The sequence below is a fragment of the Stenotrophomonas sp. STEN033 genome, from assembly GCF_056856655.1.
This window is the reverse complement of record NZ_JBXFWM010000011.1, coordinates 1-57,671: the sequence shown is the minus strand read 5'-3', so window position 1 is coordinate 57,671 and position 57,671 is coordinate 1. Positions and strand designations below refer to the sequence as shown.

At 65.1% G+C, this 57,671-nt stretch carries 43 protein-coding genes (1 of these 43 running past the window's edge); 21 read left to right on the top strand and 22 right to left on the bottom strand.

All coding sequences use genetic code 11. From position 1 onward, the window contains the following. On the bottom strand, positions 1–1,444 hold the 5' portion of the coding sequence (locus tag AC1VXC_RS06045; RefSeq protein WP_481538496.1) for an alpha/beta hydrolase. Its footprint begins 143 nt before the window's first position; 1,444 of the gene's 1,587 nt are visible here — the first part of the coding sequence; its start codon is at positions 1,442–1,444; its stop codon lies beyond the left edge, outside the window. A gap of 180 nt (positions 1,445–1,624) precedes the next feature. Here AC1VXC_RS06045 and AC1VXC_RS06040 point away from each other — a divergent pair, with 180 nt between their 5' ends. Together AC1VXC_RS06040 and AC1VXC_RS06035 are read left to right on the top strand one after the other, a co-directional pair. Then, positions 1,625–3,334 (top strand): histidine kinase, encoded by a 1,710-nt coding sequence (locus AC1VXC_RS06040; protein WP_481538495.1) that lies wholly within the window; start codon positions 1,625–1,627, stop codon positions 3,332–3,334. Continuing rightward, positions 3,322–4,023, top strand: coding sequence for a LytR/AlgR family response regulator transcription factor (locus AC1VXC_RS06035; protein WP_313173078.1), 702 nt, complete (start codon positions 3,322–3,324; stop codon positions 4,021–4,023). The genes AC1VXC_RS06040 and AC1VXC_RS06035 overlap by 13 nt, the downstream gene beginning before the upstream one ends. A 227-nt stretch (positions 4,024–4,250) precedes the next feature. On the opposite strand, the gene bla is transcribed toward AC1VXC_RS06035, so the two are convergent. Further along, a complete protein-coding gene (gene bla, locus AC1VXC_RS06030) occupies positions 4,251–5,339 on the bottom strand; it encodes a subclass B3 metallo-beta-lactamase (protein ID WP_482995018.1) in 1,089 nt (362 codons plus the stop codon). 84 nt (positions 5,340–5,423) lie between these two features. On the opposite strand from bla, the gene AC1VXC_RS06025 reads away from it, so the two are divergent. Beyond that, entirely contained in the window at positions 5,424–7,109 is a 1,686-nt protein-coding gene (locus tag AC1VXC_RS06025) for a hypothetical protein (protein WP_481538493.1), read from the top strand. Here the strand turns inward: AC1VXC_RS06025 and AC1VXC_RS06020 are convergent. The 10 genes from AC1VXC_RS06020 to AC1VXC_RS05975 form a co-directional block, all read right to left on the bottom strand. Further along, positions 7,103–8,188 (bottom strand): AAA family ATPase, encoded by a 1,086-nt coding sequence (locus tag AC1VXC_RS06020; RefSeq protein WP_481538492.1) that lies wholly within the window; start codon positions 8,186–8,188, stop codon positions 7,103–7,105. The two genes, AC1VXC_RS06025 and AC1VXC_RS06020, sit on opposite strands and share 7 nt — an antisense overlap. Continuing rightward, a complete protein-coding gene (gene pnuC / locus AC1VXC_RS06015; RefSeq protein WP_313492912.1) occupies positions 8,185–8,754 on the bottom strand; it encodes a nicotinamide riboside transporter PnuC in 570 nt (189 codons plus the stop codon). The genes AC1VXC_RS06020 and pnuC overlap by 4 nt, the downstream gene beginning before the upstream one ends. Next, entirely contained in the window at positions 8,751–10,124 is a 1,374-nt protein-coding gene (locus tag AC1VXC_RS06010; RefSeq protein ID WP_481538491.1) for an AMP-binding protein, read from the bottom strand. The genes pnuC and AC1VXC_RS06010 overlap by 4 nt, the downstream gene beginning before the upstream one ends. Next, positions 10,109–10,690 (bottom strand): hypothetical protein, encoded by a 582-nt coding sequence (locus AC1VXC_RS06005; RefSeq protein WP_313173072.1) that lies wholly within the window; start codon positions 10,688–10,690, stop codon positions 10,109–10,111. Before AC1VXC_RS06005 ends, AC1VXC_RS06010 begins: the two co-directional genes overlap by 16 nt. Positions 10,691–10,712: 22 nt before the next feature. After that, on the bottom strand, positions 10,713–12,530 hold the full coding sequence (locus AC1VXC_RS06000) for a hypothetical protein (protein WP_481538490.1): 1,818 nt from the start codon (positions 12,528–12,530) through the stop codon (positions 10,713–10,715). After that, on the bottom strand, positions 12,491–13,483 hold the full coding sequence (locus AC1VXC_RS05995) for a hypothetical protein (RefSeq protein ID WP_481538489.1): 993 nt from the start codon (positions 13,481–13,483) through the stop codon (positions 12,491–12,493). The genes AC1VXC_RS06000 and AC1VXC_RS05995 overlap by 40 nt, the downstream gene beginning before the upstream one ends. 1 nt (position 13,484) lies before the next feature. Continuing rightward, positions 13,485–15,080, bottom strand: a complete 1,596-nt coding sequence (locus AC1VXC_RS05990) for an AAA family ATPase (RefSeq protein ID WP_481538488.1) — start codon at positions 15,078–15,080, stop codon at positions 13,485–13,487. Between the two features lie 46 nt (positions 15,081–15,126). Continuing rightward, entirely contained in the window at positions 15,127–15,591 is a 465-nt protein-coding gene (locus AC1VXC_RS05985; protein WP_313173068.1) for a DUF6265 family protein, read from the bottom strand. After that, a complete protein-coding gene (locus tag AC1VXC_RS05980; protein ID WP_481538487.1) occupies positions 15,591–16,229 on the bottom strand; it encodes a glutathione S-transferase family protein in 639 nt (212 codons plus the stop codon). The genes AC1VXC_RS05985 and AC1VXC_RS05980 overlap by 1 nt, the downstream gene beginning before the upstream one ends. Positions 16,230–16,360: 131 nt before the next feature. Next, positions 16,361–17,725, bottom strand: coding sequence for a glutamate--cysteine ligase (locus AC1VXC_RS05975; protein ID WP_313173138.1), 1,365 nt, complete (start codon positions 17,723–17,725; stop codon positions 16,361–16,363). A 203-nt stretch (positions 17,726–17,928) separates the two neighbouring features. On the opposite strand from AC1VXC_RS05975, the gene AC1VXC_RS05970 reads away from it, so the two are divergent. The 3 genes from AC1VXC_RS05970 to AC1VXC_RS05960 all read left to right on the top strand — a co-directional run bounded on the left by AC1VXC_RS05970 (position 17,929) and on the right by AC1VXC_RS05960 (position 20,540). Continuing rightward, the gene (locus AC1VXC_RS05970; RefSeq protein WP_481538486.1) at positions 17,929–18,627 is read left to right on the top strand and encodes a VIT1/CCC1 transporter family protein; all 699 of its coding nucleotides are present in this window, start codon (positions 17,929–17,931) and stop codon (positions 18,625–18,627) included. A gap of 3 nt (positions 18,628–18,630) precedes the next feature. Further along, on the top strand, positions 18,631–19,464 hold the full coding sequence (locus AC1VXC_RS05965) for a helix-turn-helix transcriptional regulator (RefSeq protein ID WP_481538485.1): 834 nt from the start codon (positions 18,631–18,633) through the stop codon (positions 19,462–19,464). Positions 19,465–19,565: 101 nt separating this feature from the next. Beyond that, entirely contained in the window at positions 19,566–20,540 is a 975-nt protein-coding gene (locus AC1VXC_RS05960; RefSeq protein WP_313492923.1) for an MBL fold metallo-hydrolase, read from the top strand. Positions 20,541–20,905: 365 nt separating this feature from the next. On the opposite strand, the gene yihA is transcribed toward AC1VXC_RS05960, so the two are convergent. Continuing rightward, on the bottom strand, positions 20,906–21,547 hold the full coding sequence (gene yihA / locus AC1VXC_RS05955; protein ID WP_313173063.1) for a ribosome biogenesis GTP-binding protein YihA/YsxC: 642 nt from the start codon (positions 21,545–21,547) through the stop codon (positions 20,906–20,908). A gap of 173 nt (positions 21,548–21,720) precedes the next feature. Here yihA and AC1VXC_RS05950 point away from each other — a divergent pair, with 173 nt between their 5' ends. From AC1VXC_RS05950 to AC1VXC_RS05935, 4 genes are all read left to right on the top strand, one after another. Next, positions 21,721–22,506 (top strand): c-type cytochrome, encoded by a 786-nt coding sequence (locus AC1VXC_RS05950; RefSeq protein ID WP_313173062.1) that lies wholly within the window; start codon positions 21,721–21,723, stop codon positions 22,504–22,506. A gap of 92 nt (positions 22,507–22,598) precedes the next feature. After that, a complete protein-coding gene (locus AC1VXC_RS05945) occupies positions 22,599–23,243 on the top strand; it encodes a thiol:disulfide interchange protein DsbA/DsbL (protein WP_313173061.1) in 645 nt (214 codons plus the stop codon). A 119-nt stretch (positions 23,244–23,362) separates the two neighbouring features. Next, a complete protein-coding gene (locus AC1VXC_RS05940) occupies positions 23,363–24,181 on the top strand; it encodes a thiol:disulfide interchange protein DsbA/DsbL (protein WP_313492926.1) in 819 nt (272 codons plus the stop codon). A 71-nt stretch (positions 24,182–24,252) separates the two neighbouring features. Continuing rightward, complete coding sequence (locus AC1VXC_RS05935) at positions 24,253–24,990, top strand: endonuclease/exonuclease/phosphatase family protein (RefSeq protein ID WP_313173137.1); 738 nt, start codon at positions 24,253–24,255, stop codon at positions 24,988–24,990. Between the two features lie 8 nt (positions 24,991–24,998). Here AC1VXC_RS05935 and AC1VXC_RS05930 read toward each other — a convergent pair whose 3' ends face one another. Both AC1VXC_RS05930 and AC1VXC_RS05925 read right to left on the bottom strand, forming a co-directional pair. Beyond that, positions 24,999–25,874 (bottom strand): EamA family transporter, encoded by an 876-nt coding sequence (locus AC1VXC_RS05930; RefSeq protein ID WP_481538484.1) that lies wholly within the window; start codon positions 25,872–25,874, stop codon positions 24,999–25,001. A 162-nt stretch (positions 25,875–26,036) separates the two neighbouring features. Then, a complete protein-coding gene (locus tag AC1VXC_RS05925) occupies positions 26,037–26,447 on the bottom strand; it encodes an ExbD/TolR family protein (protein ID WP_313173058.1) in 411 nt (136 codons plus the stop codon). A 178-nt stretch (positions 26,448–26,625) separates the two neighbouring features. Here AC1VXC_RS05925 and AC1VXC_RS05920 point away from each other — a divergent pair, with 178 nt between their 5' ends. Together AC1VXC_RS05920 and AC1VXC_RS05915 are read left to right on the top strand one after the other, a co-directional pair. Next, on the top strand, positions 26,626–28,572 hold the full coding sequence (locus AC1VXC_RS05920) for a transglycosylase SLT domain-containing protein (RefSeq protein ID WP_481538483.1): 1,947 nt from the start codon (positions 26,626–26,628) through the stop codon (positions 28,570–28,572). 361 nt (positions 28,573–28,933) lie between these two features. Then, the gene (locus tag AC1VXC_RS05915) at positions 28,934–30,154 is read left to right on the top strand and encodes a multifunctional CCA addition/repair protein (protein WP_481538482.1); all 1,221 of its coding nucleotides are present in this window, start codon (positions 28,934–28,936) and stop codon (positions 30,152–30,154) included. 166 nt (positions 30,155–30,320) lie between these two features. Here AC1VXC_RS05915 and AC1VXC_RS05910 read toward each other — a convergent pair whose 3' ends face one another. The 5 genes from AC1VXC_RS05910 to AC1VXC_RS05890 are packed head-to-tail and all read right to left on the bottom strand — an operon-like array spanning position 30,321 to position 35,988. After that, entirely contained in the window at positions 30,321–31,388 is a 1,068-nt protein-coding gene (locus tag AC1VXC_RS05910; RefSeq protein ID WP_481538481.1) for an acyltransferase family protein, read from the bottom strand. Between the two features lie 10 nt (positions 31,389–31,398). Beyond that, positions 31,399–32,541 (bottom strand): N-acetylglucosamine-6-phosphate deacetylase, encoded by a 1,143-nt coding sequence (gene nagA, locus AC1VXC_RS05905; protein ID WP_481538480.1) that lies wholly within the window; start codon positions 32,539–32,541, stop codon positions 31,399–31,401. After that, positions 32,541–33,569, bottom strand: coding sequence for an SIS domain-containing protein (locus tag AC1VXC_RS05900; RefSeq protein WP_313494815.1), 1,029 nt, complete (start codon positions 33,567–33,569; stop codon positions 32,541–32,543). Before AC1VXC_RS05900 ends, nagA begins: the two co-directional genes overlap by 1 nt. A gap of 6 nt (positions 33,570–33,575) precedes the next feature. Continuing rightward, a complete protein-coding gene (locus AC1VXC_RS05895) occupies positions 33,576–34,652 on the bottom strand; it encodes a LacI family DNA-binding transcriptional regulator (RefSeq protein ID WP_293714555.1) in 1,077 nt (358 codons plus the stop codon). 43 nt (positions 34,653–34,695) lie between these two features. Further along, positions 34,696–35,988, bottom strand: a complete 1,293-nt coding sequence (locus AC1VXC_RS05890) for a sugar MFS transporter (RefSeq protein ID WP_313173052.1) — start codon at positions 35,986–35,988, stop codon at positions 34,696–34,698. Between the two features lie 369 nt (positions 35,989–36,357). Between AC1VXC_RS05890 and AC1VXC_RS05885 the strand changes: the two genes are divergently transcribed. The 8 genes from AC1VXC_RS05885 to AC1VXC_RS05850 all read left to right on the top strand — a co-directional run bounded on the left by AC1VXC_RS05885 (position 36,358) and on the right by AC1VXC_RS05850 (position 54,813). Beyond that, complete coding sequence (locus AC1VXC_RS05885; protein WP_481538479.1) at positions 36,358–37,377, top strand: glucokinase family protein; 1,020 nt, start codon at positions 36,358–36,360, stop codon at positions 37,375–37,377. Positions 37,378–37,469: 92 nt separating this feature from the next. Continuing rightward, a complete protein-coding gene (locus tag AC1VXC_RS05880) occupies positions 37,470–40,133 on the top strand; it encodes a TonB-dependent receptor (protein WP_481538478.1) in 2,664 nt (887 codons plus the stop codon). A gap of 416 nt (positions 40,134–40,549) precedes the next feature. Beyond that, positions 40,550–42,823, top strand: coding sequence for a beta-N-acetylhexosaminidase (locus AC1VXC_RS05875; protein ID WP_482995017.1), 2,274 nt, complete (start codon positions 40,550–40,552; stop codon positions 42,821–42,823). 492 nt (positions 42,824–43,315) lie between these two features. After that, the gene (locus AC1VXC_RS05870; RefSeq protein WP_481539601.1) at positions 43,316–44,437 is read left to right on the top strand and encodes a glucokinase family protein; all 1,122 of its coding nucleotides are present in this window, start codon (positions 43,316–43,318) and stop codon (positions 44,435–44,437) included. 14 nt (positions 44,438–44,451) lie between these two features. Then, positions 44,452–47,292 carry a TonB-dependent receptor gene (locus tag AC1VXC_RS05865; protein WP_481539600.1) on the top strand — a complete coding sequence of 947 codons (2,841 nt, stop codon included), beginning with the start codon at positions 44,452–44,454 and terminating at the stop codon, positions 47,290–47,292. A gap of 686 nt (positions 47,293–47,978) precedes the next feature. Further along, a complete protein-coding gene (locus AC1VXC_RS05860) occupies positions 47,979–50,738 on the top strand; it encodes a TonB-dependent receptor (protein ID WP_313173046.1) in 2,760 nt (919 codons plus the stop codon). Between the two features lie 84 nt (positions 50,739–50,822). Beyond that, on the top strand, positions 50,823–52,412 hold the full coding sequence (locus AC1VXC_RS05855; RefSeq protein ID WP_481539599.1) for an outer membrane protein assembly factor BamB family protein: 1,590 nt from the start codon (positions 50,823–50,825) through the stop codon (positions 52,410–52,412). A 49-nt stretch (positions 52,413–52,461) separates the two neighbouring features. Further along, positions 52,462–54,813 carry a beta-N-acetylhexosaminidase gene (locus tag AC1VXC_RS05850; protein WP_481539598.1) on the top strand — a complete coding sequence of 784 codons (2,352 nt, stop codon included), beginning with the start codon at positions 52,462–52,464 and terminating at the stop codon, positions 54,811–54,813. 246 nt (positions 54,814–55,059) lie between these two features. On the opposite strand, the gene AC1VXC_RS05845 is transcribed toward AC1VXC_RS05850, so the two are convergent. Beyond that, a complete protein-coding gene (locus AC1VXC_RS05845) occupies positions 55,060–55,455 on the bottom strand; it encodes a VanZ family protein (protein WP_313173043.1) in 396 nt (131 codons plus the stop codon). After that, entirely contained in the window at positions 55,443–56,627 is a 1,185-nt protein-coding gene (locus AC1VXC_RS05840; protein WP_313494800.1) for a class I SAM-dependent methyltransferase, read from the bottom strand. Before AC1VXC_RS05840 ends, AC1VXC_RS05845 begins: the two co-directional genes overlap by 13 nt. Before the next feature lie 54 nt (positions 56,628–56,681). Between AC1VXC_RS05840 and AC1VXC_RS05835 the strand changes: the two genes are divergently transcribed. Beyond that, a complete protein-coding gene (locus tag AC1VXC_RS05835; protein WP_303747474.1) occupies positions 56,682–57,419 on the top strand; it encodes a pteridine reductase in 738 nt (245 codons plus the stop codon). Positions 57,420–57,671 lie beyond the last annotated feature (252 nt).

The following is a 57,671-nucleotide window of genomic DNA, read 5'->3' as shown; positions in this document are numbered from 1 at the left end:
CGCGCACCAGCAGCTCCTTGCCTTGGCTGAAGCCGGGAAGCAGCGCCTGGGCGTTGGCATGCGGGGTGCGGCCATCGAGCGTGCCGCTGATGAACAACACCGGCACGTCACTGCGCAGTGGCGCACGGAAGGCGTCTCCCAGATCCAGCATGCCCAGCCCATCGGCAACTTCCGGGAACGGGAAGTTCAAGGCGTCGCCGAGCAGACTCTGCCGTGCCTGCGCCGCCGCCAGTGCGCGCCGCTGTGGACTCTGCCCGGAAGCCACATCCATTGCCGTTGGCATGGCGCGCCAGCCGCCCAGGCCCTCGCGCACCATCAGGGCGATCGCACCGAGCAGGTCGTAGTTGCCGGCCTCGGCCTCACGTAGCGCCAATGGCAGCACGCGCTGGGTGGAGCGGCGACCAAGCGCGATCGCTATCGCCATCTGTGCGTCGAACTCACCAATCGTCACCTTGCGGCCGTCATGCATCGGGCTGCTGCCCTGCCCCGGCTGCTGCCGCAGCTTGGCCAACACCCGCTGCGCCGATCCCTGCAGGTCCTCGAAGCCGTCCTTTTTGGCGATGACTGCCAGATCAGCCAACAAGGCATCACCGGCCAGCGGCAGCTTGAGCGTGTCGTCCGGGCCTTCGCTGCCCATCAACACCACGCGCTCAAGGCTGCCCGGATGCCGACGCACCGTGGCCAGGGCCAGATGCGTGCCGTAGCTCATGCCCCACAGGCTCAGCTTGGGCAATGCCATCGCCTTGCGCAGGTATTCGATATCGTCAGCGCTCTCGGCGGTGGTGTAGGCGCCCATATCAACCCCGGCGTCCTTCCAGAAGGTCAAACAGCTGGCCAGTGCGGCCTTTATTCCTGCCAGGGCTGCGTCACGCTGCAGTGGCTTGGCATCGTCGAACTTCTGTTCGTGTGGGCACTCCGGTGGCATTTCGGAGAAGTCGGTGCCGCGCTGATCAAGCAGCAGCACATCAGTCTCGCGGCGAACCCGGTCGAATACCGGCCAGCGCGGGCCCAGTGCGGTGCCGAAGCCAGAGCCACCCGGGCCGCCGGCCAGATAGACCACCGGGGCACTGCGGCCATCGCCACTGGTCGCCGGCAAGCGCACCACACGCAGGCGGATGCGCGGCCCGTTCGGCTCACTGTGGCGACGCGGAACGTCGAGGAAGGCCTCTTCGCTGGCGATGATGCCATTGTTCTTGGTCTGCATCGCATAGGGTGCGAATACCAGCGGCGCAACCGAGTCCTTGGCCAGCGCCGGCGAAGCGCAGGCCAGGGTCAGGCAGAGCACCAACAGGCGAGCGGCACGTCCCGGCTTGCCCTTGCCGGTCGCAACCGCCCCACCAACGCCGGGTTGATGCGCAGCGACAAGCGATGCGGTGGAAGAAGCCGCCGAGAACTGCAGGCAAGGATGACGGGCAGTGGAAACAGACGAAGAGTTGATGGACATGGCGGGCTCCTATCGGGAGGGAAGGTAGGTGTTGCCGTGGCCTCTGCAACCCGGAGAAAGCTCCCGTCGCCCTTGCCACGGAGCCAGCATCCCTCCCCCAACGGCGCCTGCGGGGCGCGCGTCCGCCGAACGGCTCCAACTCACCGCCCAGCGTCTCCGCGCAGCCGATACGATAGGCCCATGCCGATCCTACGAATCCTGAGCGTACTGGCCGTGCTGGTCTTCGCGGTCGCCGCGTGGCTGGCTGTGCTGCTGCGCGACGTCAACAGCGTGCAAGTACTGAGCGGAGAGATGGCACCCGCCAGCGTGACCTCCGCGGGTAGCTTGCCGACCTCGCCGCTCGCCGACATCCATTGGCAGCCCATCGATCAACAAACGCTGGCCAGCTGGCGCGGCCCGTACTGGCTGCGCTGGCAATCGCCCGCGTCCACCCAGCCGGACGATGCTGGCCGCGCCCTGCGCCTGTCACTGCGTGGCGCCAGCCAGCTGTACTGGAACGGCCAACCGATGCTGGGCAACGGTGTCGTCGGCATCAGCGCCGAGCAGGAGCAGCCCGGCCTGGTCGACATTACCCGCGTACTGCCGCCTTCCTCGCCCACGGGCAGCGACGAACTGCTGGTGCTCGCGTCCAGCCACCACCAGCAGTTCGGCCTGTACAGCGCCGATGCCCTGGTAGCAGTGGCGCCGGCCGTGGTGTTGTACCAGCGCATGGTCCTGCCTTGGCTGATCGCCGCCCTCGCCACCGGTGCACTCGCAGCAGCCTGTCTGTACTTCCTTGCGCTGCAGCGCGGCCGGCCGCAGATGCCGGGCGGGCAACTGTTGCTCGCGCTGTGCGCGGTCGGGATTGCATTGCCGGTGATCGAAGGCTGGCGACCATTGCTCGGCTATCTCTATCCGTGGCACGGCCTGCGCCTGTATGCGCTGCTGGCCTTGCACGTGGCAGCGGCCATGCTGCTGCCTGCCTATCTTGCCCGACGTTATGGCGTTACCGTTCCCAAGGGCCTGGGCATCGCGTACGCGACCGCGCTGGTGCTGGCCGCCGTGCTGCTGCCCAGCTTCGATATCCGCTCGGCGATGGCACTGCTGCTGAGCCTGCTGGCCTCGTCTGCGTTGCTGCTGCGGGCCAAAGGTGAACGCGAGGAACGCTGGCCGATCCTGGCCCTGCTGGTCGCCGGCGTACTGGCCTTGTTGTTTGCCCCCGGGGCCTTCCTCGATGGCCCCTACTTCCTGCTGCTAGCGGTGCTGGCGGGTTTCCTGCTGCTCTGCCATGCGGCGCAGGTTCGAGCCTTGGATATGCACAACGCACGCCTGCGCGAAGAACGTGCCAGCCTGTCGCTGCAGTTGCTGCAGCGTGGCATCCAGCCGCACTGGCTGATGAATACCCTCACCTGCCTGCAGGAACTGATCGAACAGGCTCCGACCAAGGCCAGCCGCCTGGTCGAGTCACTGGCCGAACAGTTCGACCGTTTGCGCGAGAGCAGCAGTCGCCAGAGCGTTCCATTGAGTGAAGAGCTGGCCCTGTGCCGCAACCATCTGGACATCGTTGGCCAGGCCCTGGACCAACCGATGACGCTGGAGGTGGACGCCGACGACCTGCAACTCTCGCTGCCGCCCGGCGTGCTGCATGCGCAGGTGGAGAACGCGCTGACCCATGCCGGCGCGGTCGCCTGTGCGCAACGACCGTTCCGCCTGCGCGTGCAGCGCGACAAGCAACACTGGGTGCTGGAACTGCGCAGTGCACGTGGTTCCGCTCCGCACCGAGGCCAGGGCACCGGAACCCGTTACATCGAGGCCAGCCTGGCCGCCTCCCACCCCAACCGCTGGCATTACAGCCAAGGCGCCGATGGCGCCGACTGGTGCAGTCGGATCGAACTCACATGCGCATATTGATCGTCGAGGATGAGCCGTTGGTCCGCCAGCGCCTGTTGCGCCTGTGCGCTGAACTGGCCGGCACGCGTGCCCGCTTCGATGCGGTCGCCGACCTCGATGCCGCCGGCGACCGGTTGCAGCGCAGCGTCTACGACGGTCTGCTGCTGGACCTCAACCTCGGCGGTGAGGACGGCTTTGAGCTGCTGCGCAGCGCGGTGGCTGGCCGTTACCACTGCGTGGTTGTATCCGCCCATCGCGAGCGCGCCCTGCAGGCCTTCGAGCACGGCGTGCTGGACTTCGTACCCAAGCCGTTCTCGCGTGAGCGCCTGGGCCAGGCACTGGAGCGCCTGCTGGATGTAGGCCGCTACAGCTCAGGCCGCGCACGTTACCTGGGCATCTGGCGCGCGCAGGGCACGGCCCTGGTCGAACTGGCCGATGTGCAGTGGATCCGGGCCGACGGCGACTACAGCGAGCTGCGCATGCGCGACGGTCGCAGTGAGCTGCACGACAAGTCACTGGCGGGCCTGAGCGCGGTATTGCCGCCGGACTTCGTCCGTTGTCACCGCTCCTACCTGGTCAACCTGCGCCACATCAGCACCCTGCATTCGGGAAGCGGCAGCCGCTATTGGCTGGTGCTCACTGGCGGTGCGGAGCTGCCGGTGGGCCGCGCCCATGTGGCCGGCCTGCGACAGGCACTCGCGCTTGAGTGAACCAGCCGCCGCATGGAAGTGCGCAGACGCCGTAGCCCGGTCAAGCGCAGCGCACCCGGGAGCTTGCAGAGCGGTGCGAAGCCGCGTGCCCATAAAAGCATTGCAATAAGCACATCAACGCCCTATCTGACTCAACGATTCCCCGGGTGCGCTGCGCTTACCCGGGCTACGTGGTTGCGCTGAAGATCTCAGGCGGTTCGTCTGCCGATGGAATCTGCGGCGCCTGCTCAAGGGCTCTGGGGCGTTGAACGCGCCTTGCTCAGGGCATCCTCAAAACTCTCCTTGTGCGCGTCCACCAGCCGGGCAAGCAGGCCAGGGTCCACAAATGCATCCTCATCGCCATCGGCGCGTTGCGCCTGCCGCTCAAGGATGCCGGTGGTATCGGGATGGCCGCTCAGGACGATGTCGGCCTGCATTGCGCCAAGCTTTGCAAACGTCGCGCGGAAGTCCTCGGCGATCGTCGGATAGCTCCGGTTCCCAACCAACGTATTGCCGGCGACGGTAATGCTGCACAGGAACAACACCTCGCGCGGCGTGCCGCGGTCATTCACGGTCATGCTCCAGCTGGTGCAACCGGCGGTGTGTCCCGGCGTGAGATGCGCAGTCAGCTCGACATCACCCAGCCGGACCTTCTGCCCGTCGCTGACGACCTCATCCAGCTTGATGGGATCGAAGGGCTGGATGCCGTAGTTGTTGTCGCCCTGGTTCCTGCCGTTCTCAAGCGCCCAACGGTCGCCAGCGCTGGCAGCATAACGTGCACCGGTGTCGCGCTTGAGTGCTGCCATCGCACCGACATGATCCGCATGGGCATGGCTGCTGAGCAACAGCCGCACATCATGCAGCGCCACACCCAGGCTTTCGATGTTGCGCTCGATCTGATCCGCATTGGCAGCAAGCGGAGCATCCAGCAGGATCGCCCCCTGCTCCGACACGATCAGGTAGGCCGCCAGTCCCTCGCTGCCTACGTAATAGATGTTGTCGACGATATGAAATGGCTTGATCGGTGTCGTCCAGTCCGCGGGCGGTCCAGCCCACGCCGCCGCCGACGCCGCTCCGGCAAGCACCATCGCCGCCAACTGCAATCTCCTGCGAATCGCCTTCTTCTGCATCATCTCTGCGCCTTGTCCAATAAGTGCAGCAACTGTGCGTCGTGGAGGAACTTGCGACAAATGCGTAGAACTGGGTCGAGCCATGAGTTTTTCTTGGCCTTCGCCTATCTGCGGGCAGGCCGGCACGATAAGTGCCGGCACCTCGCCATCCGGCAATAAACGGCCGGCGTCCGCAACGCACCGTAATTGCGATTCTCCGGCCTGCAATTTTTACGGGGTTTTCATCGCGGCGTATCACCCTCCAGCCGCGGGCAGCAGTATCTTCGCGTCCATCCACCCCGAGAAGCCACAATGATCCGTCGATCCTTGTCCCTGCTGCTTCCGTCCCTGTTTGTGGCTGCAGCGCTGTCGGGCTGCGACGCTCCCGACAAGGCAACCGCCATTGCCGATAAGACCGCGGCAGCAGATGCCAATGAACTCCCGTTGTTCGACACCTTCGGCGACCTGCGCCGCGACATCGGCAGCAAGGTACCGCTGGCACAGCGCTACTTCGACCAAGGGCTGCGCCTGGCCTATGGATTCAACCACGAGGCTGCCGGGCGCGCATTTGCCGAAGCCGCGCGCTTGGATCCCGCCTGTGCCATCTGTGTCTGGGGCCAGGCACTGGTGCTGGGCCCGAACATCAATCTGCCGATGGACCCTGCCGCCGCCACGCAGGCAGCTGCGTTGGCAGCGCGTGCAGCCAGCCTCGCCACCCACGCGCGCCCGGTGGATCAAGCCTTGATAGAGGCGCTACGGAAGCGCTATACCGATCCAGCGCCGGAGGACCGCAAGCCGCTGGACCGCGCCTACGCCGAGGCGATGGCCACCGTCGTCGCGCAGTTCCCGGAAGACGATGATGCCGCCACCCTGTATGCCGAGGCCTTGATGGATCTCTCGCCTTGGGCGTACTGGCAGGACGGCAAGCCCGCCGAGTTCACCCAAGCCCTGGTCGGCGAGCTGGAGCGCGTGCTGGCGCGCAACCCGCGCCATATCGGCGCGATGCATTACTACATCCACGCCATGGAATCCTCGCCCGAGCCCAAGCGTGCCGAGCCCTACGCAGATGCGCTGGCTGCGCTGGCACCGGGATCCGGCCACCTGGTGCACATGCCTGCGCATATCTACATCCGTGTGGGCCGCTACCACGATGCGACGATGACCAATCTTTCCGCCACTACCGCCGACAAGGATTTCCTTGCAGTCTGCCGTGGCAGCAACGGCGTCTATCCGCTGGGCTACGTGCCACACAACTGGCATTTCGCGACGATGACCACCGGCCTGACCGGCTCGCGTACCTTGTCACTGCAGGCCGCGCAGCAGACCGCCGCGCGCGCCGACCGCAAGGTGATGGGCGAAGCGCCAATGCAGTTCATGCAGCAGTTCGTGGTCACCCCGCTGCTCACCCAGGTGCGGTTTGGCGACTGGGACGCGATCCTCGCCGACAGGCCCGCCGCAGCGGAACTGCCCTACCCCGCTGCGATACGCCACTTTGCGCGTGGCATGGCGCAGGCGCGCAAGGGCAACCTGGAGCAGGCGTTTGCCGAGGCCAGTGCACTGCACACGATCGCCGCCGACCCGGCAATGGCACAGATCAGCTTCTTCGACATCAATCATGCCGATGGTGTGCTGCGGGTAGCCGACGCGTTGTTGCAGGGCGAATTGCTGCGCACGCAGGGCAAGCACGATGCGGCGGCGGCCGCGCTGCGGGATGCGGTGCGCGCCGAGGACGTCCTGGCCTACAACGAGCCTGCCGACTGGCCCTTGCCGGTACGCCCCTATCTGGGGGCCGCGTTGTTGGAAGCCGGCGATGCCAAGGGTGCGAGCGCCGCCTTCGATCAGGACCTTAAAACCTATCCCGCCAACGGTTGGTCCCTGCAGGGGCTGGCACAGGCGAAACAGGCACTGGGACAGAAAGAAGCGGCTGCCGAAACCCAACGCCAGCAAGAAGCCGCCTGGCAATGGGCCGATGCGCCACTGACTGCAGCGCGCTACTGAACCGGCGGCGCCGCAGTGGCTTGATGGCCAGCCTGCTGCAGCTCGGCCATCGCCGCCAATGCGGTCGTCTCTCGCTGCTGCCAGCTGCCGCGCAGCTGGCGATAAGGCACCTGGCGCGCTTCAAGCTCGCGCAGGTACCAGCCATGCTGCCAGCGGCGGAAGTCCGCATCACGGCGCGTGCCGTCCTGCACGAAGGGCACATCCGGCGCGCACAGCAACACCAGGTCGTAATGACGGGCCGACAATGCCAGCAGCAACGGATCGGCACGCCCGAACATGGCCTGTGCATACATCAAGGTGGTCAGCGGCGAGGTGTCGCAGGCCAGCCAGGTGCTGGCAGTTTCCAGCAGGGCCTCCTCACGCGCGATCTGGGTCTGGGCGATATGCAGCAGATCGGCTTCCTGCAGTTGGCCATTGTTCGCCTCCCACAGCTCCCGCCCGTACTCGGCGGCATGCACGCTGCCACAGCATTCGGCCAAGCGCTGCGCCAGCGTGGACTTGCCGGTGGACTCGCCACCCAGCAACACCACCCGCTTGACGAAATGGCGGTATACCTGCGGTGCCAGCTGCTGCCGCTGCGCATGCAGATCGGTACGCAATGCAGTTCCCGAGATCGGCACCGTGCGCCGTGCCGGGTCCACCGCCACATGTACCACCGCAGTGCCACCGTGCAACTGCTGTTGCTGTGACAGCACTTCGGCAAAGCCGGGGCCGTAGTCCTCACTGCTGAACACCACGTCCACCTGCTGGCGGATCACCTCACGCAGCAACCAGGCCATGAACAGCCGGTGCACCGCGTCGCTGGCGTCGTTGTCCGGCAGAGCGCGCTTGGGCAAGCCCAGCCGCTGGCAGTGCGCGGCCAGGCGCGCATCGTCCAGCACCCAGTGCTGGGCGCCCGGGTACAGGCTGCGCAGCCACTGCTCACGTCGCTGCGGCTCCATTCCGGCGAACTCGGGCTTGGTATAGCTGACCACGATCAGCTGCGCGCAGGCGGCCTGCGCATGGTCCAGCAGCAACTGATGGCCGCGATGCAGCGGGCAGAACTTGCCCACCACCAGACCGGTGCGCGGCATGCTCATGCCTGAGCGCCCTGCGTGCGCCACAATTTGCGCCAGTGCCGCCAGGCCAGCCATGCATTGATCCAGTAAGCCGCGTATAGCACGGAGGTCAGGGTGAGCCCGCGCGAGGCGTACAGCGGCACCGCGATGGTGTTGACCAGCACCCACACCGGCCAGGTCTCGATGCGCCTGCGCATCAGCAGCAGCTGCGCCAGCACCGACAGGCACAGCACCGAGGAATCGGCGAACGGCGCGTAGGCGTCGGTGAAACGATGCAGCACCAGCCCGTAGGCAGCACCGGCCAGCAGCGCAGCGGCGCCCATCAGCGCAAAGCTGCGCAACGGCGTGCGCTTGATCGGCAGTGCCGCATGGCTGGCACTGGCGTGCCAGTTCCACCAGCCGAACATGCTGGCCACGACGAAGAACACCTGCAGCAGCACATCGGCATACAACTGGGTATGCCAGAACAGCAGGCCGAACAGCGAGCATCCGATGATGCCGGTCCACCAGGTGTGCACGCTGTTGCGTGCCGCACACAGGATGGACGCGGTGGCGAAGGCGTTGGCGGCGATTTCCAGTGCGGTCATGCGCCCAGGCCTTCATCGAGATCGGTGGTGTATTGCAGCACTTTGTCCTCCGCGTGCATCAGCACGACCTGCACCGGCAGGTCGTCCAGGGTGTGTTGCAGGGCCGCTCGCGCCTGCTGTGCGTAACCGCCCTCGGCGACCGGCAGATGCAGGCTCACGCTGCCATCGCCGCCTTGATGCACACGAAAGCGCGACAACGGCAGCGCCGCCAGGGCATGGGTCAGGTCGATGTTGTTGATCCAGCGGCCGCTGCGGGTGCGGTAGCGTACCGGTCGCCTGCCCTGCAGGTCGACAATCATCGGGACATCGCCGCACATCGCCAGCGCGCCACGGTCGCCGGTGCGGTAACGCAGCAGCGGCAGGCAGAAGTTGAAACCACCGGTCAGGGTGATCTCACCGAACTGGCCATTGGCGACGACACGACCGGCATCGTCCAGCACCTCCACATACATGCCCGGCTGCAGCAGAACGTGGCCACCGGCGGCGGCATCATGCACCGCCAGCGGACCGGCTTCGTTCATTGAATAGATGTCCAGTACCGGGCAGTCGAAGCGCTGCTGCAACGCCTGCCGCAGGCCCGGCGACAAGGCCATCGACACCGACAGCAGCGCGCGCGGCCGGTGACTGACCTCCAGTTCCAACAAGGTGGCGAAGGAGATCGGATCACCAGCGATCACCTCCGGCTGCAGCGCATCGATGTAGCGCGCGCGGTCATCGGGGTGGCGCCACTCGTCCGGATGCAGGTTGATCTTGGCCAGCCCGGACTCGTCCATGCTCGGCGTCACCGACACGTAGGTAAAGCAACGCTGCTGCATGCCCAGCAGCATCACGCCCATCTGCCCTCGCCCGTTGCGCAAGGCCACGCCAGCGCGTGCCAAGGCACGCTTGTGATACGCCAGGTAGCGGCCAGCCACGAGCGGATGCGAGGGCAGCACCAGCGGATGGCCGGTGGTACCGGTGGTGCGGAAATTCATCATCCGCTGCAACGGCACCGGATCGGGAACGAACTGGGCGATGTCGGCAGCCAGGTCACCGCGATGGGTGGTGGCGATATCCTCGAAGCATGCAGCATGCCCGCGCGCGCGGAAATACGGCACCTGTGCCACCACATCCTCGACAAAGCCCCGCAGCCACGGTGGCGGTGAACCCGGCTGCCACTGGAAACCAGCGCTGAGGATGTCGTGCTCGTACGCGCGCAGTTGCTGCACTTCCTCGGCGAGCAGACGATTGCCGCTCTGGTTGCGGTAGCGCGGTGCTGCCGGGTGCTCGCGCATCCGCTGCAGCATCGCCCTGCCCGCTTCGCTCAGGGTTGGATAGCGCTCACCGTCGTGCGGGTCTTGATTCACTCGCGCGGTCACTCGCGCGTCCATTTGTCCGCCGATTCCTCGGCGGCCTTGCGTGCCAGCGCCTCGCGGATGGCACGCGCGCGCGCTTCGGCAGCGCGGCTGGCGTCCAGCAGGCGACGGCGTTCGACGCTGCTGACGCTGGCCAGGCGATCAGCTGCCTGGGCGGCGGTTTCACCCGCAGGCAGCAGGCCCAGCCGCGCGATGGCGGTACGCACCAGTTCCTCGCGCCGATCCGGGTCATGTAGATAGCGGTTCACTGCGGCCTCCGCTGCCAACGCAGGCACCGCTTCGGCAAATACCGGCAGCAGCACCTCGCGCGGGAAGCGCAGCGCATGCCACGCTTCATCGGCGAGCAGCCAGGCCATCACCGCGGACAGACTCAGCTGGTTGGCGGTGACCGCGGCCAGGTTGCCGGACAGGCTGGCCTGCAACGCAGCAGGCAAGGCGACACCATGCAGCGCCAGCACGTCGTTGACCACGGCGGCGACCTGCAGCTGTCCTTCGCGGCCGCGCCGTGGCGGATCGAGGAAGTCCGGTGGTGTATCGATCAGGCGACGCAGCAGGGCGTCCAGCGAGGCGCTGTTGCTCATGGTTGGTTCCGTAAGGTGGTCTTCATCGGCCAGCCATGCCCGATGACTGGTAATGGCGTTGACTGAACTCGCGCGCGAAGGCCAGCAGGTCGGTCATGTCACGCACGACGTGGATATCCCAGCCTTGCTCGCGTGCGCGCAGCAGGTCGGCGGTCCAGCCTTTGGCGCCGACCATGCTTGCTGGCAGCGGGCTGTAAAGATTGAGCGCCATGGTGCCGCCAGCCCGGGCCGCGCGCAGCGCCTGCGCGGCGACATCCCAGCCGCTGTTGCCGCGCTCGTCCTGCTCGAACATGGTGGTGATGCCATCGTCGGAGATATGCAGGATATGCACGGCTCGCGCAGCCGCCGGCCGCTGCGCGTAGGTGCTGCGCAGGCGATGGATGGGAAAGGCGGTCGCCCCGCCGAAATAACCCACCAGCACCTTGAGGATGTCGTCCTCGCTGCGCACGAAGCCATCGGTGTGCAGGCATTGCTGCTTGCCACTCCACAACGTGGCCTGCACGCGCGCACCCGCACGCAAAGCCGACAACGCGATCACCGCACCGGCCAACGTCAGCCAGGAGGTGACATGCTGCGGATCGGGCATGGAGCCTGAGCTGTCCACGTACAGGTCCAGATCAATCGGTTCATTGGCAGGCTCGTTGCCCGGCGCCGGCCCCATCACCCGCTGCACCGTGGTCACCCCCGGCACCACGGTGGGCGACTGCATCACGGTCTGCAGCCAATCCACCGCGTCCAACGGATCGCCGGGCTCCCAGGCCTCCAGCCCTTCCAGTTCGAGCTCCTGTGCCTGCGGTTGCGGGCTCAGCGGGAAGCGGACCAGGTGCGGCAACGCCCGCTCGCGGTAGTAGCGCACCGCGAATTGCTGCGGGTCCATGTCCAGCCCGGCCGCACGCAGTATCTCGCCGTACTCGAACGGCTCACGGGTCTGGCCGTGGCCGGGCACGTTGGTCGGCAATGCGTCCTCCGCCACCACGTCTGCTGCGCCAGCCTCTTCCTCACCAGTGATGCGCGGATCGAGCGCCGGATGCAGCACCGGTGCGAGTTCGTCTTCTTCCAGCCGGTCCAGTCCCACCGGTTGACTGCCGCGGCCGGCATGGCGGGTATCCATCAGCGCGTCGACGCGCGCGTCACTGATCGCCTCCAGCAAGTGCGGCAGCAGCAAGGCACTGAAACGGCTGGCACCTTCCATCCATTCGCCCGCATAGGTGCGGATCACCCGTGCGCCCAACCAGGCATCGCCGCGCAGGCCTGCATCTTCCAGCGCTGGCCCGCCCAGACTACCGGCCGGCTGCTGCCACAGCTGTTCGTAGATGCCCATGTACAGCTGCCACAGCGGTGAACTGCCACTGGCGCCGGTGGCAAGGCGCTGGTAGATCTCGGCCATGCGCAGGCCGCATTGGCGTTGCAGGCGGTCGTTGATCAACAGGTCGGTATAGAGGTTGGCGACCATAGGCGCGTGCGCCTCCAATGTCGGCAATGCGCGATGGATGCGCGCCAACAGCCGCGCGTGATCGGTGGCTGTTGCTGGTGCCAGCACGTGATGGCCGATCTCGTGGGCGAGGATTTCGCGGGCGTGATCCTGCAGCCCCAAGCGCTGCACCTGTGGCAGATCGATCACCACCCGCTGGTCGGCCAGGCGGATCATCGCGAAGCTGCCGCTCAGGCCTTCCTTCGCCGCCTCGATGCTGCTGGCGCACAGCCGTGGATCCTGCAGCCGGGTGAAACGGCTCCAGTCGGCCAGCGCCAGTGGCCAGGCGGCGCGCCAGTTGGCCAGCAGGCTTTCCTGCTCGGTGCTGCTCATGCCGCGCCCGGCAGCAGGCGCACGTGGTGCGACCATGGCGAATACAGGGCGATGCCGGCCGGTCCAGTCACCGCCACAAGGCCATCAGCGGGTGCGGCGTAAGCGATGGTGGTCGTGCCAATGCGCGCGCCCTGGCTGTCGAACGAAAGCTGCGTGGCAGGCGTCGTCCGCGCCGCAGCAAACTCTGCTGCACTGGCGGGCAACACCACGCCGCCGAAGGCATCGGCGATCAGCAGGTAATGGCGATCGCCGCTACGTGCGATGAAGCCTTCCGCGCTGGCGCGCAGCTCCGGCGGCGCGGCGAAAGGGCCGCCAAGCCCGGTGAAGCCACCCACCGTCTGCCCCTGCGCGCTCGCCGCTGCACCCTGCGGGTGCCACCAGCGCTCGCTGCCGAGTCGGCTGCGCAGCGACGGCCACTGCGCGCCGTCGACGCCCAAAGCCTCTGCGGCCAACACGGCAGGCAGACCATCGGCCTGCGCCAACGCCGCCACGCGCAGATGCGCCATGCCGGCCTGCCATGCACACAGCGCGCCGACGCTGCGCAAGGCCGCCGTGCTGTCGCAACGCGGTGCCAATGCCACCATGCGCTGCAACCATGCGTCGATGCGCACGCCCGGCACCTCGTGCATGCGCACGACCGCGTTACTGAGTGCACCCAGTGTCCCCAACGGTGCAGCTGCGATCAGTCGCGCGGCAGGTGCTGCCAGCTGCTGCCACGCGGCGTCCACCCACGGCAGCCGAGCTGCCGGTCCCGCGAGTCCCTGTGCAACCAGCTCCAGGCCCAGCTCGAAGGCGACCTCGGTGGCCGCCGGCATCGCCGCTTCGTCCACGGCGGCAACCGCCAGGCACAGGGGATCCAGCGTCTGCGCGACAAAGACCGAGAACGCCGCGGTATCCAGAGTGGGCCAGCGTCGCCTTGCTTCGGCAACCTGCTGATTGAGCAGGCTGCGGCGCGATGCCAGCAGGCCGGTCAGTGCGGGTGACAGCACCTCAGCGCGCCTGCTGCCAATGCAGGTAGTTGGTGTAGCGTTGGTGCAGGTACTTGAGCTTGAGCAGGTCGTCGTACAGATGACCGTAGAGCTTGCGGCCCTTCACCCGCTCCTCCACCAGCCGTTCGATGCGCGTGAGACGCGCACGCGTCTCGCGCTCACTGACACCATCCAGGCCGCGCGCGAACTGCGCGGACAGCTCGCCGACCGGATCGTTGCGGTCCAGATCCAGGCGGTCGTACTCGGCATTGGAGCTGTCCAGCAACCAGCGCAGCCAGCTGAGCCGGTCACTGCGGTAAGCAGCGTTTTCCGGCAGCGCGAAGAACGGCGCATCCATATCCGGTTGCAGTTTGTCGTTGAGCACGAACGGCAGCACCTGGCGCACATCGTCCAGCGCGACCGCGGCATTGCCACGGAACCAGGCCAGTGCCTTGGCAAACATCAGCAAGGTCATCAGGTTGCGCACCGACAAACCATTGCGGGTCTGGCAGCCCAGGTCCTTCATGCGATCACGGCCGGAATCGGCGGCAATCGCCTGGGCCCAGTCAACACCGGCCAGGCGCACGGTGTCCTTGGTCAGGTATTCGAACTGTGCACCGGCGGTTTCCATCAACTCGAACTGGCTGCTGAAGAACTCGATGCGCCTGCGCACATCCTGCGGCACTTCCACCGCGCGGATCTGCTGCAGCATCTGCTCGCCTTCTTCCTCGCTGAAGATGATCTCGCGCGGCACCACTTCTTCCGGACGGATGTTCTGCTCGATGCGCAGCAGCATCTCTTCCAGGAAACGCGGGTTGAAGGCCAATGCCTGCACCACCACGTCAATGCGGTCGCGCAGCGCCTCGATCACCTGGTAGGTGCCGCCGCCACGGTCGTCGTTGGCGGTGAGGTACCACGCCGATTCCGGGCATTCGTAGACCTGGTTGAGCACTTCGGCGTAGTTGTCCCCCATCACAGTCAGCAGCGCGCTCTGGGTGCGGGTCGGGATGCGGTTGTACTCGTCGATGATCTTGACCCGCATGCCCAACCAACTGCGCCAGGCAATGCGGATCTGCGACATGTCCTGTGCGGCGACCAGATCGGCCGGCAACGGATTGCCGAGCAGGTCGGCGATGGTCATCTGCGGGTGACCGTGCTGCATGGCGCGGCGCACCTCGCGCACCGGGTAACCGGCAAGCACGCCCATCAGGATCGCACTGGCGGTCTTGCCGCGGCCGGGGCCGCCAACGAACAGGCATTTGCGGCGGGTGGCGAAGGTCAGCAGCGGCAGCAGCACATAGCTGGAATAGCTCTGCGCCGAGGGCAAGGTCAGCTGGCGGCGGGTATCACCCACATTGAAGCTGGCCGATGGACCGGCGTGGTACTCGATGTCGTAATGCGGGCTGATGATGGCGTTGTTGACGATCCAGAAGTAGGCCTGCCGCAGCTTCTCGTCCAGCGCCAGTGGCGCGGCATCGGCGGCGCCGGTCAACTGCACCGGTCCCTCATACAGTTCGGCCACATCGAAGGTCCGCGCCACCGGCTCGGCCTTCGGGTTGGTTGGCGCCTGCGACAGGCGCTGGAACAGGTTGAATGGCGACACCGGGCGTCCCTTCATCACGGAACCCGGATTCTAGCGTGGGGGCCGTGACCCCGACCGCCGCTCAGTCAGTCGGCTGCGCGGCCTGCTCGAACCGGAACACCTGCACACGCTCACCTGCGGAGGCGGTAGCCGTCAACTGCCGGCCGTTGCGTTGGTAGGCGATCCGCTGCGGGAAGTCATGTTGGAGATTTTCGAACACCACCGACTGCGCGCCCTGCTCCACCAGCGCAAACCTGACCGGCGCAGGATTCCCTGCAACATCGGCGACGTAGTAGAGCTGCCCGCCTTCATCGATGATGCGCAGGCGCTCCTGGAACCGCAGTTCGCCTTGCCGATAGCTGCGCCCCTCGCCTTCCAGGACATCCGCCTGGCGACGCCATTGCTCAGCGCCGCTGGTACCTGCTGCCATGCCGGTGCGTTGCCAGTTGCCCAGCAACCAGTCCAGCGACGCCAGTTCCGCCGCAGCGGCGGTCACGGCACTGGCTGCACCGACCAGCAGGACCAGCCAGGGCAAGGACCTGCGCATCAGCCGCGCGGCGGGATCAGCGCATCATCCAGTGCGCTTGCCCGCTGCCAGGCCGGGCGGCCGCGCAGGCGTTCGCCATAAGCTGCAAATGCGTCGCGCGCAGGCATGCTCTTGAACATCTGTCCCCACAGGATCTGGCTGCCGACATAGACATCGGCCGCACTGAAGCGCTCGCCAAGCAGCCACGGCGACGCCGATGCAGCCAGCTGCTCCAGGGTATCGATGGTCTGCTCGAAGCTGCCGTAGCCCACGGTGCCGGCCTTCTCCAGCGGGGCAAGCAGGCCCAGGGCCTTGGCGCTGACAGCGGCTTCCACCGGTCCGGCGGCGAAGAACAACCAGCGCAGGTAACTGCCGCGCAGCGGATCATCCAAGGCGGGCGCCAGCCCCGCAGCGGGGAACGCATCGGCCAGATAGGCGCAGATCGCCGCCGCCTCGGTCACCACCACGCCACGATGCACGATGGTCGGCACCTTGCCCATCGGGTTGATGGCGAGGAACGCCGGGCCTTTCATGCTCTGGCCGTACTCCAGCACCTCGGTGCGATACGGCTGGCCCAATTCCTCAAGCATCCAACGCACGATGCGGCCACGCGACATCGGGTTGGTATAGAAGACGATTTCTTCTGTCGTGCTGCCCATGCGCCTGACTCCAGGGGATGAGGCCGCAGTCTAGCAATTACGCCGGCACTGTCATTCCCGCATTGGCGGGAATGACAGCGGAGCAAGGCCGACCCCGAAGACTAGACCCTCGGCTCGATCGCCCGCTTCAATCAATACGCAAATTCGCCGAACAGCGGATCCACGCTGCCATTCCAGCGGCCATGGAACAGCTCCAGCTTGCGCTCGGCCGCGGTCTTGCCGGAGTCCACGATCTCCTGCAGCACATCCAGGAAGCGCGTCTCGTCCTGGCCATCGGCATTGAGCGCGGCACGACGGCGCAGGCCATCACGCGAAATCGCCAGCGCCTCACGCGCCAGGTCGCGCACCGTGCCGTTGCGGAAGGGCAGGTTCATCGCCTGCTTCGGCACGCCGTCGCGCAGCACGTTGCGCTCGGCCAGGCTGAAGTCCTTGACCAGATCCCAGGCCGCGTTCAACGCCGTTTCGTCATACAGCAGGCCCACCCAGAATGCCGGCAGCGCGCAGATGCGACTCCACGGGCCACTGTCGGCACCGCGCATTTCCAGATACTTCTTCAACCGCACTTCCGGGAAGGCGGTGGTGGTGTGGTCCGACCAGTCACGCAGGGTCGGCAACGCGCCCGGCAACACCGGCAACTTGCCCTGCAGGAAATCGCGGAAGCTCTGTCCGCTGGCGTCGTGGTAGATGCCATCGCGGTAGGAGAAATACATCGGCACGTCCAACAGATAGTCGACGTAGCGCTCGTAGCCGAAACCATCCTCGAACACGAAATCGAGCATACCGGTGCGGTCCGGATCGGTATCGGTCCAGATATGCGAGCGGTAGCTCAGGTAGCCGTTGGGCTTGCCTTCGGTGAACGGCGAGTCGGCGAACAGCGCGGTGGCAATCGGCTGCAGGGCCAACGACACGCGGAACTTCTTCACCATGTCCGCTTCGCTGGCGTAATCCAGGTTGACCTGCACCGTGCAGGTGCGGGTCATCATGTCCAGGCCGAGCGAACCGACCTTGGGCATGTAACGCTTCATGATCTGGTAGCGGCCCTTGGGCATCCACGGCATGTCGGCACGCGCCCACTTGGGCTGGAAGCCCATGCCCAGGAAACCCAGCTGCAGCTCGCCGGCCACCTGCGCAACCTCGTTGAGGTGGCTGCCGGTTTCCACGCAGGTCTGGTGCAGGGTTTCCAGCGCGGCGCCAGACAACTCCAGCTGCCCGGCCGGCTCCAGCGTCACCGAGGCGCCGTCGCGCAGCAGGGCGATGGTATTGCCGTTCTCCTGCACCGGCTCCCAGCCGAAGCGGGTCAGGCCGTTGAGCAGCGCATTGATGCCGCGCTCGCCCTCGAAGGTAGGCGGACGCAGGTCATCCAGGCGAAACCCGAACTTCTCGTGCTCGGTGCCGATCCGCCATTGCGACCTGGGCTTTTCACCCGAGGCAATGCTCTGGACCAACTGGTCGCGGTGGGTGATGGGGGTATCAGCGACGTGGCTCGGGCTCGACAAGGGCAGGCTCACAGAATTCTGGGCAGGGCGGGAAGGTGGGGGCCAGCCCCCGCCATCGCAAGGGCGCACTATATCGCGGCACACATTGCCATCGTGTCACGGCAGCGGTTTTCAGCATCCTATAAAAGCAGACTTGACCGGCCCGGTTACTGCGCCTGCGAGTCATTCCGCGATGGCCGTTGCACTGGCTCTACACTGTGCGCATGAGCCGCAGCCACCATCGTGAAACCCACCGTTCGGAGCGTGTAGGCTGGCTGCGTGCCGCCGTACTGGGGGCGAACGACGGCATTGTCTCGGTCGCCGGCCTGGTGGTCGGCGTGGCCGCCAGCGGCGCCAGCCCCTCGGCCATCCTCGCCACTGGCGTGGCCGGCACGGTGGCCGGCGCCATGTCGATGGCGGCCGGCGAATATGTCTCGGTGATGTCCCAGGCCGATGCCGAACATGCCGACCTGGCCGTGGAACGCCGCGAACTGCGTGAAGACCCACATAGCGAACTGCAGGAACTTGCCGGCATCTATCGCCGCCGCGGCCTCAGCCCCGAGCTGGCGCAGCAGGTGGCCGAGCAGCTGACCGCACACGATGCCCTCGCCGCCCATGCGCGTGACGAGCTGGGCATCACCGAGGAACTGCGTGCCCGACCGCTGCAGGCCGCCGCCGCATCGGCCAGCGCATTCGTCGTCGGCGCCGTCCTGCCGGTACTGACTGCATTGCTGGCTGCCCCGGCACGCGTGGCGGAAACAACCACCGCCGCCACCCTGGTTGGGCTCTGCATCACCGGCGCGTTGGCGGCGAAGGCTGGTGGAGCACCCGTGGTGCGTGGCGCCTTGCGGGTGGTGTTCTGGGGCGCATTGGCGATGGCTGCAGCCGCAGCCATCGGCCACCTGTTCCACATCACGGTGTAAGCGATGAACGCAGAGCGCGACGCCACGCCCGCTTTGCTGGCCCAGCTGTCTTCCTTGGTCGACTGCCAGCGCGCCGAAGGGTATGCCTGCATCACCGCGCGCCGCGAACACGGCGCCAGTTCGGTGGACATCCCGCAGCCCCAGCTCGCCATCCTGCTGCAGGGGCGCAAACAGGCCCGCACTGCACAGCAGTCACTTGAATTCGGCCCCGGCGACCTGTTCCTGATCACCCGCCGCAGCCGCATCGATGTGGTCAATATTCCGGACCCGCACAGCGGCCTGTACCTGAGCGCGATCGTGCCGCTCTGCCCGGAAGTACTGGCTGCGGCCCGTGCCTTGTGGACCGACGCCCTGCCCGATGCCGGCCCCGCGCTGGCACGCCTGCCGCTGGCCGCCCATGGTGCCGCCCTGCTGCAATGGCGGCAGGCCTTGCAGCACGGCCAGTACACGGAAGCACGGCTGGCCCTGGCCGCGCTGGTGCTGGCGTTCTGCCGGCGTGGCCATGGCAGCCTGCTGCTTGCGCCCGAACCCGGCCTGGGCGACCGCATCCGCGACCTGGTTGCCGCGCAGCCGGAACGCGACTGGCAATCGCGGGACTTCGAATCGCAGCTTGGCATCAGCGGCGCCACCCTGCGGCGACGGCTGGCGAGCGAACATCTCAGCATCCGTGAACTGTTGGTTGATGCACGACTGGCCCATGCCATGCAGCTGCTCTATACCACCCGCCTGCCACTGAAGACCGTGGCAGCACGCGCCGGTTACCGTTCATTGGCCAGCTTCAGCAAACGGTTTGCCGCGCGTTACGGGTTGGAGCCAGCAGCAATCGGCAACAGCTGAGCGCGAAGCGAGCGTTTCGCGCGCCATTGTGAGCGAAACGCAGCGCCACGTCGGCGCAGCATGAGGGTCCCGCGGCACTGCCGTACTCGCAGGAACCCCCGATGCGTATCCGCCCCCATTACCCTCTCGCGGCCTTGATGATCCTCGCCGTCAGTTGCGTTGCGCAGGCACGCAGCACGCATGTCGTGCAACAGCAGGTTGCCGGCGTCCATCACCAGCAGATCGGCGAGCTGCAGGTCACCGCCCTGTTTGACGGCGTGGTGGCATTGGGACGCCAGCAGCTGGTCGGGATTGATCCCGGCGCGGTCACCCGCCTGCTTGAACATGGATATGTACCGGAAGATGGCAAAGGCCTGCAGGCCGCGGTCAACGCCTATCTCGTACGCCGCGGCAATCACCTGAGTTTGATCGATACCGGCACCGCGCAATGCTTCGGCGCTGATATCGGCCTGGGCCAGGTGCTGGGCAACCTGCGTGCCGCCGGCTACGACCCGGCCGAGGTCGATGACGTGCTGCTGACCCACGCCCATCCGGACCATATGTGCGGCCTGCTGGATGCACAGGGCAAGCCGGCTTTCCCGAAAGCCACGGTATGGCTGTCGCAGGCCGATGCCGCCTATTGGCTCGATCCAACCAGCGAAACCACCGCCCCGCAGCCACTGCGGTTCGCGTTCGGCCTGGCCCGCAAGGCGGTGGCGCCTTATGTTGCCGCCGGCAAGTTGCACCGGTTCGGTCCGGGTGAGCCCCTGCCGGCAGGGATCACCGCGCTGGACAGCCACGGCCATACCCCCGGCCACGTCTCGTATCTGCTTGCGGGTGGCAGCGGCCAACAGCTGCTGGTATGGGGCGACATCGTGCATTTCCATGCCGTGCAGTTCGCCCGCCCGGAGGCCGCATTCGAAGCCGACAGCGATCGCGGCGCTGCCATTACCAGCCGCCACCGGCTGATGGCCGAAGCATCCGACAAGGGCTGGTGGGTGGCCGGTGCGCACCTGCCGTTCCCGGGCCTGGGCCATGTTCGCCGCGAAGGCGAAGCCTTTGCATGGGTGCCGAACGAGTTTTCGCCGTTGAAGTGATGCTGTTGCTGTTGCTGTTGCTGCCGTTGCTTTGGCTTTGGCTTTGGCTGTAGCTGTAGCTGTAGCTGGAGCTGTTGCTTTGGCTTTGGGTTTGGCTGTAGCTGTTTCTTTTGGCTTTGGCTTTGGCTTTGGCTTTGGCTGTTGCTGCTGCCGTTGCTGTCCCCTCTCCCGTTTACGGGAGAGGGGTAGGGGTGAGGGCAGCTTTGGCTTTGGCTTTGGCCTCGAATCGCACAACAACCTGGAAAGCACAAAAACAAAAACGCCGCCTTGATCAAGGCGGCGTTTTGCATGTACCCAGGTCTGGCAGACCATCAGCTTCGCGGCTTACGCCGCTCCCACAATCCGAGCATTTTGGGCTTCGCGGCTTACCCCGCTCCCACGTCCCCTGCATCGTCCGCTGCCGGCGGATTCAAGCCCAGCCAGCCGCCGATGATGCCGCGTGCTTCGTCCACGCCCTGGCGCGATTCGCCTGAGAAGGTCTGCACGCTGACCGTGTCGCCAAAGATCGAGTGCAGCTCCTTGCGGACCTTCTGCAGGGTCTGCATCTGCTGGCCACGGCCCAGTTTGTCGGCCTTGGTCAGCAAGGCATGCGCCGGCAGACCGCGCTGCACCGCATAGCCCAGCATCTGCCGGTCGTAGTCCTTCAGCGGATGACGGATATCCATCACCACCACCAGGCCCTTGAGGGCATTGCGGGTGCGGAAGTACTGGTCGATGAAGGCCTGCCAATGGGCCTGCAGGTCCAGCGGCACCTTGGCGTAGCCATAACCGGGCAGATCGACCAGGTGCGCATCTGGCGTCACCTCGAAGAATACGAGCTGCTGGGTGCGGCCCGGGGTCTTGGAGACACGGGCCAGGGAGTTCTGGCGGGTCAGCGCGTTGAGCGCGCTGGACTTGCCGGCGTTGGAGCGGCCGGCAAATGCCACTTCGGCCCCCAGATCCGGCGGCAACTGCCGGGCGTTATGGGCGGAAAGGTGGTAACGGGCGCGTTCGATGAGCAATGACATGTGCATAGGATCGCATGTTGCGGCGCCGCGCGTCGGCCTGGCCGCTGTCCCGGGACCACCGACCGGATCGATTTTGCTGCACTGCTTCGTTGACCGTGCCGCAAAACGCCGTTGATAATCCGGGCGATGCCGGCGGAAAGCCCCGCCCGGCCCGGTCCACACGGAGCTTCAGCATGCGCCATGCTCGTGTTCTTGCCGTTGCAGCACTGGTAGTCCCTGTAATCGCCGCCGTCGCCTTTGCGCAGAGCTCGGTCATCGCCGTGCCGGACAATGCGCCGGTACAGACCGCTTCGCTGGAGATCGACTTCAGCAAGACCAAACCCGGTGATGCCAAGGCCGGCGAGGCCAAGGCGTCCACCTGCGCCGCCTGCCATGGTGCCGACGGCAATTCGGCGGTGGAGATCTACCCGCGCCTGGCCGGCCAGAGCGAACGCTATATCGCCAAGGAAATGGCCCTGATCGCCAATGGCCAGCGCAACGAAGGCGCAGTCGCCGCGATGCTGCCGTTCGTGCAGGGGCTTACTCCGCAGGACATGCGCGATATCGGCGCCTTCTTCGCTACCCAGAAGTCCGGCGCCGGCGTGGCCGATGACGCGCTGGTCAGCGAGGGCCCCTATGAAGGCATGAAGTTCTTCGAAGTCGGCCAGAAGCTCTACCGCGGCGGCGACGCCAGCCGCAACATTCCGGCCTGCATCGCCTGTCACGGCCCCACCGGCGCGGGCAACCCCGGCCCGGCTTATCCGCATATCGGCGGCCAACATGCCGGCTATGTCGCGCAACGTCTGCAGCGTTATCAGGCAGGCCAGACCGGCGAGACGGATGCCACCCAGTTCAAGATCATGGCCCAGATCAGCCACGCACTGACCAGCCAGGAGATCCAGGCGCTGGCCAGTTACATCCAGGGCCTGCATGATCGGGCCAACGACGCCACGGTCGCCACCGCCGCCGCGCAACCCTGATCCCGCCGGTCGCCCCGGCGACCCGGCACTGCCCCACGCAGACACGCCGGCCGCAAGGTCGGCGTCTGTTTTTCCAACGGAGACTCCCCACGATGACGCTGTTCCCCCGACTGTTGCTGATGCTGCTGGCAACCGCCCCGCTCTTGGCCTGGGCCGCCCCCCCCGCCGCACCAGTGGAGGGCCAGGACTATGAGCTCATCGCCGAACCGGGCCCCTTTGCGCCGCTGGCCGGCAAGATCGAGGTGGTCGAGGTATTCGGCTATACCTGCCCGCACTGCGCCCATTTTGAACCGCAGCTGGAAGCCTGGGTGGCCAAACAGCCAGCCGACGTGCGCTTCACCCCGGTGCCGGCGGCGTTCGGCGGTTACTGGGATTCCTACGCGCGCGCCTTCTATGCGGCCGAGCAGGTCGGCGTACGCCAGCGCAGCCACGCCGACGTATTCAAGGCCCTGCATGTGCAGGGCAGCCTGCCGGTGCAGAATGTTTCGCCGGATGAGCTGGCTACCTTCTATTCGCAGTACGGCGTGCAGCCGCAGCGCTTTGTCGAGGCCCTGCGCAGCCCGCAGGTGGACGACAAGGTCAAGAATGCCCGCGCCTTTGCCATGCGGGTCAAGGTCACTGGCACCCCGATGCTGATCGTCAATGGCAAATATCTGGTCAAGGGCAAGACCTTTGATGACACCCTGCGCATCGCCAGCGCGCTGGTTGCCCGCGAACGCGGCACCGGCCGCCGCTGATCCCCTGGCTGAACCGGGTTACCGGTTCAGCCGACAACGCCCATAATGCGTCCCTGCGCGCGATGGCCGCGGCTTCGTTGCCCGGCACCACAACAAAACTCTGCTGGAGATCACACCCGATGAAGATCCGCTTCGCCCTGGCCCTGACCGCCCTGCTGCCGCTGATGGTTGCCTGCAAAGCCCAGGATGGCACTGCCGATACCGCCGCTCCGGCAAGCACCCCGGCCGCTACCGAAGCCGCCCCGGCCGCAAACCCGGCCCCGGCTCCGGCCGCTGATGCTGCAGCCACCGCCCCCGCTGCGGCTGCCAGCGATACCGCTGTCGCCCCGCCGGTCCCGGCACAGGCACGCCTGGTCGGCCCGGAGCCGGTCGCCGGCACCGACTATGTCGCCATCGAAGGTGGCCAGCCGTTCCAGCCGGCAACCGGCAAGATCGAAGTGGCGGAAATCTTCGGCTATGTCTGCCCGGCCTGCGCCCGCTTCCAGCCCCTGATCAGCTCGTGGAAGGCCGGCCTGCCCTCGGACGTGAGCTTCGTCTACGTGCCGGCCGCCTTCGGCGGTACCTGGGACAACTACGCACGTGCCTTCTATGCCGCTGAAACCCTGGGCGTGCAGGAAAAGACCCACGACGCGCTGTACACCGCCATCCACATCGAGCAGACCCTGAAGGGCGAGCGCGGCACCGATTCGGTGCAGGACATCGCCAACTTCTACGGCAAGTACGGCGTCGATCCCAAGACCTTCGCCGATACCATGGGCAGCTTCGGCATTGCCGCCAAGGTCAACCGTGGCAAGCAGTTCGCCCAGCGCAGCAAGATCGCCGGCACTCCGTCGCTGATCGTCAACGGCAAGTACCTGGTCAAGGGCAAGGGCTATGAGGACATGCTCCGCATTGCCGACCACCTGATCGCGCGCGAACGCGCCGCAAACGCCAAGTGAGGTATCAAGGGCCTCGGTAACGAGGCCCTTGAGTTCGACCCGCCGTGAAACCCCCCACCCAGACACTGCGATTGCTGACCGCCAACATCCAGGCCGGCTCCAGCACCCGCCGCTACAGTGATTACGTGACCCGTAGCTGGTCGCATGCGCTGCCTGCCGGGCAGAAGCGCTCCAGCCTGGACGCAATCGCCAAACTGGCCAGCGGCCGCGACATCGTCGGCCTGCAGGAGGCCGATCCGGGCAGCCTGCGCTCTGGCTTCACCAACCAGACCCACTACCTGGCCGAACGGGCCGGTTTCAACTATTGGGCGCACCAGCCCAACCGCCGCATGGGCGGCGTGGCCTCCAGCGCCAACGGCCTGCTGAGCCGGCTGGAGCCGGTGGAAGTACAGGACCACGCCCTGCCCGGCCGCATCGGTGGCCGCGGCCTGCTGGTCGCCCGTTATGGCGATGGTCCCGAGGGCCTGACCGTGGCGGTGGCACATCTGTCGCTGGGCACCGGCTCGCGCCTGTCACAGCTGGATTTCATCTCCGACGTGCTGGCCGACTACCCCAACGCCGTCTTGATGGGCGACTTCAACTGCAAGGCTGACCGCCCGGAAATGCGCGTGCTGTACCACAAGACCCGGCTGCAGCCGCCGAGCTGCCTGGTACCGACCTTCCCCAGTTGGGGACCGGACCGCGCCATCGATCACATCCTGATTTCCGACACCATGAAGATGCTCGACACGCGCGCCGTTGCCGCCGCGTATTCGGACCATCTGGCGGTGGAAATGGAAGTCGACGTCCCCGCCAACAGCCTGCGCTAAGCCCCGCCTCAGTCCGCGGCTACCGCCGGCGGCGGTCGCCGCCGCGCGGTCAGGGTGCTGCCCGCCGATGCCAGCACCGTGCAGCCGATCGCCAGCCACTGCAGGCCGCTGAGATGTTCGTGCAGCAAAAGCAACGCCCATAGCGCCGCTACCGCCGGCTCCATGCTGATCAGGATGCCGAAGGTCTCCTTGGGCAGGCGCTTGAGCGCCATCATTTCCAACGACATCGGGATGGCACTGGATACCACCGCCACCCCGAAACCAGCCAGCAGGATCTTCGGCTCCAGCAGCGCCATGCCCGCGTGTGCCACGCCTACCGGCACCACCACCAGCGACGCTGCCAGCAAGCCCAGGGACACACTGTGGCCGGCATGCAGATGGCCGGTACGCTTGCCGTAGATGATGTAAAGCGCCCAGCACAACGCCGCACCCAGCGCATACATGACCCCGACCGGATCCAGCGCCTGGCCGCCATCGAGCGGCAACAGCAGCACCAGCCCCATCAGCGCGCAACCGACCCATACGAAATCGATCGGCCGCCGCGAGGAGAACATCGCCACCGCCAGCGGACCGGTGAACTCGATGGCAACGGCAATACCGAACGGGATCGTGCGCAGCGCCATGTAGAACAACAGGTTCATCAACCCCAGCGTCAGCCCATAGCGCAGGATCGCGGCACCATCGGCGCGACTGGTATGCCAGCGCCATGGCCGCCACAGCAGCAACAGGAACAGCGCCGAAAAGCCCACGCGCAACGCACTGGTGCCTTGCGCACCAATGAGGGGGAACAGGTTCTTGGCGTAGGACGTGCCGATCGACAACGAGGTCACCGAGCCGAGCACCGCCAGCACCGGCAACAGCGATGCGAATCGGGAATTTTGCATGCCGCTAGTGTATTCGGCCGCTGCTGCAAACGCTTGGGCGAAATGGCCGTGGGCGCCAGATCCGATGATGCCGCCGGACCTGCGTGGCAGTGCGGTCACAATCGCCGCTGGACAGGCATCAACCATCCCACCGGCTGGTTGATGCCTGCCACGCGCGGCACGCTACTGGATGAAGGCGATACGCTGCATATGCGTGTTGTTGGCCGCCGCCAGCACCTTGGCCATCACCTGGTACTGCGCATCGGGGGAGGCATCGATGCGCAGCTCCGGCAGATTGCCGACATGCAGATCCGCCTGTGCCTGCAGGCGGGCCTGCAAGTCGCCGATCGCCAGCACTTCGCCGTTCCAGTACAGCTGATCGGCAGCATCCACCCGCAGCTCGATTGGCGGCGGAGGCTCGACACGTTGCACGATCTTGTCGGTTCGTTGTGGCAGATCAACCGGGATCGGCACCGCCACCATCGGTGCAGTCACGATGAAGATGATCAACAACACCAGCATCACGTCGACCAGCGGGGTCACGTTGATATCAGCCAGTGGACGTCCGGTATTGCCTGCTGCACTGAATGCCATTCCAGTTCCCCCAGGGCGAGGCCGGCTGCCTCGCCACCGAAGCTACGCCTGCTTCCAGGCGTTTCCAGCCATGCGGCGGATTCCATTCAGCTTCCGTTTGCGCAGCAGCGACACGTTTGTTCATGTGCGGGTCGGGCTGCTGCTCTGCCGTTGACGCTGCGGCCGTTATCCTTCCGTCATGAATAAAATCCTCCTGCTGCCTCTGGCTACCCTCGCCGCGCTGCTCAGCGCCTGCGTCCAGGCCCAGAACCTGGACGCACAACGCACGGCGATGCGCACCGCCATCGACAATGCCGAGCGCGGGCAGTTCGATGCCAACGCGACCGCGCCGCTACGCAATCACCCGCTGTACGGCTGGCTGGAGTTCAGTGCCCTGCGCCGCAACATCGACACGTTGCCGAATGCGCAGGCACAGGATTTCCTGAAGCGCTACCAGGGCCAGGCCGTGGCCGAGAGTTTCCGTTCGGCCTGGTTGCCCGCCCTCGCCCGCCGCCAGGACTGGCCGACCCTGCTGGCCAACTGGAAGACCAGCAGCGATCCCGGCCTGCGCTGTGCCGAACTCAATGCACGACAGGCCACCGGCAAGGCCGATGCGCAATGGACCAGCGACGCACAGGCCTTGTGGCGCAGCGCCGGCAAGTCGCTGCCCGACGGCTGTGACCCGGTGTTTGCAGTCCTCGCCAGCCGCGGCGGCCTGCCCCCGGCGCTGCGTTGGGAGCGTATCGATGCTGCCGCCGACGCACAGCAACCGGCAGTGATGCGTGCCGCCGCACGTGGTCTGCCAGCCGCCGAGCTTGCCCAGGCCAATGACTACGCCGCCTTCGTCGACAAGCCCGACGCACGCGCCCTGAACTGGCCCAAGAATGAACGCAGCCGTCGCATCGCCGTTGATGGTCTGCAGAAGCTGGCCAAGGCCGACCCTGGCGCGGCCGAGCTGCAGCTGCCGCAATACGCCCAGGCACTCGCCCTCAACGCCGAGCAGCAAGGCAAGGTGTTGTACGAAATCGCACTGTGGACGGTGGCCTCCTACCTGCCGGATTCGGCACGACGCCTGGCCGCCGTGCCCGAGTCGGCCTATGACGAACGCCTGCACGAATGGCGCACCCGCGAAGCGATGGCACGCGGCGATTGGCCGGCAGCACTGGCCGCCATCCGCAAGATGCCGGCCAGCCAACGCAACGATTCGCGCTGGCGCTGGTTCGAGGCCCGCCTGCTGGAGAAGACCGGCAAGCCGGCCGAGGCGACAGCGCTGTACCGCGCCGCCGCCAGCGAGCCTACCTTCCACGGCTTCCTGGCCGCCGACAAACTCAAGCAGCCCTACAACCTGTGCCCGTGGAATCCGGGGGACAGTGCAACGGCAAAAGCCAGCGTGGCACGAGATCCGGCATTGGTGCGCGCGATCGAACTGTTCAAGATCCAACGCCCAAGCTGGGCGGCCCGCGAATGGGCGGAGCTGTTATCCCGTTTCGACGACAGCCAACGCCGCCTTGCCGTGGAAGTCGCCAGCAACAACGGCTGGTTTGATCGCGCGGTCTTCGCATTGAAGGGCCCGCAGGAGATGCGCCTGTACAACCTGCGCTTCCCGCTGCACCACGACGACACGATCCGTCGTGAAGCCGCCCGCAATGCGCTGGACCCGGCCTGGATTGCGGCGGAAATCCGCGCCGAAAGCATCTTCAACCCGAATGCACGTTCGCCGGCCAACGCCATGGGCCTGATGCAGGTATTGCCCGCCACCGGCGCCAGCGTGGCCAAGAGCATTGGTTTGAGCGGCTATGGCGGTGCGTCCAGCCTGTATGACTCGGACACCAACATCGCCATCGGTACCGCCTATCTGCGCCAGCTGATGGACAAGTACAACGGCCTGCCCTACGTCACCATCGCCGCCTACAACGCCGGCCCGACGCCGACCGCACGCTGGCAAAGCCAGCGCCCGAACTACGATCCGGATTTCTGGATCGAGACCATCAGCTACAAGGAAACCCGCGAGTACGTGGCGCGCGTGCTGGCCTTCAGCGTGATCTACGACTGGCGCCTCAACAACAACGCCCTGACCCTGAGCGACCGCATGGTTGGCAGGACCGAAGGCGCCCGCAAGCCCTTCAGCTGCCAGCAAACGCAGTAGCGCCTGTAGAGCCGAGCCATACCGCTTCTGCTCCCTCCCTTTCGCGCAGCGAAGGGGAGGGCTGGGGAGGGGTGCTTTTGGGCCTTTGCCTGTAAAGCACCTGCCGAGCATGGCTCGGCACTACCGCTTCTGCTCCCGCCCTTTCGCGCAGCGAAGGAGAGGGTTGGGGAGGGGTGCTTTGGGCGGTTGCCTGTAAAGCCCCTGCCGAGCATGGCTCGGCACTACCGCTTCTGCTCCCGCCCTTTCGCGCAGCGAAGGGGAGGGTTGGGGAGGGGTGCTTTGCGCCTTTGCCTGTAAAGCCCCTTGCCGAGCATGGCTCGGCACTACATGTGCCCTACCCCATCCGACTTATCATGCCTGCATGAAAACCTATCTCGTCGGCGGCGCTGTCCGCGATTCCCTGCTTGGCCTGCAACCCGGTGACCGCGACTGGGTGGTAGTCGGTGCAACCCAGGCACAGATGGAAGCCGACGGCTTCAAGGCCGTGGGCAAGGATTTCCCGGTGTTCCTGCATCCGCATACCGGTGAGGAACACGCACTGGCGCGCACCGAGCGCAAATCCGGCCGTGGCTACCGCGGCTTCGTGGTCGATGCCGACCCTTCGGTAAGCCTGGAAGAAGACCTGCAGCGCCGCGACTTCACCATCAATGCCATCGCCCGTGATGAGGAAACCGGCGAGCTGGTCGACCCCTGGGGCGGCGTGCGCGACATCGAGCAACGCGTGCTGCGCCATGTGGGCCCGGCCTTTGTTGAAGATCCGCTGCGTGTACTGCGTGCGGCGCGCTTCATGGCGCGCTTCGCACCCCTGGGTTTTACCTTGGCGCCAGAAACGGCAGCGCTGATGCGCGAAATGGCCGCCAGCGGCGAACTGGATGCACTGGTACCCGAGCGCATCTGGCAGGAACTGCGGCGCAGCCTGACGATGAAAAAGCCCTCGGCGTTCCTGCGTTGCCTGCACGATACCGGCGCACTGGCGGTGATCCTGCCGGAAGTCGACGCGCTCTATGGCATACCGCAACGCGCCGAGTTCCACCCGGAAGTGGATACCGGCGTGCACCAGGAAATGGTCAGCGACATGGCCGCACAACTGGCGCCGGGCGATGACCTGATCGGCTTCGCTGCCCTCACCCACGATCTTGGCAAGGCACTGACGCCGGCCGATGAACTGCCGCGCCACATCATGCATGAGCAGCGCGGCGTGAAGCCTCTGGCCACGCTCTGCGAACGCTTGAAGATTCCGCTCGACCACCGGCTGTTGGCCGAAGCGGTCTGCCGCGAACACCTCAACGTGCACCGCATCGATGAGCTGCGCGATGCCACCGTGCTGGAGCTGATCCAGCGCTGCGATGGCTTCCGCCGTCCCGAGCGCATTGCACAGATGGCCCTGGCCTGCGAATGCGACAAGCGCGGCCGGCTGGGCTTCGAGGACAGTGACTACCCGCAGCGGAGCACCCTGCTGCGCCTGCATGCGGCTGCGCTGGCGATCAATGCCCGCGATATCGCCACCGAAGGCCTGCAGGGGCCTGCCATTGGCGAGGCCTTGAAGAAGGCACGTATCAAGGCAATCAGCGCCGCGCGTTGATTGCCCGCCGCTGTTGCAGCCGTTGGATGTTGTGGGAGCGGCGTAAGCCGCGAAGCTGGTAATGCAACTGCTACACCCGCCGCATGCAATTGCACAATCTGCCGATGATCTCGGCACTGTCGGTTTCGCGGCTTACGCCGCTGCCACAAGCCTGCGACTGGTCGACTCAGATCTTGAGATAGATCTTGCGGCGGTCCATCCACGCCATCGGCAACCACCACAGCGCAACGAAGCTCAGCGCCATCACCAGCGAGGCGAACTGCGCGCCCGCCAGCGGGCTCAACCAGCGATTGAACAGATCTTCCCACAGCCAGCCCCAACTGCCGGTGGCCATCATCGCCAGCACCATCGCCGAGGAGCCGGCATAGGCACTGATCGCGTTGACACCAAAGCGACGGCCCAGCGCCGGCCACTGCCGGCAATCGATCAGGATGTGTGCCATCCAAAGCCCGGCAAATGCCCAGCCGCCGGTCCACAGCACATAGGATGGCGTCCACAGGTTCTTGTTCAAGGGCAGCCACTGCGCCCAGATGCCACCCGCCAGCAGCAACAGCACCGCCATCGGCAGCAATCGCCACGGCCGTTGCCGCAACAGCGAACCTGCACACAGACCCAGCAAGGTCGAGGCCAGTGCGCCCAAGGTGGACATCAAGCCTTCCGGATCATGGCCATGGCCGGTTGCCGGATCGTATTGGTAGAGCAGCGCGCCAAACAGCTGGGTATCCACGCGGCTGGCGACATTGAGCCAGGGCGCGATCGAACCGCCAGCAGCCAGTAGTGCCGCATAGCCCACCACCAGCACGCCAAGGCACAAGGTCTGCGCCTTCGGCTTCATCCAGATGGCAGCCATGCCGGCGAACGCAAAACACAGTCCAATGCGTTGCAACACGCCCCAGGGCCGATAGTGCGGCAGATCCAGCCACCACCAGGCCAGGAAGTGCAGCAGCAGGCCCAGCCCCAGGATGCGGGCCGCGCGGCTCAACACGGTGCGCGTCAACGCACCACGGTCAGCGCCCTGCTCCACCCGCGGCACCACGCCCAGCGCGAGGGAAACGCCAACGATCACCAGGAAGAACGGGAACACCAGATCGGTCGGCGTGCAGCCATGCCACTCCGAATGCAACAGCGGTGCGTACACGTGGCTCCAGCTGCCGGGATTGTTGACCAGCAGCATGGCCGCCACGGTGATGCCACGCAGGGCATCCACCGAGGCATATCGGATGGCTTTGTTCATACCCTGGAACTCAGTCGCGCTGCCCGCCGATCCAGGTGGCCTGCACCTGCAGGTCGCTGTCCAGCAGGACGAAATCAGCCTGGTAGCCGACTGCGATCTGCCCGTAACGATCATCCAGGCCGAGGAACTGCGCCGGATACGTCGATGCCATGCGCGAGGCTTCAGCCAGCGAAAGACCCAACAGACCAACCGTGTTGCGCACGGCAGTGATCATGTCCAGTGCCGAACCCGCCAAGGCACCTGCGGCATTGCGGACCACGCCATCAACGGCGGTGATGGTTTCGCCATACAGCTCGAACGTCGGGTTGTCCGAACCGACCATCGGCATCGCATCGGTGACCAGGAACACTTTGCCGCGCGGCTTGGCCGCCAGCGCCACGCGCAGGCTGGCCGGGTGCACGTGCACGCCATCGACAATCACGCCGCACCAGCTGTCAGCATCTTCCAGCGCCGCACCCACCGCGCCGGGATCACGTCCCTGCAACGGCGACATCGCGTTGTACAGATGGGTGAAACCGGTGATGCCGGCATCCAGACCGGCGCGGATCTCGTCGTAGGTACCGGCGGTATGACCGGCAGCAACGATGGCGCCGTTGGCGACCATCTGCTGGATGGTTTCCCGCGGTACGCGCTCCGGCGCCAGGGTGATCAGGGTGACGCCGTTGTCCAGCGCGGTGGCCATGCGTACTTCGTCGGCATCGGGCACGCGGAACTTGCCGGCATCGTGGGTGCCCTTGCGGGCGGGGGCGATATACGGGCCTTCCAGGTGGATGCCGAGCACGCCCGGCACCTTGGCGGCGATCGCCTCACGGGTAGCCCGCACCGCACGCGCCATCACCTCGGCATCGTCGCTGATCAGGGTCGGCAGCATGCCGGTGGTGCCGTAGCGGCGATGCCCGGCCACCATCGTGCGCAGGGCATCGACATCGGTCTGGTTGTTGAACAGCGCGCCGCCGCCACCGTTGACCTGGGCATCGATGAAGCCGGGCAGCAGCCAACCGCCGCCCAGGTCCACCTGCGCCTCGGCCGCGGCAACCGCCGGGTCATCACTGGCGACGACCGCAGTGATGCGGCCGTCCTCGATCAATACCGCGACATCGTCACGGAAGTTCTCGCCGGCAAGTACCCGGCCATTGCGCAGCGCGGTTTTCATCAGACCGTTTCCGTCACCTTGTTGAGGTGCGGCGGCAGGTCCGGGTTGTTGCCACGGCGCAGCGCCAGCGCGTTGATCGCGCGGTAGAAGCTCTGGATGGTCAGCAGCGGCGCGCACAGCGGGTGCGGTGCCTCGGCGGTCGGCAGGTTGCCACCCTCGCCGGTCAGCCACACCTGCGCGCCGCGCGCGGCGAACTCCTCGGCCACGGCACGGGTGCCGGCGCCGGTTTCATCAGGCTGGGCAAAGGCCAGCACCGGGAAGTCCTCGCCCACCAGCGCCATCGGGCCATGCTTCACTTCGGCCGAGCTGTAGCCTTCGGCATGCAGGCCGCAGGTTTCCTTGAACTTCAGCGCCGCTTCCTGCGCTGCCGCCAGGCCCGGGCCACGGCCGAGCACGAACAGGTTGTGGGCATCGACCAGGCCGTTGGTGACTGCGCTCCAGTCGCACTCCCAGGCCTTGCTCATCGCCGCCGGCAATGCGTCCAGGGCGGCGATCAGGGTCGCATCATTCTTCCAGTAGGCACCCAGCTGCAGGATGGCCGCCAGCGAGGCCAGGTAGCTCTTGGTCGCGGCGACGCTGCGCTCGGCACCGGCGCCCAGCGGGATCACGGTTTCGGCCAGCAGGGCCAGCGGCGAATCCTCGACGTTGACCAGCGCCACCACGCGCGCGCCGGCAGCCTTGGCAGCTTCGGCATTGCGCAGCAGGTCCGGGCTCTTGCCCGACTGCGAGATGACGATGTACAGCGCGCCGCGCAACTGCAGCGGCGCTTCATAGACCGAGCCCACCGACGGCGACGCCGAAGCGGTCACCAGGCCGAGCTGGGTCTCGAACAGATACTTGGCATAGGTTGCCGCGTGATCGGAACTGCCGCGTGCGCAGGTGACAACGAACGGTGGCGGGTTCTGGCGCAGGTCTGCGGCCAGGGCCTGCACCACGTCGCGGTTGCGTGCGAACTGGGCGGCGATGACAGAGGCGCTTTGTGCCGCCTCGTTGAACATCAGGGTTTCGGTTTCACTGGGCAGTGCCATGGATCATTACTCGGAAAGGTCGGGGGGAGATGAAGGAGGTCGCGACGCCTGCTGGCGCAGCGGCGCGGTGGAACCACGTACCACCAGCTGCGGTACGAAGCCCTGGTTCTGCAATTGGGCCGGGCTGTCTTCGTAGGCGTCGGTACGCAGCTGGCTGATCAGTAGGCGCGCCGCATGGCGGGCGATATCGCCGGTGGCCTGCTTGGCGGTGGTCAATGCCGGCCACGACTGGCGCGAGAACGGGCTGTCCTCGAAGCCGGCAATGGACAGGTCATACGGCACGTTCAAGCCGGCCGAATTGGCCGCCGCCAGCACGCCGGCGGCGATTTCGTCGTTGGAGCCGAAGATGGCGGTTGGCGGTTCGCGCAGCGCCAGCAGGCGGCGCGCACCACGGAAGCCATCGTCGAAGGTGTAGTCACCCGGAATCACCAGGTGCTTGTCCAGGTTGATCCCGTAATCCTTCAATGCCGCCTCGTAGCCGGCATAGCGCTCGCCACTGGAGCGGTGCGAGGTACCACCCCACAGGAAGCCGATGCGCTGGTGGCCCAGCTGGATCAGGTGCTCGGTGATTTCATAGGCGGCGTCACGGTCATCGACGAACACGCAGGCGCCATCACCCGGGTCTTCGGTGGCGGCGATGATGCGCACGGTCTTGATGCCACGCGCGTTGAGCGCAGCCACCAGCTCCGGGCGCTCGGACATCGGCGCGGTCAGCACCAGCCCGGCCAGCCGCGAGCGCTGTACCCAATCGGCCAGTTCCTCGGCCAGCATCGGCGAGGTCGAGTCGCAGGGATGGATCTGCAGGCCGAAGCCGGTTTCGCGGCAGGCCGACAGCACGCCGTTCTGTACCCCGATGATGTGGTACGGATTGGGGTTGTCGTAGACCAGCCCGATCACGAAGGTGGTGTTGCTGCGCAGGTTGCGCGCGGACGGATCCGGCTCATAGTCCAGCTCGGCCACCGCGCGCAGCACACGCGCGCGGGTGGCCTGCATCACCGAAGGCTCGTTGTTGATCACCCGCGAGACGGTCTTCAAAGAGACCTTGGCCCGCTCGGCGACATCCTTGATGGTGGGTCTACGCATTACCGGTTCCCGCGTTGGCTCGATTGCCGCCATGATGCTTGATTCAGGCGCCACGTGCCTTGCCCGCGTTATGGCCAACGGTGCCGAAGTACAGGATGTACAGGTAGCAGGGGATCATCAGCGCCGCGAACACCAGCTGGAAGTGCTCCGGGTAGGCGTGCTTGAGCAGGGCGAAGGCCTGCGGGATGATCGCGCCACCGGCGATACCCATCACCAGCAGGGCCGAACCGGTCTGGGTGAAGCGACCCAGGCCGCGGATCGCCAGCGGGAAAATCGCCGGCCACATCATCGCATTGGCAAAGCCGAGGGCAGCCACGAAGCCCACCGACACATAGCCGTGGGTGAAGAACGCACCGAGGGTGAACAGCACGCCCAGCACCGCCGACACGGCCAGGTACTTCTCCTGCGAGATATAGCGCGGGATCAGCGCCAGGCCGGCCAGATAGCCGAGCAGCATCGCGAACAAGGTGAATGAGGTGAAGAACTTGGTCTGGTCCAGCGGCAAGCCGAAGGCATGCCCGTAGGTACCAATGGCATCACCGGCCATCACCTCCACACCGACGTACAGGAACAGGCAGACCACGCCCAGCCACAGGTGCGGGAACTGGAAGATGCTGCGCTTGGCAGCGGTACCGCTTTGTTCCGGCGCGGCGTTGGATTCTTCGGCGCTGACTTCCGGCAGCGGCGACAGCAGCACCGCGACCGATGCCACCAGCAGGATGGCGAACATCACCATGTAGAACGTGTGGATGCCGCCGGCAAACCCATCCAGCAATGCTTCGCGCGTGGCCGGATCGGCCTTGGCGACTTCGGCGGCAAGATCCCCCACGCCGTGCAGCACCAGCGAGCCCAGCAACAGAGGCGCCAGGATGCCGGCGATCTTGTTGCAGATGCCCATCAAGGCGATGCGACGTGCGGCCGTTTCGATCGGGCCGAGGATGGAAATATAGGGGTTGACCGACGTCTGCAGCAGCGCCAAGCCTCCGCCAAGAACGAACAGGCTGGCCAAAGCACCCGGGAAAACCCGCCAGGTAGCGAACTGGCCAAATGCCGCCGCGCCCGCCGCCATCACCACCAGGCTCAAGGCCAACCCCTTCTTCATGCCGGTGCGGCGCAGGATCCACGACGCGGGAATGGCGAGGAAGAAATACGAAAGGTAGAACACCATCAACACCAGGAAGGCGGATATCTCGCTGACCTGGAAGGCCAGCTGCACGAAGGTGATGAGCGGCCCGTTGAGCCAGGTGAAAAAGCCAAGAATGAAAAACAGCACGCCGACCACGGCGATGGAAGATGCCGTGCTGGTACGCGGCGTCGAGTCGGGAACAGCAGACATGGGCAAAGCTCCTGCGGATGCGGGAGACGGATCGAGCCGTCAGGCGATTACGTGGGAACAACGTTGTCACATTTATTGTTTGCTGCGGACAAGTTTGTCAACAACGTCACTTCGGCGGCCTATTCCGATAGATCATCAGGAATGCCCTACAAGCCCGGAAGAATCAGGCTTTCTGCGAAAAACCCCATAACGTAAGCCGCTACACGTTATCGGATGCAACAAATGCAGGCGCCCCAAGGTTTGCGCAGATGCGCTGCGGCGCAACATCGAAAATTTCAATTATTCGTTGACATCGTTGTCAGAACGATTACAGACTCGCCCCCGATTGGTGCCCTCTCCGGGCACTCCGCCTCGCCATAGGGAACCCGAGTGACTGCTGTCGTCCCCCCACTACAGACCACCCGCCTTGACCCCGCCAGCCGGCCCTTCTTCGCCGCCGACGTGGGCGGTACGCACGTCCGCGTCGGTCTGATCCAGGCAGCAGCGGCAAACGATCCGGCCATCGATGTCCTGTCCTACCGCAAGTATCGCTGTGCGGACTACCCCAGCCTCAGCGCGATCCTGTCCGACTTCGCCAGCCACAACCCGCCGGTCGAGCACTGCGTGATCGCCACCGCCGGCTACGCGCTGCCGGATGGCACGGTGATTTCGGCCAACCTGCCGTGGCCGCTGTCGTCCAGCCGCATCCGTGATGAACTCGGCTTTGCCGGCGTGCATCTGGTCAACGATTTCGAAGCCGTCGCGCACGCGGCCGGCCACATCAACGCCAGCCAGGTGCTGCAGCTCACCGGCCCGACCGACGTGGAACGCGGCCCGACGCTGGTGATCGGCCCCGGCACCGGCCTGGGTGCCGCGGTGTGGATTCCAGTCGGCAACCGCTCGGTGGTCCTGGCCACCGAAGCCGGCCAGGCCTCGCTGGCAGCTACCACCGAACTGGAAATGGCCGTGCTGCAGCAGATGCTGCAGGACCGTCCGCATGTGTCGATCGAACAGGCACTGTCCGGTCCCGGCCTGCTCAACCTGTACAACGCACTGTGCGCGGTGCGTGGCACCACGCCGGTGCACACCACGCCGGACGCCGTCAGCGCCGCCGCCTGCGATGGCAGCGACCCGCTGGCCGTGGAAACCCTGCAGCTGTTCTGCGGCATCCTCGGCTCGACCATCGGTGACATGGCCCTGCTGTACGGCGTGCAGGGCGGCATCTATCTGGCTGGCGGCATCCTGCCGAAGATCAGCCAATTTCTTTTGAACAGCACCTTCGTCGAACGCTTCCTCAACAAGGGGCCGATGCGCAAGGCGTTGCAAAGCATTCCCGTGAAGCTGGTAGAGCACGGGCAACTGGGCGTCATCGGCGCCGCCAGTTGGTATCTGGAAAAGTCGGCCAAGTAAGCCTTCAGCAGCATAAGCAACAGATCCACCAGCAGGACCCGTAGTAACGCGGCACGCAGTGCCAATCAATCTTGATGTTGAGGAGAGACAACATGCATCGCAAGACCCTTCTTTCGGCAGCCATCGTCAGCTGCCTCGCCTTCAGCGCACACGCGCAGGAAGCCCAGCAGAACGCCACCGACCTGGACACCGTGACGGTCACCGGCATCCGCGCCAGCCTGGAAAAGTCGCTGGATACCAAGCGCAACAACGACACGGTATCCGAGTCGATCACCGCTGAAGACATCGGCAAGTTCCCGAACACCAACGCCGCCGAAGCCATGGCGCTGATCCCGGGCGTCACCATCGACCGTCGCTTCGGCCAGGGTGAGCGCGTCAGCATCGACGGCACCGACCCGAGCCTCAACCTGAGCTTCATCGACGGCCACCCGGTTGCACAGGCCATCTGGCTGTACGGCGAGTCGCCGAACCGTGGCTTCGACTACACCATGCTGGCCCCGGAAGTGCTGGGCCGCCTGGAAATCATCAAGTCCTCCGAAGCCCGCCTGCCGGAAGGCAGCCTCGGCGGCACCGTGATGATGCATTCGCGCAAGCCGCTGGACATCGATGCCAACTCGGTCAGCGGCTCGGTCGGCTACAGCTACAACGACCAGGCCGAGAAGGGCAGCCCGAACATCTCGGTGCTCTACAGCTGGAAGAACGACGACTCCACCTGGGGCGTCAACGTCGCCGCCCAGCGCCATGAAGAAAAGGTCGATCGCCAGGGCATCGAAATCTTCGGCTACAGCACTGTTGCCGACTTTGCCAAGGTCAACCCGAACATCGCCGCCCAGGTCGGCAAGGGCGAACTGCGCCCGACCGACAAGGTCGCGCAGGAAATCAACGTTGCCTACTTCCAGCAGGAGCGCAAGCGTGACAGCGCCCTGGTGAACCTGCAGTTCAAGCCCAACGACCAGTTCGAGGGCACCTTGAGCGGCCTGTACATCAAGGAGAACTTCGACAGCTACAACCAGTCGATGTACAACTTCATGACGCAGAACAACTCGTCCATGCAGGCCGTCGACTACTTCAACCCGACCGGCCCGGGCGGCTTCGTCACCGGCGGCCACACCAATGCCAACCCCGGCAGCGGCACCGGCATCATCTACGACAACCAGGTGCGCTTCTCGGAAGTGACCACCAAGGGCGTGGACCTGGACCTGCAGTACCGCGGTGATGGCTGGAAGCTGGGCGGCAAGATCGGCACCAGCAAGTCCGAGAACCCGAACATCAGCCAGTACCTGATCGAGCCGGTCTACAGCGGCTCCTACACCTGGGACTACCGCAAGGGCTTCCAGGCTGATGACCAGGCCGCGTATTACGATCCGGCGAACTGGGGCAACATCTTCGGCAACAACGGCGTGTTCAGCTCCGAAGCCAAGGACAAGTACGCGCAGCTGGATTTCAGCAAGAACTTCGACAGCATCTTCAACCAGTTGCTGGTCGGCGTGCGTCGCACCGAGCACACCGAAAACTACGGCCTGGGCGTGTATGGCGGCGTACGTACCGGCAGCCTGGCCGACGTCGGCACCATCGGCAACACCAACCTGCTCGGCAGCCTGGGCGGCGTGTTCGGCAACACCAGCCACCACCCGCAGGTCGGCCAGGGCAACGTGATCAGCTGGGTGCATGGCAGCCCGGTGGACTACTCGCGTTCCGACGCGTCCAGCCTGTTGAACAACACCTGGGAACTGGAGCAGAAGACCACGGCCGCGTACACGCAGCTGAACTTCTCCACCGGCGCCCTGCGCGGTAACTTCGGCGTACGCTGGGTCCAGACCAAGACCGACAGCAGCGCCTATGTGTACGGCGACAACCAGCCAGTGCTGCCGGCGCCGGCCGAGTGGTGGCAGACCAGCAAGAGCAAGAAGAGCAACATGCTGCCGTCCGTCAACCTGGTGTATGACAATGGCGGCGACGTGGTGTTGCGTGCTTCGGCTGCCAAGGTCATCGCCTGGGCACCGTACAACCTGATGTCGAACAACCTGTTCCTCAACGACACCATGATGACCGGCTCGGGTGGCAACCCGGACCTGGATCCGTACAAGGCCTACAACTTCAACTTCTCGGCCGAGTGGTACTTCGCCCCGCAGTCGGTGCTGGCAGGCTCGGTGTTCCTGAAGCAGACCCAGAACTACGTGCTGCAGACCCCGGGCACCGAGCGTCGTTACAACTCCATGCGTGACAGCAACCCGACCACCTGGTTGACCACGGTTGGCTCGCACGGCTGTACCGCCGATGGCTTCTGCGACTACAGCGTCACCCGTCCGCGCAATGCCGGCGGCGCCAGTGTCCGCGGCTTCAACGTCAACTACCAGCAGGCATTCGGCGACACCGGCCTGGGCTTGATCGCGAACTACACCTACGCAACCGGCGATACCGATGCCGGCAACAACATGCCCTACCTGTCGCGCAGCACCGTCAGCGTCAGCCCGTACTTTGAAAACGAGCAGTTCAGCGCCCGTGTCAACTACAACTGGCGTAGCAAGTACGAAGGCGTTGGCTATGTTGCCGGTGCACCGGCGGCCACCACCGCCGCGTATGCCGACCTGAGCGCAAGCCTGGGCTGGAACTTCACCGACAACCTGAGCCTGTCGCTGGATGCGATGAACCTGCTCAACGAGAAGTACCGCCAGTACGTTGCCCAGGAAGAGGCACTGGCTGCGGAATACTTCACCGGCCGCCGCTACATGGCCAACCTGCGCTTCAAGTTCTGATCCATGCCGGCAGGCAACATTGCCGGATAGCGTGACCCGCCGGGCCTGGATCATTCCGGGCCCGGTTTTTTTTGACTACATGTAGTGCCGAGCCATGCTCGGCATTGCCCTGCTTCATGTAGTGCCGAGCCATGCTCGGCATTGCCCTGCTTCATGTAGTGCCGAGCCATGCTCGGCATTGCCCTGCTTCATGTAGTGCCGAGCCATGCTCGGCAACGCACGCATTGTCGAGCGAAGCCCCTGCCGAGCATGGCTCGGCACTACAAAAACAGCAGAAGCAACAGCAACAGCAACACCATGCCGGGCATGGCTCGGCACTACACAAGATCCATGCGGCAGGACACACTGCCGCCCATGCAAAGACAGACAGGAGCTCCGCCCATGACGAAGTCCTTCCACAAGCGCAGCCGCGCGCCGTGGCTCAGCAGCTGCGTATTGCTGGGCATGTCCGCCCTGCAGGTGCAGGCCGCCGACTCCACCTCCGCCCCTACGCTCATCCCCCGCCGGCCAGCTACCAGGCCGACGGCGGCAAGGACTTCGTACTGCAGAATTCCGCACGCGTCGGCGGCAACGACGAGGCCGCACGCCGAGCCGCCGCGCAGTTCGTAACCCTGCTCAAGCAGAACGGCGGCCCAACCCTGGCCGTTGCCGACAGCGCCAGCAAGGCGCAGATACGCTTCCGCCTCGATCCTTCAGCGCTCAACACCGCCGAAGGCTATGCACTGAAGGTATCCAATACCGGCATCGACATCAGCGCAGGTGATGATGTCGGCCTGTTCTACGGCGCGGTCACCGCCGCCCAGCTGCTGACCGGCAACACGCCGGGCCACGTCGCCGCCGCCACCATCAACGACACCCCACGCTTCCCGTGGCGTGGCTTCATGCTCGATTCCGCGCGTCACTTCCAGAGCATGGACGAGATCAAGAAGCTGCTCGATGCGATGGCGCAGCACAAGCTCAACACCTTCCACTGGCACCTGACTGATGACCAGGGCTGGCGCATGGAAATCAAGCGCTACCCGAAGCTGACCGAAGTCGGCAGCTGCCGCGTGCCGCTGGGTGATGCCGGCCGCAATGCCGCCACCGGCGAAGCCCGCCAGTACTGCGGTTACTACACCCAGGAGCAGATCCGCGAAATCATCGCCTATGCGGCCGAACGCCACATCCAGGTCATCCCGGAAATCGACGTACCCGGCCACGCCACCGCCGCCATCGTCGCCTATCCGGAACTGGGCACCACCGAACAGAAGCTGGTCATCGACAACCAGTGGGGCGTTTTCCAGAACCTGTTCAACACCGAGGAAAGCACCTTCCAGTTCCTGGAAAACGTGCTGGAAGAAGTGATTGAGATGTTCCCGTCCAAATACGTGCACGTCGGTGGCGACGAAGCGGTCAAGGACCAGTGGATCGCCTCCAAGCGCGTGCAGGAGCGGATGCGCGAACTCGGCGCGAAAGATGAAATGGAAATGCAGAGCCATATCATCAAGCGCCTGGAGAAGTTCCTGGAGCAGCACGACCGCCGCCTGATCGGCTGGGACGAGATCCTCGAAGGCGGCCTGCCGCCGGAGGCCACGGTGATGTCCTGGCGCGGCACCGAGGGCGGGCTCAAGGCCGCCAGCGAAGGTCATGACGTGGTGATGTCGCCGGTCACCCACATGTACATGGACTACCTGCAGACCGAGTCGCCGAACGAGCCGCCGGGCCGCCCGACCACGATCCCCCTGCAGAAGGCCTATGAGTTCGAGCCGGTACCGGCCGACCTTGCCGCGGACAAGCGTTCGCACATCCTTGGCCTGCAGGCCAACATGTTCAACGAGCACACCCGCAACAACCAGAACCTGGAGCACAACCTGTTCCCGCGCCTGGCTGCGGTCGCCGAGACCGGCTGGAGCCCGCAGGACAAGCGCAGCTTCAGCAACTTCCTGCAGCGCTTGCCGCGCCAGCTGCAGCGCTACCAGGCAATGAACATCGCCTATGCAAAGACGCCGTTCCAGGTGGACATGCAGGACAAGGGCGAGCACCGCACCGGTGCGGTGCAGGTGAGCCTCAACAATCCGCTGGGCTACCCGGTGCATTACACCGTTGACGGCAGTGCCGTTACCGCCAGCTCGCCGCTGTACGCACAGCCGCTGCAGCTGAAGGTACCGGTGCAGATACAGGCCGCGGCCTTCTTTGATGGCAAGCCGTTGGCAGCAGCCAGCCGCTTTCAGCTGGATGCGGCCTCGCTGCTGGTCCGTGAGGACACCCAGCTCGGCCTGTGCCCGAATGGTGGCAAGCTGCTGCTGCGCCTGGAAGATGACGGTCCGGCCGAAGGCGAGCGCGAAATCTTCAACGTCAACATCTTCAACCCCTGCTGGTTGTGGAGCGATGTCGATCTGTCCGGCATCACCAGCGTCAAGGTGCGCGCCGGTCGCATCCCCTACAACTTCCAGCTGGCCCACGACGAGCCGTCGCGCAAGTTCGCACCGGCGCGTACCGCCCACGGGGAAATGGAGATCCTGGCCAACTGCGAAGGCAAGCCGCTGGCCTCGATCCCGTTGCCGGCCGAACCGGGCGCCGACGGCTTCCTGGAGCTGGATGCCCCGATCAGTGCGCCGGCCAACCGTGGCGACCTGTGCGTGCGCTTCACCGGCGACACCCGCCCCAACATGTGGACGCTGGACTGGATCAAGCTTGAACCCGCCAAATAATCCGCACGGCGGTGTGATGTAACCGAGAAGGCCACCGCATGCGGTGGCCTTCTGCTGTCTGCTACAGGCCATTGGAAATTCCGGATGTGTGGGACGTTGTGGGAGCGGCGTAAGCCGCGAAGCAGCTGATCCAACAGCCAGCAGTTGCCCTTTACATCGACCCACCGATGCCCGTTGCCGATCAGCGATACAGGAAAGCCCTCCATTTCATCGCCCCCGGCTTCGCGGCTTACGTCGCTCCAGCAGGCGCCCTTGGCGTGCCAAAAAATTTCACGCGACTCCAGCGCCCCCGGAAGATTCAATGCAAAAGCGCCCCTGGATTTCAAATGAAACAAAAATAATCACTGAAATCATTGATATATAGGCAGCATCCGCATCCCCATGAGGATGAAAATTTTTTGCAGTGCGCCTTGACATCGTTGTCACGAAGCCACGACACTCCGCATGCCGCAACGCCATCACAGGTGTCGCGCCAACTTCCAGGGGACGTGCGTGGTAGCCAGCCTGAATACAACAGCCAAGCTGACCACTCCTGCATCTGCCGCGCCGCTGCTGGCCGCCGATGTGGGCGGCACCCATGTCCGCGTGGGCCTGGTGCAGCCGGGCAGCAGCGCCAGCGCGCCCATGCAGCTGCTCGGCTATCGCCAGTACCGCTGCGCCGACTATCCGGACCTGAGCAGCATCCTTGCCCAGTTCCCGGTGGACCGCGCCACGGTGCGCGAATGCGCCATCGCCAGCGCCGGTTATGCCCTGCCCGATGGCACCGTGATCTCCGCCAACCTGCCCTGGCCACTGTCGTGCAATCGCATCCGCGATGATCTTGGCTTCGCCGCCGTGCACCTGGTCAATGATTTCGAAGCCGTTGCCCATGCTGCCGCCCACATCAAGGACGGCGACGCGCTGCAGCTCAGCGGCCCCGCCAGCGGCGATGGCCCGGTATTGATCGTCGGCCCCGGCACCGGCCTGGGCGCCGCCCTGTGGATCCCCAATGGCAACCGTTCGATGGTACTGGCCACCGAAGCCGGGCAGGCCTCCTTGAGTGCCAGTACGCCGCTGGAAGTCGCCGTGCTGCAGCACATGCTGCGCGGGCGCAGCCATGTCGCCATCGAACATGCGCTGTCCGGCCCAGGCCTGCTCAATCTGTACAACGCGCTGTGCGCCGTACGCGACAGCGCGCCGGCGCACACCAGCCCCGACGCCATCAGCGCCGCTGCCTGCGATGGCAGCGATCCGCTTGCCGTGCAGGCACTGCAGCTGTTCTGCGCAGTCCTCGGTTCGACCATCGGCGACATGGCCCTGCTGTATGGCGCACAGGGTGGCATCTACCTGGCTGGCGGCATCCTCCCCAAGATCAGCCCGTTCCTTTTGAACAGCAGCTTCGTCGAACGTTTCCTCAACAAGGGACCGATGCGCGAAGCGCTGCAACGCATCCCCGTGAAGTTGGTAGAGCACGGGCAACTGGGCGTCATCGGCGCCGCCAGTTGGTATCTGGGACGCAGGGAAATCGATCCCAGCGCACCGCACTCCGCAGTAGATCAGGCGCATGCAGCAACCCGCTCATGCCCAGCTTCCCGTGACACAAGTTCCGGCCAGTTCGCCGGCATCCATCAATGATGAGGAGAGACATCATGAGGTACCGCAAGTCCGTACTATCCGCCGCCATCGTCACCTGCCTGAGCTTTTCCGCGCACGCGCAGGACGCCGGCCAGCAGGCCACCGAACTGGATACCGTGGTTGTCACCGGCATCCGCGCCAGCCTGAAGCAGGCGCTGGATTCCAAGCGTGACTCCGACGCCATCGTCGACGTGGTCACCGCCGAAGATGTGGGCAAGTTCCCGGCCACCAACGTCGCCGAAGCCATCACCATCATTCCCGGCGTGACCATCGACAAGGCCTTCGGCCAGGGCGAAAAGGTCTCGATCCTGGGCACCGACCCGGCCTTGAACCGCACCCTGCTCAATGGCCAGACCATTGCCTCGGCCGACTGGTTCATCTCGGACCAGCCGGGCCGCACCTTCAACTATTCGTTGCTGGCGCCGCAGCTGGTCAGCAAGGTCGAAGTCTACAAGTCACCGGAAGCGTGGCTTGAGGAAGGCTCCATTGGCGGTACCGTCAACGTCTCCACGTGCAAGCCGCTGGACCTGGGCGGCACCACCATTTCCGGCGCCGTCGGCTACCTGTACAACGACCGCGTCGAAGCGGGCGATCCGTCGGTGTCGGCAATGTTCGGCTGGAAGAACGACGCCGACAATTTCGGCGTGATCGTGTCCGCCCAGCGCTCGATCGAAAACATCCGTCGTGACGGCATCGAGTCCTACGGCACGGTCAGTGGCAAGGATTACATCAACGGCAAGGGCGGCTCGCCGAACTCGATCACCACCACCACCACCGACTGGTCGACCGACCCGGCCACCACCATGCCGCCGAGCTGCGTGGGCACCTGCGCCACCACCCTGCTGGCCAACCCGAATGCGGTCGCGCCGAACGCAATCAGCGCGCACTACTTCGAACAGGAGCGCAAGCGCGACACCCTGTCCGTTGCCCTGCAGTTCAAGCCGACCGACAAGCTGGACATCGAGTTCAACGCACTCAACGTCAAGGCCAAGTACGACAACATGACCCACTCCATGTTTGCCTTCAACGGCAATCCATGGAACTCGCTGGGCGGCCTGACCGACGTCACCGTCGATGGCGGCGTGATGACCAAGGCCTCGTTCCGCAATGCCTTGACCGTGTATGACCTGCTCAACCGCCAGGCCACGGTGGACACCGATTCCTACGACCTGAAGTTCACCTGGAAGGACGAGCGCTGGTTCGCCTCGGCCCACGCCGGCATTTCGGAGGCAAGCGGCGGCACCGGCAAGCAGGTGTTCGGCGAGTTCCTCAACAAGGCCGACTACAGCTACGACATCAGCGGCAAGACCCCGAGCCTGAACTTCCACGGCTACCAGACCGACCCGGTCGCCGACGTTGCCACGCACATGAAGCCCGGCCATGCCGGCAGCCCGTTCACCGACCCATCCGCCTACCGTTTTGACGGCGGTGGCCCGGCCGGTGGCTGGCACACCAACCCGCCCAGCGCCACCAACTGGGGCGCAGGCTGGGGCGGCAACATCGTGACCAAGCCGACCAAGGACGAAGAGCGCTACTTCCAGGTCGACGGCGGCGTCACCCTGGACTCGCCGATCTACCAGGTCCGCTTCGGCCTGAAGCGTCGTGAGCACGAAACCTCGCAGTCGATGGCGGGTGTATCGCTGGCATCGATCAAGGGTTATGGCGACCTGACCGCCGACCAGTTCAGCCCCAAGGATGTGCCGAACAGCTACCTCAGCGGCTTCGGCAACGTGGGTGACCTGAGCAACCGCTTCATGATCGACGGCTGGGCACTGGCCGATTACATCAACAGCGGCAAGTGGCTGGCCCCGTGGCAGACCATGCCGACGCCGAGCACCTTCAGCGATCCGTCCTACGCCGCCAACACCTGGACGGTGAAGGAAGACATCAACGCTGCCTACATCCAGGCTGATTTCAGCCATGACCGCCTGCGCGGCAACTTCGGCGTGCGCCTGGTACAGACCGAATCGGAAAGCACCGGCTACACCTGCTCTTCGCTGAAGAGCCCGTGCCCGGCAGACGGCTATGTGTTGAGCACGGTCAAGAAGAAGTACAACAACGTCCTGCCCAACCTCAACGTCGCCTACGACCTGAATGACAGCGTGGTCCTGCGTGGCTCGGCAGCAAAGGTGATCTCGCGTCCGAACTACGGCGATATGTCCAGCTACCTGTGGATTGGCGACCAGACCCTGACCGGCGGCGGTGGCAACCCGAACCTGGATCCGTACGAGTCCACCAACCTCGACCTGTCGGCCGAATGGTACTTCGCCGAGAACGCCATCCTGGCCGGTACCGCCTTCTACAAGAAGGTCGACAACTACATCCTAGTGACCACGCAGAAGGAAACCCATTACAACCAGTCGCAGCAGACGGATACCGAGTACGACATCTCGCGTCCGAACAACGCCGGTGGCGCCAAGATCCAGGGCTTCTCGGCCGCGTTCCAGACCAGCCTGGACAACGGCCTGGGCCTGCTCGCCAACTACACCTACGCTGACGCCAAGGCTGATGCCGGCAACCGCCTGCCGTTCAACTCCAAGAACCAGGTCAACTTCAGCCCGTTCTACGAGAGCGAGCGCTGGAGCGCGCGTGTCACCTACTCGTGGCGTTCGAAGTACTACACGCAGGCTGACCGCGGCAACTTCCTGGTCACCGATGACTACGACTCGCTGGATGCCAACATCAACGTCAAGTTGACCGACAACCTGACCCTGGGTCTGGATGGCATGAACCTGCTCGACAGCGAATACCGCTCCTACGCCGAGGTTCCGGGCGTCGCCAACACCGAGAAGGTCATCCGCGGCCTGTACCGCACCGGCCGCCGCTACATGGCCACGCTGCGCTTTGCCTTCTAAGGCGTAGCTACCCGTTTCACTGGTTCTGTTGTCTTTTTCTCCAGCGGGCTTGGGATTTCCAGGCCCGCTTTTTTTTACCCGCGATGCGCCGTTGGTGCGCCTCCAACTACCCGCCGCGGGCGACGGCGCAACGCGCGCAGCCTGCACCGACTGGAGCAACTGCAATCGCAGCCGCAACGCCCCGAGAAGCGCCCAAGCGGAATCTGGATTATCAATGAATTGAAGATAAACATAATTTTCAAAAATGACTGAAATTCACTCCAACAAGTTTCAGGAGGAATGAATGGATATTCCTTTTCATTCAATTTATCCTTGAAAAACAGCAACTACAGTATGAAACAGAGATTTCAAGGCGTCAGTTTTTCGTGAAAATTATTTTTGCAAATTGAAAACAAATACACGCAAACTCCACCCCGAGCTGAACGACGGTAGTCACCCGCCCCACCCACCCATCGAGGCATGACGTGGACAAGCAAGGCCGGCAGTACATCCGATCCACTCCCAACGGCGCCCGCCAGCGTGCGCGCTTGACCCCTGCTGCAACCGGCCTGTTGTTGACCTGACACCGCGTTCGACGTGGCCGGCCATCACGGCAGCCGCGCTGTTTCTCCGCACACCCGAAGGGATGCGGGAATCACTGGCCAGCAGCACTTGCCGGCCATCCATCAGCAAAGGGAGAGAGACCTTTGAAACACCGCAAGTCACCGTTAACCGCCGCCATCGTCAGCTGTCTGGCGATCAGTTTTGCGGCCAGCGCACAGGAAGCGCAGCCGGAGGCGGCAACCGAACTCGACCGCGTCGTCGTCACCGGCATCCGCGCCAGCCTGCAGCAATCGCTTGAGTCCAAGCGCAATGCCGACAGCATCGTCGACGTGATCACCGCCGAAGACGTAGGCAAGTTCCCCGCGACCAACGTCGCCGAAGCGATGACCATCATCCCCGGCGTGACCATCGACCGCGCCTACGGCCAGGGCGAGCGCGTCAGCATCCTCGGCGTTGACCCGGCCTTGAACCGTACCCTGCTCAACGGCCAGTCCATCGCCTCGGGCGACTGGAACATGTCCGACTTCCCGACCCGCACCTTCAACTACTCGCTGCTGGCACCGGAACTGGTCGGCAAGGTGGAAGTGTTCAAGTCGCCGGAAGCGCGCCTGGACGAAGGCTCCATCGGCGGCACGGTGAATGTCTCCACCCGCAAGCCGCTGGACATGCCCGAGCAGATCAGCATCACCGGCCGGGTGAGCTATTCACGCAATGACCGCGTCGAAAAGACCGACCCCAGCGCCTCGGCCGCATTCGGCTGGAAGAACGCGGATGACACCTTCGGCTTCATCCTGTCCGCGCAGTCCACCAATGAAAGCATCCGCCGCGATGGCATCGAGTCCTTCGGCACCGTGCTGGCCAAGCACTATCGCGACGGCCTGGATGGTGCAGCCGGCTCCATCGCCACCGGCAACTGCACCGGTGCCTGCGCCGATGCCATCCGCAACAACCCCGATGCGGTTGGCCCGAGCTCGGTCAGCGCGCACTTTTTCGAACAGGAGCGCAAGCGCAACACCTACTCCGCATCGTTGCAGTTCCAGCCGATCGAGAAGTTGAACGTCGAACTCAATGCAGTGAAGATCGACGCCAACTTCGACCACATGGCCCAGGCCATGTTCGCCTGGCAGGGCAACACGTATGGCAGCCTTGGTTCTCTGACCGACATCACCATCGAGGACGGGCTGATCACCGCCGCCAAGCACAAGGGTGCACGCATGGTGTTCGACATGCAGAACCGTCGCGCCAAGATCGAGTCGGAAACCTACGACATCAAGGCGGATTGGAACGACGAACGCTGGTTCGCCTCCACCCACATCGGTTCGACGAAGGCCGAAGGCGGCCCGGAGCAGGTGTTTGGTGAATTCCTGGCAAGCGCCGACTACGACTGGTCAGTCCAGAATGGTCCTGGCACCCCGGCAACCTTGAACATCCACGGCCCCAATCCGTTCACCACGCCGGAGCTCTTCCGCATGGACGGCGGCTATGCCAGCACCAACTGCGCAACCACCAACAACTGGTGCTCCGGCTGGGGCGGCAATCTGGTGGAGAAGCCCACGCTGGACAAGGAGACCTACGGCCAGGTCGACTTCGGCATCAAGCTGGACTCCCCGGTTTACATGCTGCGCTTTGGCTACAAACAGCGCGCCCATGAAACCGGCCAGATCCAGCGTGGCGTCACCCTGCCCTCCGTACAGGGCTGGGGCGATGCCACCGCCGACATGTTCAAGCCACGCGACCTGCCGGACAACTACCTGAGCGGCTTCAGTGGCTATGGCGACCTCAACCGCCGCTTCACCATCGATGGCTGGGCGTTGGCAGACTACATCCGCGGCAACACCTGGCTTGCGCCGTACCAGACTGCACCGGTCCCCACCACGAAGGGCAATGCGGAGTTCATCCGCAACACCTGGACCATCGAGGAAGACATCCAGGCCGCCTACGTGCAGGCTGACTTCAGCTATGAGCGCCTGCGCGGCAACATCGGCGTGCGTTATGTCAGCACCAAACTGGATTCAAGCGCCTACTCCTGCAACACCGGCTTGAATGGTTGCACGACCAGCCAGATGACACCGGCCCAGGTCGAAGCTTCCTATGACTACGTGACCCGCAGCAACAAGTACAGCAACGTCCTGCCGAATCTGAACCTGGTCTACGATGCGAGCGACGACGTTGTGCTGCGTTTCTCGGCGGCCAAGACCATGGCCCGTCCCAACTATGCGGATGTGTCCAGCTACCTGTTCCTGTCCGACCAGTCGCTGACGGGTGGCGGTGGCAACCCCAACCTCAAGCCCTACCGCTCCACCAACCTGGATTTCTCCGGCGAATGGTACTTCTCGCAGGATGCCATCCTGGCCGCCTCGATCTTCTACCGTGACGTCAGCGACTACGTGCTGCGCATCTCGCAGGAAGAAACGCACTACAACATCAACCAGCTGCGTGACGCGGTATTCCTGGTGGATCGTCCGCAGAACGCAGGGGATGCCAAGGTCAAGGGCTACTCGCTGGCATGGCAGCAGAACATCGGTGCAGGCTTCGGCATCATCGCCAACTACACCTATTCGGACGGCGAGGCTACCAATGGCAAGCCCCTGCCCTTCAACTCGAAGAATCAGTACAACCTGAGCCCGTTCTTCGAGAACGACAAGTGGAACGCCCGCATCACCTACAACTGGCGTGACAAGTACTTCACCCGCGTCAGCGGCGGCCGCGATGTATGGACGATGGAGTACCGCTCACTGGATGCATCGGTGGCCTACAAGGTCAATGACTACCTCAGCATCGGTCTTGAAGGCATGAACCTGCTGGACGAGCAGTATCACAGCTACTTCGGCAACGAGAAGTTGCTCAATGGTGCCTACAAGAGTGGCCGTCGTTACATGGCCTCACTGCGCTTCGCCTTCTAAGCCGTAATGCAACACCGCCTGGCGGGAGCCGAGTGCTCCCGCCAGGTTCCTGCCAGCCAACCAGCACGCACCGGGCATCACTGCATGGAACAGCCGAAAGCCAATACCCTTCACCGCCACCTTCCGCTGCTGGCGGTCCTGGCTTGCCTGCTGTTGCTGCCGGCACGCGCTGCAAGCGCTGCCGACGACGTCTCCGGCTACTGGCTCGGCGAGATCGGCAGCCCACGCGAGAAGGTCAGCATCGGGCTCAACCTGCAGGCCGACGCCAACGGCCGCTATGACATGCAACTTGATCTGCCCATCGCCCACCTGCGCTCACTGCCCCTGCACGGCAAGGCCGATCTCGACGACAGCAACACCCTGGTCCATCGCACCCTGCACATGGCGCTGCGGATGCAGGACAAGGAATTGACCGGCACCTTGCTGGGCAGCGGCGAACGCCTGCGCCTGCGCCGTGGCACGCCCGCCGCGCTTCCCACCGAACCCGCAGCAAACACAGCGCCCCAGACCCTGCCAGGCCCGCGCTGGAAGGCCCACCTTGGTGGCCAGATTTTCGCCTCGCCGGTAGTCGCCGATGGCATTGCCTATATCGGCACCACCGCTGGCACCCTGTTTGCCGTCGACCTTGCCGATGGCAGCCTGCGCTGGGGCAGCGCATTGGGCTACCCGGTCTATGCAAGCGCACAGGTCACCGACGATGCGGTCTTCATCAGCAGCGATGGTGGCTACCTGCATCGGCTTGACCGCAAGACCGGCCGCGAGCAGTGGCGCTCGTCGATCCAGGACGCGCGTAGCAGCCGCGAGCCCCCACAACCGCAATCGGCGGCCTGGGAATGGCAAGGCCCGCGCCCGCTGCTTGGCAACGGCCAGATCTATATCGGCGGCAGCGACGGCAGCGTGCAGGCGCTGGACATCCGCACCGGCGCCAGCCGCTGGAAGCGCCAGCTTGCTGGCCGTATCCAGCATGGCCTGGCCAGCGACGGCACCCAGCTGTTCGCAATCACCGAGGCCGGCGTGGTGCAGGCCCTCAATGCACGTACCGGCACGCCGCTATGGCAGTACCGCCTGGCCGCACGCCCGGGCGCAGCACCGGTGGTGCATCGCGGCCGCGTGTTCTGCAACGACCGCAGCGGCGTGCTGCATGCAATCGATGCCAGCACCGGCAACCCGCTGTGGCTGACCCAGTTCTGGACCTCGTGGATCGAATCCGAGCCCTCCTTCGACGGCAACACGCTGTACATCGGCTCCTCGGACCTGCGCAAGGTGAGTGCCATCGATATCGTCAGTGGGCGTGTGCTGTGGCGCACCGATGTAGGTGGCTGGAGCTGGGGCACACCACTGGCGCTGGGCGATCACCTGCTGGTCGGCATGGCCGCTGGCCATCCCTATTTCCTTGAGCACGGCGCTGGCGTGGGCGTACTCGACCGACGCGATGGACGCCTGCTCGCCACCCATGCACTGCCCTCCGGGCGCGGCTTCCAGTGGGGCATCGCCGGCAACCTGGCCCATCATGCGAATGTGCTTGTTGCAGCCGATATCGAAGGCGTGCTGATGGGTTTTGCACTTGATGCGATGATCCAGTCGAGCACCGCAACCACCGCCCAGGCCTCTGTCGGGCCGCCCGTCTTGCCTTCCTCCCCCAGCGGATCGCAGCAATCGCAACATCAACTGTAAACGCAACAGCGGCTGTCAACGCGCCAGCCGTCAACAACGAGGAACCATGATGCACCGACACCGACTTTCCACCCATGCCCTGCACGCTGCGCTGCTGCTCGCCCTGGGCGCTGCCAGTGGCCATGCAGGTGCTGCCGCCAACAGTGCAAGCGTCCAACTGTTGCCGGTCGAAGTGACCGGCGCCAGCATCATCCCGCGCCCGGTATCGGTGTTGCCGGGCAACGGCCGCTTCTCCGTCGATGCATCCACCCGCGTCATCGCTGCCGAAGGCGCAGGCGAGGTCGCCAGCCAGTTCACCCAGCTGCTGGCACGCACCACGCCGTTGCAGCTCAAGGCGGACAGCAGTGGCCCGGCAAAGGGCGCCATCCAGTTCCGCATCCGCAAGGACAAGGCTGCGGCCTCGCCGGAGGCCTATGCACTGAGCATCAATGGCGACGGTGTGGTGATCGAGGCCGGCGACGCGCGCGGCCTGTTCTATGGCGCGATGTCGTTGTGGCAGCTGCTGGCAGCTGCGCCTTCGGCCAGCATCGCCCTGCCTGCGATGCAGGTCGAGGATGCACCGCGTTTCAACTGGCGCGGCTTCATGCTCGACTCGGCGCGGCACTTCCAGAGCATCGACGACATCAAGCTGATCCTTGATGCCATGGCCACGCACAAGCTCAACACCTTCCACTGGCATCTGACCGATGACCAGGGCTGGCGGATGGAAATCAAGCGCTACCCGAAGCTGACCGAAGTGGGCAGCTGCCGTGCTGCCGCGGGGGAAGCGGGCGTTGGTCCTGACGGCAAGCCGCACCTGTATTGCGGTTACTACACCCAGGAACAGATCCGTGATGTGGTCGCCTATGCCGCCGCACGTCATATCACCGTCGTTCCCGAAATCGACGTGCCGGGCCATGCACAGGCGGCCGTGGCGGCCTATCCGGAGCACGGCGTGGTCGACGGCCCGACCCAACCATCCGCCAATTGGGGCGTTAACCCCTATCTGTTCAACCCGCGCGAGGAGACGCTGCAGTTCCTGGAGAACATCCTGGCCGAAGTGCTGGAGATGTTCCCCGGCCAGTACATCCATATCGGCGGCGACGAGGCGGTGAAGTACCAGTGGCAGGATTCGCCGCAGGTGCAGGCCTATATCCGCGAGCTTGGCCTGAAGGACGAGGAAGCATTGCAGTCGCATATGCTCAAGCGGCTGGAAAAGTACCTGGAAGACCGCGACCGCAAGCTGATCGGCTGGGACGAGATCATCGAAGGCGGCCTGCCGCCGCAGGCCACGGTGATGTCCTGGCGCGGCATCGAAGGCGGCATCGAAGCGGCCACCCATGGCCACGACGTGGTGATGACCCCGGGCAACACCTTGTACCTGGATTTCCTGCAGACCAATCTGCCGGAAGAACCCACCGGCCGTCCGAAGTTCACCTCGATGCAGCGCGTCTACGCGTTCGACCCGGTGCCGGCCGAGCTGACCCCGGCGCAGCGCAAGCACGTGATCGGTGTGCAGGCCAACATGTGGACCGAACACACCCGCAACGGCAAGGACCTCAAGCACAACGTGTTCCCACGCCTGGCCGCGCTGTCCGAGATCGCCTGGACGCCGCTGCAGAACAAGAGCTACGACGACTTCCTCGCACGCCTGCCGGCGCAGCTGCAGCGCTACAAGGCATTGGGCATTGGTTACGGCCAGACGGCATTGTCGGTGGCGATGAAGCGTCAGGATGATCGTGCAGCTGAGAAGGTGACGGTCGAGCTTTCCAACCCGCTCAGCTACCGCGACATCCGTTACACCACCGACGGCAGCACGCCTACCGCGCAATCACCGGCCTATCCCGGCGCGCTGACCTTGCCGGTGCCGACCGTGCTGACCGCGTTGACCTTCTTCAACGGCAAGCCGGTCGCCGACAAGCCCAGCCAATGGAACTTCGATGCGCAGTCACTACTGACCCGCACCGACAAGACCCTGGCGCAATGCCCGCAGGGCGGCCGTCTGCTGCTGCGTCTGGTCGATGACAACCCGCTGCACGGTGAGCGCGACAACTTCGACGTCACCATCTTCAACCCGTGCTGGCTGTGGGAAGACGCGCAGTTGCAGGACATCGCCTCGGTCAAGGTCCGCGCCGGCCGCATTCCCTACAACTTCGGTCTGCTGCGTCCGGAGGAAGCCAAGCGCGGCTTCCGCAAGCCGGTGAGCCAGCACGGCGAATTTGAAGTGCGTGCCGGCTGCGAGGGCCGCGTGCTGGCCACCGTGCCGCTGCCGCAGCAGCCGGGCAAGGATGGCTTCATTGAACTGGAAGCACCGCTGCAAGCCGGTGCCGAGCAGATCACCGACCTGTGCATGACCTTCAGCGGCGATACCCGTCCGCAGATGTGGGTGCTGGACCAGGTGCAGCTGCAGCCGAAGAAGTAAGGCCCGGGGAGAAATCGCCGGGAAGGCGCGGTGCGGTACGTGAGTCCTCTCCACCCACGTCCCGCACCGCACCGACTTTGCAAAATCACCGGCGCCATGACGGTGCCTGTGATGGCGCCAACGTAGCAGCCCAAGGGCCGCCTGCGTAAGTGCCATGACAGCGGAAATGGCTGATTTATCTAAAGAATTAAGTTGCAGCCGCAACCAGGCCCGGTTCTGACACCGCGCAGGCGGGACGCTATCGGCTCAACGCCCCTGCAGCCGCAGCAGTAAATCCCGCAGCGGCGTCAGCACAGTCAGCATGCCGATCAGTACACCACTGGTGTTGGCCAGGGCATCCATCGGATCGGCCATGCGCGTGGCGGTCAGCGCGCCCTGCGCCCACTCAATGCCAACGCCCATCGCCACCAATCCTGCGGCCACCCAGCACAGCGCGCGGCGGCTGCCGAACAGCTGCACCGCACTGGCGGACAGGATGAAGTAGGCCAGCAGGTGCTCGACCTTGTCGCTGTTCTGCGGCAGGTTCAGTTCGGGCGGCGGGATCAGGCACACCACGATCACCGCCAGCACCGCCGCACACCACAGGCCCAACCAGAACCCCTGCCGCCGCAGTGGCTTCAGCGTGGTGCTTACAGCCGCCACGTCAGGTCACCGAGCAGGAAGGCCGCCGACATGTCGACGTCACGGCTGAAGCCCATCACCTGGAAACGCTCGCCCATCTCGGTCGGCAAGGTCAGCCGCTTGAGCTGATCGCGCAGGCGCAGTTGACCGACTTCATCGGTGCGCGCTTCAGCCTGCAGCAGCAGATCGGTGATGCCATTGCCGAGCAGGAAGTTGGCCTGGTTGCTGTATCCGGCCAGGTCGAAACCGGCGTTGGTACCGGCTTCCGCCAGTGCGGTGAAGTCCACCGAGGCGGTGATGTCCTGCAGGCCCGGCCACAGGAACACGTCGTTGTGCACGCGGTGACGGTAGAACGCACGCATCGTGCCGTCATTACGCTCGCTCTGGTAGAACTCGCTGCGCGAATAGCCGTAGTCGACGAACAGCATCGCACCACGCTGCATGCCACCGGCCACGGCCTGGATCCAGTACGGCAGCTGTGGCAGCACTTCGGAACGGTAGCCGTGCGCGAACGGGCGCTCCAGATAACGCTCTACATGCCGCACCGCGGCCAGCATCAACTGGTCGGCGGGTTGCGCGCCGCGCACGAAGCGGCCTTCGCCGTCGAGCTCCACGGTCTCTTCATAGATCTCGCCTTCGTCAGCGAGGAAGCGCGGCGTCGGCAGCGCATCGATCACCTCGTTGGCGAACAGCACACCGTCCCAATCGTCGTCGAACGGTCGGTCCAGCCACTCCACCAGTGCGAACACCGGCGGAATCAGTGCGCGCTCAAGGCGTTCGCGCTGGCGCTCGCGCAGGTCGGCGCTGGGTTCGAGGATGGCGTAGCGCTCGGGTAGCGCATCCAGTTCCAGCAGGCGCTTGAGCATGACTTCGGCAAACGCGCCACTGCCGCCGCCCAGTTCCAGCATGCGTGCCTGCGGGCCAAGCTGCTTCAGCACCGGCGCCACCGCGTTGGCGGTGGTGGCGGCAAACAGCGCGCCGATCTCCGGCGAGGTGACGAAGTCACCGGCGGCACCAAACTTGCTGGCACCGGCGCTGTAATAGCCCCAACCCGGCGCATACAGTGCCAACTCCATGAAGCGTGAAAACGGCACCGCACCGCCTTGGGCAAGAATTTCCGCACGCAGGTGCGCGGCCAGCTGCTCGCTGTGGGCAAGCGCGTCTGAATCGGGGGTTGGCAGGTCGGAATGCATGATGCGGCGGTTTGCGAGGACAATGCACAGGATAGCTGAGTAAGGAAATCCCAGATGACAGAATCCCAACGGGTGGCCCTGGTCACCGGCAGCGCGCGCCGCATCGGCGCCGGCATTGCCCGTCACCTGCACGCCCATGGCTACCGCATCGCCCTGCATGCGCACCAGTCCAGCGAGGAGCTGCAATCACTGGCCTTCGACCTGGAGAGCGAGCGGGCGGGCAGCGTGTTGGCGCTGGAGGCCGATCTGCGCGACGTGGCCGCCCTGCCCGACCTGGTGGAACAGGCGGTCAGCCACTTCGGCCGGCTGGATGCGCTGGTCAACAATGCCTCCAACTTCTTCCCTACCCCGTTCGGGCAGGTCCAGCCGGAGCAATGGGATGAATTGTTCGCGGTGAATACGCGCGCACCGTTCTTCCTGGCGCAGGCCGCCGCCCCGCACCTGATCAAGCAGCGCGGCGCCATCGTCAACCTGACCGACCTGCACGCCACCCAGCCGCTGCGCGAGCACCCGGCCTACAGTTCGGCCAAGGCCGCGCTGGAGATGGTGACCCGCTCGCTGGCGCTGGAGCTGGCGCCACATGTACGGGTCAACGCGATTGCCCCCGGCGCCATCCTCTGGCCCGAACAGGGCAAGAGCGAGGCGGCCAAGCAGAAGCTGATGGAGCGCACTCCCCTGGACCGCCTCGGCACCCCGCACGAGATCGCCTCGGCGGTACGCTGGCTGCTGGACGACGCCGGCTACATCACCGGCCAGACCCTGCGCCTGGACGGCGGCCGCCTGCTGACTTAGTGCCGCACCTGTAGTGCCGAGCCACGCTCGGCAAGGGGCTTTACCAGCGAAAGGCTGCCCTCACCCCAACCCCTCTCCCGCAAGCGGGAGAGGGGCTCAAGAGCCCTTGGCCGCCCAAGACTCCCGTAGTGCCGAGCCACGCTCGGCAGGGGGCTTTACCAGCGAAAGGCTGCCCTCACCCCAACCCCTCTCCCGCAAGCGGGAGAGGGGCTCAAGAGCCCTTGGCCGCCCAAGACTCCCGTAGTGCCGAGC

Coding starts and splice junctions, on each gene's coding strand:
- AC1VXC_RS06040 (WP_481538495.1), top strand. CDS start 1,625: ATGCCGATCCTACGAATCCTGAGCGTACTGGCCGTGCTGGTCTTCGCG.
- AC1VXC_RS06035 (WP_313173078.1), top strand. CDS start 3,322: ATGCGCATATTGATCGTCGAGGATGAGCCGTTGGTCCGCCAGCGCCTG.
- AC1VXC_RS06025 (WP_481538493.1), top strand. CDS start 5,424: ATGATCCGTCGATCCTTGTCCCTGCTGCTTCCGTCCCTGTTTGTGGCT.
- AC1VXC_RS06020 (WP_481538492.1), bottom strand. CDS start 8,188: ATGAGCATGCCGCGCACCGGTCTGGTGGTGGGCAAGTTCTGCCCGCTG.
- pnuC (WP_313492912.1), bottom strand. CDS start 8,754: ATGACCGCACTGGAAATCGCCGCCAACGCCTTCGCCACCGCGTCCATC.
- AC1VXC_RS06010 (WP_481538491.1), bottom strand. CDS start 10,124: ATGGACGCGCGAGTGACCGCGCGAGTGAATCAAGACCCGCACGACGGT.
- AC1VXC_RS06005 (WP_313173072.1), bottom strand. CDS start 10,690: ATGAGCAACAGCGCCTCGCTGGACGCCCTGCTGCGTCGCCTGATCGAT.
- AC1VXC_RS06000 (WP_481538490.1), bottom strand. CDS start 12,530: ATGGTCGCACCACGTGCGCCTGCTGCCGGGCGCGGCATGAGCAGCACC.
- AC1VXC_RS05990 (WP_481538488.1), bottom strand. CDS start 15,080: ATGAAGGGACGCCCGGTGTCGCCATTCAACCTGTTCCAGCGCCTGTCG.
- AC1VXC_RS05985 (WP_313173068.1), bottom strand. CDS start 15,591: ATGCGCAGGTCCTTGCCCTGGCTGGTCCTGCTGGTCGGTGCAGCCAGT.
- AC1VXC_RS05980 (WP_481538487.1), bottom strand. CDS start 16,229: ATGGGCAGCACGACAGAAGAAATCGTCTTCTATACCAACCCGATGTCG.
- AC1VXC_RS05970 (WP_481538486.1), top strand. CDS start 17,929: ATGAGCCGCAGCCACCATCGTGAAACCCACCGTTCGGAGCGTGTAGGC.
- AC1VXC_RS05965 (WP_481538485.1), top strand. CDS start 18,631: ATGAACGCAGAGCGCGACGCCACGCCCGCTTTGCTGGCCCAGCTGTCT.
- AC1VXC_RS05960 (WP_313492923.1), top strand. CDS start 19,566: ATGCGTATCCGCCCCCATTACCCTCTCGCGGCCTTGATGATCCTCGCC.
- yihA (WP_313173063.1), bottom strand. CDS start 21,547: ATGTCATTGCTCATCGAACGCGCCCGTTACCACCTTTCCGCCCATAAC.
- AC1VXC_RS05950 (WP_313173062.1), top strand. CDS start 21,721: ATGCGCCATGCTCGTGTTCTTGCCGTTGCAGCACTGGTAGTCCCTGTA.
- AC1VXC_RS05945 (WP_313173061.1), top strand. CDS start 22,599: ATGACGCTGTTCCCCCGACTGTTGCTGATGCTGCTGGCAACCGCCCCG.
- AC1VXC_RS05940 (WP_313492926.1), top strand. CDS start 23,363: ATGAAGATCCGCTTCGCCCTGGCCCTGACCGCCCTGCTGCCGCTGATG.
- AC1VXC_RS05930 (WP_481538484.1), bottom strand. CDS start 25,874: ATGCAAAATTCCCGATTCGCATCGCTGTTGCCGGTGCTGGCGGTGCTC.
- AC1VXC_RS05925 (WP_313173058.1), bottom strand. CDS start 26,447: ATGGCATTCAGTGCAGCAGGCAATACCGGACGTCCACTGGCTGATATC.
- AC1VXC_RS05920 (WP_481538483.1), top strand. CDS start 26,626: ATGAATAAAATCCTCCTGCTGCCTCTGGCTACCCTCGCCGCGCTGCTC.
- AC1VXC_RS05915 (WP_481538482.1), top strand. CDS start 28,934: ATGAAAACCTATCTCGTCGGCGGCGCTGTCCGCGATTCCCTGCTTGGC.
- AC1VXC_RS05910 (WP_481538481.1), bottom strand. CDS start 31,388: ATGAACAAAGCCATCCGATATGCCTCGGTGGATGCCCTGCGTGGCATC.
- nagA (WP_481538480.1), bottom strand. CDS start 32,541: ATGAAAACCGCGCTGCGCAATGGCCGGGTACTTGCCGGCGAGAACTTC.
- AC1VXC_RS05900 (WP_313494815.1), bottom strand. CDS start 33,569: ATGGCACTGCCCAGTGAAACCGAAACCCTGATGTTCAACGAGGCGGCA.
- AC1VXC_RS05895 (WP_293714555.1), bottom strand. CDS start 34,652: ATGCGTAGACCCACCATCAAGGATGTCGCCGAGCGGGCCAAGGTCTCT.
- AC1VXC_RS05890 (WP_313173052.1), bottom strand. CDS start 35,988: ATGTCTGCTGTTCCCGACTCGACGCCGCGTACCAGCACGGCATCTTCC.
- AC1VXC_RS05880 (WP_481538478.1), top strand. CDS start 37,470: ATGCATCGCAAGACCCTTCTTTCGGCAGCCATCGTCAGCTGCCTCGCC.
- AC1VXC_RS05865 (WP_481539600.1), top strand. CDS start 44,452: ATGAGGTACCGCAAGTCCGTACTATCCGCCGCCATCGTCACCTGCCTG.
- AC1VXC_RS05855 (WP_481539599.1), top strand. CDS start 50,823: ATGGAACAGCCGAAAGCCAATACCCTTCACCGCCACCTTCCGCTGCTG.
- AC1VXC_RS05850 (WP_481539598.1), top strand. CDS start 52,462: ATGCACCGACACCGACTTTCCACCCATGCCCTGCACGCTGCGCTGCTG.
- AC1VXC_RS05840 (WP_313494800.1), bottom strand. CDS start 56,627: ATGCATTCCGACCTGCCAACCCCCGATTCAGACGCGCTTGCCCACAGC.
- AC1VXC_RS05835 (WP_303747474.1), top strand. CDS start 56,682: ATGACAGAATCCCAACGGGTGGCCCTGGTCACCGGCAGCGCGCGCCGC.